This is a genomic window from Fibrobacter sp. UWB13, assembly GCF_900177805.1.
Classification (GTDB): Bacteria; Fibrobacterota; Fibrobacteria; order Fibrobacterales; family Fibrobacteraceae; genus Fibrobacter.
Genome location: NZ_FXAX01000005.1, coordinates 57,672 through 115,342, shown reverse-complemented (window position 1 = coordinate 115,342; position 57,671 = coordinate 57,672). Strand labels below are relative to the sequence as shown.

Annotated in this window: 37 protein-coding genes and 1 pseudogene (2 of these 38 cut by a window edge); 14 read left to right on the top strand and 24 right to left on the bottom strand. The window is 49.6% G+C overall.

The window, feature by feature from the left end:
- The 4 genes from B9Y77_RS14795 to B9Y77_RS14780 all read right to left on the bottom strand — a co-directional run.
- Positions 1 to 598 carry the 5' portion of a glycoside hydrolase family 5 protein gene (locus B9Y77_RS14795; protein WP_085492214.1) on the bottom strand. 1,577 nt of this gene lie to the left of the window's left edge, so the window shows 598 of its 2,175 coding nt (coding positions 1–598); its start codon is at positions 596 to 598; its stop codon lies off the left edge, out of view.
- Between the two features lie 305 nt (positions 599 to 903).
- A complete protein-coding gene (gene polA, locus B9Y77_RS14790) occupies positions 904 to 3,768 on the bottom strand; it encodes a DNA polymerase I (RefSeq protein WP_085492213.1) in 2,865 nt (954 codons plus the stop codon).
- A 51-nt stretch (positions 3,769 to 3,819) separates the two neighbouring features.
- The gene (locus B9Y77_RS14785) at positions 3,820 to 5,514 is read right to left on the bottom strand and encodes an NAD(P)H-hydrate dehydratase (protein ID WP_085492212.1); all 1,695 of its coding nucleotides are present in this window, start codon (positions 5,512 to 5,514) and stop codon (positions 3,820 to 3,822) included.
- A 5-nt stretch (positions 5,515 to 5,519) separates the two neighbouring features.
- Positions 5,520 to 6,332, bottom strand: a complete 813-nt coding sequence (locus B9Y77_RS14780; RefSeq protein WP_085492211.1) for a porin family protein — start codon at positions 6,330 to 6,332, stop codon at positions 5,520 to 5,522.
- Positions 6,333 to 6,529: 197 nt separating this feature from the next.
- Here B9Y77_RS14780 and B9Y77_RS14775 point away from each other — a divergent pair, with 197 nt between their 5' ends.
- Positions 6,530 to 6,850: an ArsR/SmtB family transcription factor gene (locus B9Y77_RS14775; protein WP_073443327.1), complete on the top strand. Its 321-nt coding sequence runs from the start codon at positions 6,530 to 6,532 to the stop codon at positions 6,848 to 6,850.
- A gap of 2 nt (positions 6,851 to 6,852) precedes the next feature.
- On the top strand, positions 6,853 to 8,427 hold the full coding sequence (locus B9Y77_RS14770; protein ID WP_085492210.1) for an SO_0444 family Cu/Zn efflux transporter: 1,575 nt from the start codon (positions 6,853 to 6,855) through the stop codon (positions 8,425 to 8,427).
- A 53-nt stretch (positions 8,428 to 8,480) separates the two neighbouring features.
- Here B9Y77_RS14770 and B9Y77_RS14765 read toward each other — a convergent pair whose 3' ends face one another.
- Positions 8,481 to 11,099 (bottom strand): DEAD/DEAH box helicase, encoded by a 2,619-nt coding sequence (locus B9Y77_RS14765; protein WP_085492209.1) that lies wholly within the window; start codon positions 11,097 to 11,099, stop codon positions 8,481 to 8,483.
- A 74-nt stretch (positions 11,100 to 11,173) separates the two neighbouring features.
- Between B9Y77_RS14765 and rfbA the strand changes: the two genes are divergently transcribed.
- The 6 genes from rfbA (at position 11,174) to B9Y77_RS14735 (ending at position 16,959) form a co-directional block, all read left to right on the top strand.
- A complete protein-coding gene (gene rfbA, locus B9Y77_RS14760) occupies positions 11,174 to 12,061 on the top strand; it encodes a glucose-1-phosphate thymidylyltransferase RfbA (protein WP_073443321.1) in 888 nt (295 codons plus the stop codon).
- 130 nt (positions 12,062 to 12,191) lie between these two features.
- Positions 12,192 to 13,328, top strand: coding sequence for a dTDP-glucose 4,6-dehydratase (locus B9Y77_RS14755; protein ID WP_085492208.1), 1,137 nt, complete (start codon positions 12,192 to 12,194; stop codon positions 13,326 to 13,328).
- A gap of 45 nt (positions 13,329 to 13,373) precedes the next feature.
- The gene (gene rfbC / locus B9Y77_RS14750; protein WP_073443185.1) at positions 13,374 to 13,937 is read left to right on the top strand and encodes a dTDP-4-dehydrorhamnose 3,5-epimerase; all 564 of its coding nucleotides are present in this window, start codon (positions 13,374 to 13,376) and stop codon (positions 13,935 to 13,937) included.
- Positions 13,938 to 13,970: 33 nt separating this feature from the next.
- Positions 13,971 to 14,417, top strand: a complete 447-nt coding sequence (locus B9Y77_RS14745; protein ID WP_014545536.1) for a low molecular weight protein-tyrosine-phosphatase — start codon at positions 13,971 to 13,973, stop codon at positions 14,415 to 14,417.
- Between the two features lie 17 nt (positions 14,418 to 14,434).
- The gene (locus tag B9Y77_RS14740) at positions 14,435 to 15,559 is read left to right on the top strand and encodes a polysaccharide biosynthesis/export family protein (RefSeq protein ID WP_085492207.1); all 1,125 of its coding nucleotides are present in this window, start codon (positions 14,435 to 14,437) and stop codon (positions 15,557 to 15,559) included.
- 20 nt (positions 15,560 to 15,579) lie between these two features.
- A complete protein-coding gene (locus tag B9Y77_RS14735; RefSeq protein WP_085492206.1) occupies positions 15,580 to 16,959 on the top strand; it encodes a mannose-1-phosphate guanylyltransferase/mannose-6-phosphate isomerase in 1,380 nt (459 codons plus the stop codon).
- A gap of 141 nt (positions 16,960 to 17,100) precedes the next feature.
- Here the strand turns inward: B9Y77_RS14735 and pheS are convergent, their stop codons facing one another.
- The 10 genes from pheS to uvrB all read right to left on the bottom strand — a co-directional run bounded on the left by pheS (position 17,101) and on the right by uvrB (position 41,851).
- Positions 17,101 to 18,123, bottom strand: coding sequence for a phenylalanine--tRNA ligase subunit alpha (gene pheS / locus B9Y77_RS14730; RefSeq protein ID WP_072827927.1), 1,023 nt, complete (start codon positions 18,121 to 18,123; stop codon positions 17,101 to 17,103).
- Positions 18,124 to 18,200: 77 nt separating this feature from the next.
- Positions 18,201 to 18,488 carry an ArsR/SmtB family transcription factor gene (locus tag B9Y77_RS14725; RefSeq protein ID WP_085492205.1) on the bottom strand — a complete coding sequence of 96 codons (288 nt, stop codon included), beginning with the start codon at positions 18,486 to 18,488 and terminating at the stop codon, positions 18,201 to 18,203.
- Positions 18,489 to 18,591: 103 nt separating this feature from the next.
- Positions 18,592 to 25,857: a pilus assembly PilX N-terminal domain-containing protein gene (locus B9Y77_RS14720; protein ID WP_085492204.1), complete on the bottom strand. Its 7,266-nt coding sequence runs from the start codon at positions 25,855 to 25,857 to the stop codon at positions 18,592 to 18,594.
- Positions 25,858 to 25,865: 8 nt separating this feature from the next.
- The gene (locus B9Y77_RS14715) at positions 25,866 to 27,248 is read right to left on the bottom strand and encodes a PulJ/GspJ family protein (protein ID WP_254900064.1); all 1,383 of its coding nucleotides are present in this window, start codon (positions 27,246 to 27,248) and stop codon (positions 25,866 to 25,868) included.
- A 242-nt stretch (positions 27,249 to 27,490) separates the two neighbouring features.
- Complete coding sequence (locus B9Y77_RS14710) at positions 27,491 to 34,054, bottom strand: pilus assembly PilX family protein (RefSeq protein WP_085492202.1); 6,564 nt, start codon at positions 34,052 to 34,054, stop codon at positions 27,491 to 27,493.
- A gap of 21 nt (positions 34,055 to 34,075) precedes the next feature.
- Positions 34,076 to 35,401 (bottom strand): PulJ/GspJ family protein, encoded by a 1,326-nt coding sequence (locus B9Y77_RS14705; protein ID WP_073443169.1) that lies wholly within the window; start codon positions 35,399 to 35,401, stop codon positions 34,076 to 34,078.
- A gap of 148 nt (positions 35,402 to 35,549) precedes the next feature.
- The gene (locus B9Y77_RS14700) at positions 35,550 to 36,113 is read right to left on the bottom strand and encodes an FISUMP domain-containing protein (protein WP_176221783.1); all 564 of its coding nucleotides are present in this window, start codon (positions 36,111 to 36,113) and stop codon (positions 35,550 to 35,552) included.
- A 200-nt stretch (positions 36,114 to 36,313) separates the two neighbouring features.
- Positions 36,314 to 37,948 carry a 2,3-bisphosphoglycerate-independent phosphoglycerate mutase gene (gene gpmI, locus B9Y77_RS14695; protein WP_085492200.1) on the bottom strand — a complete coding sequence of 545 codons (1,635 nt, stop codon included), beginning with the start codon at positions 37,946 to 37,948 and terminating at the stop codon, positions 36,314 to 36,316.
- A 496-nt stretch (positions 37,949 to 38,444) separates the two neighbouring features.
- Positions 38,445 to 39,497 (bottom strand): hypothetical protein, encoded by a 1,053-nt coding sequence (locus B9Y77_RS14685; protein ID WP_085492198.1) that lies wholly within the window; start codon positions 39,495 to 39,497, stop codon positions 38,445 to 38,447.
- A 167-nt stretch (positions 39,498 to 39,664) separates the two neighbouring features.
- Positions 39,665 to 41,851 carry an excinuclease ABC subunit UvrB gene (gene uvrB / locus B9Y77_RS14680; protein ID WP_254900063.1) on the bottom strand — a complete coding sequence of 729 codons (2,187 nt, stop codon included), beginning with the start codon at positions 41,849 to 41,851 and terminating at the stop codon, positions 39,665 to 39,667.
- Between the two features lie 40 nt (positions 41,852 to 41,891).
- Between uvrB and B9Y77_RS14675 the strand changes: the two genes are divergently transcribed.
- Entirely contained in the window at positions 41,892 to 42,158 is a 267-nt protein-coding gene (locus tag B9Y77_RS14675) for a hypothetical protein (RefSeq protein ID WP_085492197.1), read from the top strand.
- A gap of 78 nt (positions 42,159 to 42,236) precedes the next feature.
- Positions 42,237 to 42,527, top strand: coding sequence for a GIY-YIG nuclease family protein (locus B9Y77_RS14670; RefSeq protein WP_085492196.1), 291 nt, complete (start codon positions 42,237 to 42,239; stop codon positions 42,525 to 42,527).
- 214 nt (positions 42,528 to 42,741) lie between these two features.
- Here the strand turns inward: B9Y77_RS14670 and B9Y77_RS14665 are convergent, their stop codons facing one another.
- Genes B9Y77_RS14665 through cysS form a run of 4 tightly spaced genes read right to left on the bottom strand, consistent with a single transcriptional unit; the run spans position 42,742 to position 47,410 of the window.
- A complete protein-coding gene (locus B9Y77_RS14665) occupies positions 42,742 to 43,896 on the bottom strand; it encodes an acyltransferase family protein (RefSeq protein WP_085492195.1) in 1,155 nt (384 codons plus the stop codon).
- 28 nt (positions 43,897 to 43,924) lie between these two features.
- On the bottom strand, positions 43,925 to 44,581 hold the full coding sequence (locus B9Y77_RS14660) for an MBL fold metallo-hydrolase (RefSeq protein ID WP_085492194.1): 657 nt from the start codon (positions 44,579 to 44,581) through the stop codon (positions 43,925 to 43,927).
- A 9-nt stretch (positions 44,582 to 44,590) separates the two neighbouring features.
- The gene (locus B9Y77_RS14655; RefSeq protein WP_254900071.1) at positions 44,591 to 45,919 is read right to left on the bottom strand and encodes an MFS transporter; all 1,329 of its coding nucleotides are present in this window, start codon (positions 45,917 to 45,919) and stop codon (positions 44,591 to 44,593) included.
- 36 nt (positions 45,920 to 45,955) lie between these two features.
- Entirely contained in the window at positions 45,956 to 47,410 is a 1,455-nt protein-coding gene (gene cysS, locus B9Y77_RS14650; RefSeq protein ID WP_085492192.1) for a cysteine--tRNA ligase, read from the bottom strand.
- 244 nt (positions 47,411 to 47,654) lie between these two features.
- Here cysS and B9Y77_RS14645 point away from each other — a divergent pair, with 244 nt between their 5' ends.
- Entirely contained in the window at positions 47,655 to 49,658 is a 2,004-nt protein-coding gene (locus tag B9Y77_RS14645; RefSeq protein ID WP_085492191.1) for a carbohydrate-binding domain-containing protein, read from the top strand.
- Positions 49,659 to 49,733: 75 nt separating this feature from the next.
- Here the strand turns inward: B9Y77_RS14645 and B9Y77_RS14640 are convergent, their stop codons facing one another.
- The 3 genes and pseudogenes from B9Y77_RS14640 to B9Y77_RS14630 form a co-directional block, all read right to left on the bottom strand.
- The gene (locus B9Y77_RS14640) at positions 49,734 to 50,402 is read right to left on the bottom strand and encodes a Crp/Fnr family transcriptional regulator (RefSeq protein ID WP_085492190.1); all 669 of its coding nucleotides are present in this window, start codon (positions 50,400 to 50,402) and stop codon (positions 49,734 to 49,736) included.
- A gap of 128 nt (positions 50,403 to 50,530) precedes the next feature.
- Positions 50,531 to 50,851, bottom strand: a pseudogene (trxA, locus tag B9Y77_RS14635) (thioredoxin); the annotation flags it as partial.
- Between the two features lie 216 nt (positions 50,852 to 51,067).
- The gene (locus B9Y77_RS14630; protein ID WP_085492188.1) at positions 51,068 to 52,474 is read right to left on the bottom strand and encodes an endo-1,4-beta-xylanase; all 1,407 of its coding nucleotides are present in this window, start codon (positions 52,472 to 52,474) and stop codon (positions 51,068 to 51,070) included.
- 121 nt (positions 52,475 to 52,595) lie between these two features.
- On the opposite strand from B9Y77_RS14630, the gene B9Y77_RS14625 reads away from it, so the two are divergent.
- Positions 52,596 to 53,498 (top strand): flavodoxin, encoded by a 903-nt coding sequence (locus B9Y77_RS14625; protein ID WP_085492187.1) that lies wholly within the window; start codon positions 52,596 to 52,598, stop codon positions 53,496 to 53,498.
- A 97-nt stretch (positions 53,499 to 53,595) separates the two neighbouring features.
- Positions 53,596 to 54,189, top strand: coding sequence for a fibrobacter succinogenes major paralogous domain-containing protein (locus B9Y77_RS14620; protein ID WP_085492186.1), 594 nt, complete (start codon positions 53,596 to 53,598; stop codon positions 54,187 to 54,189).
- A 106-nt stretch (positions 54,190 to 54,295) separates the two neighbouring features.
- Here the strand turns inward: B9Y77_RS14620 and B9Y77_RS14615 are convergent, their stop codons facing one another.
- On the bottom strand, positions 54,296 to 55,711 hold the full coding sequence (locus B9Y77_RS14615) for an endo-1,4-beta-xylanase (RefSeq protein WP_085492185.1): 1,416 nt from the start codon (positions 55,709 to 55,711) through the stop codon (positions 54,296 to 54,298).
- Positions 55,712 to 55,895: 184 nt separating this feature from the next.
- Complete coding sequence (locus B9Y77_RS14610; protein ID WP_085492184.1) at positions 55,896 to 57,113, bottom strand: TraB/GumN family protein; 1,218 nt, start codon at positions 57,111 to 57,113, stop codon at positions 55,896 to 55,898.
- A 147-nt stretch (positions 57,114 to 57,260) separates the two neighbouring features.
- On the opposite strand from B9Y77_RS14610, the gene B9Y77_RS14605 reads away from it, so the two are divergent.
- On the top strand, positions 57,261 to 57,671 hold the 5' portion of the coding sequence (locus B9Y77_RS14605; protein ID WP_085492183.1) for a hypothetical protein. Its footprint extends 189 nt past the window's final position; only the first 411 of its 600 coding nucleotides appear in the window; the start codon lies at positions 57,261 to 57,263; its stop codon lies beyond the right edge, outside the window.

Sequence of the window (57,671 nt, the reverse complement as noted above, 5' to 3'; positions counted from 1 at the left end):
CTGCGAAGAGAAGGTGCTCATCGTAGTCCTTGAAGTATGTTGCAATCTGATACCAGAATGCAGCCTGGCGTGCCTTGACTGTTGCGGAGGAGTTGGCAATGTTGCCGGAACCGCTACGCGGATTGGCGGTGCCTTCGTAAACGCGGTCTTCGAGCCAGCCTTCGTCCCAGTGAGAGTTCAAGACGACGTACATGCCTTCGGCAATGACCATGTCCACCACGTCCTTCACCTGCTTGAGCCAAGCGGCGTCAATAGTCGGTGTGGTAAAGTTGGCGGCCTTGCTTACGTGGGTGTAGTTGCTGTTGTCTGCGGTACCGCCGTTTGCAGCGATGTCTTGGGTAAGAGCGTCAGAATGAGAATACCAGGCACAAGGAATACGCACGGTGTTGAAACCGGCTGCCTTGATGGCCTTGATGTAGCCTGCGGTCGGGAGCGGGTTGCCCCATGCTGTCGGATTTTCCGGCACTTCCATGGTGTTGCCGATATTATAACCCATGCCCATCGGTTCGACCAATGCGGTTGCCTTGGGGAGGGCGGCGAATGCTGATGCTGCCATGAGAAGCGAGCTGCATGCGATGCCAAAGGTATTCAATCTCATGTCTAAGACTCCTTGTTGAGACTTGTGATTGGGTGCCTTATTTTGTGAAATTTTAGCGATTTTAGAAATTTTTTGAGAACATTTTCGAGCGTTTTTGCCCAATCTCAAACATCCCTTTTCTCATACACTCAAGAATACACCCGTTGTATGGCTTTTAATATATATGAAAAAGGCTGCGAACGCAACCGAAAAATTATTTACATAGAAATAAATAACATGTTTGTAAGAACAAACGTGGCTAAAATCACATTCGTTTGAGAACTTTTTTTGAGAACATTTGGGGCTGCGCGGGAGCCGAGCGGTCTTTAGTGTGCTTCGAGCCAATTTTTGCCGAATCCGACGCTGGCGACGAGCGGAACTTTAAGTTCCATGGCGCCTTCCATTTCGGACTTGACCATGGCAGAAAGCTCTTCGACCTGGTCCTTCGGGCACTCGAACACGAGTTCGTCATGCACCTGGAGCATCATGCGGAGCGGGAGGTTCTCGTCGTTGATGCGCTTTTGGATGCGGATCATGGCAATCTTGATGAGGTCGGCGGCGCTCCCTTGCACGGGGGTGTTCACGGCCATGCGTTCGGCCATTTGCGATTCCATGCGGTCGGAGCTGTCGATGCCTGCGATGTAGCGGCGGCGTCCGGAGAGCGTTTCGACGTAGCCGTCTCGGTGGGCGGCGGCCTTGGTGTCGTCGATGAACTTTTGCACGCCCTGGTACATTTCGAAGTAGCCGTCGATAAAGCTCTTGGCCTGTGCCATCGGGATTTTCAGGTCGCGGGAGAGGCGGAAGGCGGTCATGCCGTAGAGCACGCCAAAATTCACGACCTTTGCGTCGCGGCGCATGTCGGCGGTCACGTCTTCGAGGCTTACGCGGTTGATGGCGGCAGCAGTGCGGGCGTGGATGTCGATGCCTTCCTTGTAGCTTTCGATGAGCGCTTCATCTCCGCTCAGGTGGGCGAGCATGCGGAGTTCAATTTGCGAGTAGTCCACCGCGAGAATCACATTGTTCGGGTTCTGCGGAACGAATGCGGCGCGGATTTGCTTGCCGAGATCGCTGCGGACGGGGATGTTTTGCAAGTTCGGGTCGCGGCTCGAAAGGCGGCCTGTCGCGGTACCCCACTGGATAAAGCTCGTGTGGATGCGCTTGGTATCCGGATTCACAAGTGTCGGGAGCACGGAAACGTAGGTGCTCTGCATCTTCTTGAGTTCGCGGTACTCGATGACGGCGAAAACAATCGGGTGCGCGCTGCGGAAGCTGAGTTCTTCGAGGACGGCGGCATCGGTGCTGCGCTTCTTGATTTCGGGGAGGCCGAGCGTGTCAAAGAGCACTTCGCCGAGCTGCTTGGGCGAGCCGATGTTGAATTCGCAACCCGCCATGTCGCAGATTTCTTTTTCGAGCTTTTCGATGCGGTGTTCCAAATCGGTCTGCAATTTCTTGAGAATCTTCGTGTCGACGAATGCGCCAACGCCTTCCATCTGGTAAAGGACCTTGAGGAGTGGCATTTCCTGGCTGAAAAAGTACTTTTCGTAGTCGTACTTCTGGAGCTTGGCGCGGAGCGGAGCCCAGAGGCGGAGCGTGTAGACGGCGTCTTCGGCGCCGTATTCGGTGGCGTCCTTGATGGGCGTGCGGTTGAACGTGATTTGGTTCTTGCCGCGTCCGATGAGGTTCTCGATCGGAATCATCTCGTGCTGCAAAAGCTGCATCACCTGATTGTCGAGGCCGAGCCCGGTTTGGCCGGGCGATAGCATCCATGCGGCGATGAGCGTGTCGATAATGTTTGCGGAGTCGATTTGCTTTTGCGTGAGTCCGAAGGTGCGGGCGAGAACGTGCAAGTCGAATTTGGCATTGTGGAAAACGAGTGAACGCTTCGAATCGTTCCAAAATTCAACGAACCATTTCTTGGTGGCGTTGAAGTCGAAGTTTCCGCCCTTGCCGGCGGGGTACGGGAACCCGATATCGTCGGTATGGCCGAGCGGGACGTAATAGCCTTTAGGAACGCTTCCATCTTTTGCGGCTGCGGCAAGGCAAAGCCCGACAATGTTGCATTGCATCGGGTCAAGTCCGTCGGTTTCGGTGTCTATACCGATTTCGGTCGCTTCGTCAAATTCCTTTTTCATCTGTTCGAAGGTTTCTTCGTTATCAACGCAGATGTAAGTGGGCGGGAGGTCTACCGGGAAGCTTGCTTTTACGACTTTGCTGATGCTAGAGTCGCCGGATGAATCATCGGAGGTGCCGTTGCTCTCGGAACCTGCCGCGGAGTCGTCGGAATCGTCTTTGCGCACAAATCCTGTCTTGCTCGGAACATTTTCGAGTAATCGAATGAGGCTGTTGATTTCGTGTTCCCTGAAAATGCCTTCGAGCGTGTCGCTGTGGATGCCGCAGAATTCAAGGGCGTCGAGGTTGCCGTGGTAGGCGCGCTTTGTCTGTAGCGTCACAAGTTCGCGGCTGAGGAACGCTTGTTCCTTGTTGTTCGCGAGGTTGTCGTGCAAACCTTTCTTTTTGATGTTGTCGATGTTTGCGTAAATGTTGTCCATGTCGCCATATTCAGTCAGCAGCTGGATGGCGGTTTTCGGGCCGACCTTCGGAACGCCCGGAACGTTATCGCTCGAGTCGCCCATGAGGGCTAGATAGTCGCGGATTTTTTCAGGCGGAATGCCGTATTTCTCAAGGACTTGTTGCGGTCCAAAATCGATGCCGTCTGCGCCCTTTTCCAAATGGAAAAGGTGGATCTTGTCGGTTACGATTTGCGACATGTCCTTGTCTTTACTGATAATCACGACGTGGTCAAAACCTGCGTTGACGGCGGCTTCGGCGGCGCTTGCCATCACGTCGTCAGCTTCGTAGCCCGGTTCTGACAAAAGCGGGATGCCGCTTGCTTCCAAGGATTCGCAGAGAAGCGGCATCTGTGCCGCCATTTCGTCGGGCATCGGGCCGCGATTCGCCTTGTAGTCTGGGTAAAGTTCGTGGCGGAAAGTCTTGGTGTGCGCGACATCGCGGGCAATCGCAAAATGTGTGGGCTTGTGTTTAGCCAAAATGCGGAGGACTGCACCCCAGTAGCCGTGCATCATGGAAACTTCTTCACCCTTGCTGTTGACGAGCGGGTTCTGGCTGTAAGCGTAGAACATGCGGAACGCGAGTGCGAAAGAATCGAGAAGTAATAAAGTCTTTTCTGCCATGCTAGGGAATGTAGCAATTTGCAAAAAAGAGCCGAGGCGAGGAAAAAGAAATTAAAACGCTTTGTGCAAGTTCTTGATGATGTCGCTTGGGAGCATGCTGAATGCGCCGAGTTCTTCGCGTGTTATGCGACCTGCTTTCTGGTGCAAAAGTGCGCCGAGTACGGCTGCTTCGGGAGTTGCCAAACCTTGTGCGAGGAGTGCGACGATGATTCCCGAAAGTACATCTCCGCTGCCGCCCTTTGCCATGCCGGAATTCGCGACAGGAATGATATAAACGTTGCCATCAGGAGCTGCAATGTATGTTGGTGCGCCTTTTAGCAGAATGACTTTATTTGTGCTTGTGGCGATTTCTCTTAAACGGCTCGGAATGGCCATGCTACTATTCGGAAGAGCGCCGAAGAGTCTTGCAAATTCTCGCACGTGAGGCGTCAAAATAGCGGGCGCTTGCAAATTGTGCAGGTATTCGGTAACGGCCTGAATAGTCGCTTTCTCGTCATGAAATACCATGCCGCATCTAGGTTCTGCATCGTCTATCATTGCGATTGCATTTAAAGCATCGGCGTCAATGACTGTTGGAACCTTGAACTGCGGGAGTAATGCGAGGACTGCTTCAACCGTGCCGAAGTTTGTTGAAAGGCCTGGGCCAATGGCGATTGCGCTTGCGTGTTTTGCGCGATCCAATAACGTTGAAATGTTTTCTTGCCGTAGCGTTCCGCGGTGCACTGTGTCTTTGCCGAAATCGTCGAGACTGCAAAAAACGGGTTCAGAAAGTTTTGCTTGGATAATCGGCGCAATAGCTTCGGTCGTTGCGAGTGTTACAAGTCCAGCTCCACTGCGAAGCGCTGCCTCTGTGCAAAGCGCTGCTGCGCCCGGCATGTCCTTGGAACCCGCGATAATAAATGCTGTTCCTTGACGGCGCTTGTCGCCCCATTCATTTCGCTTGGGCAAAAGCTGCGGAATATAATCTTCTGTGACGAGGTAATTCTTTTCGTCAAATTGCTGGACGACTTCGCTGGGGTAGTTGAGCTTGGCTACAACAGCTTTCCCAAATGCAGGTCCACCTTCTTTTACGTAAGCGTCTAAACGCGGAAATCCGAACAACATTGTATCGCTTGCATGAATGCAAATGTTGTTGCAAATGTGCATAGAGGAGTCGTAACCTGTGGGTGCGTCTGCGGCAATGACGGGAGTTCCGCTCTCGTTTATGATTCGTACAGTTTCTGCAAAATCGGGGCGAAGCTCTCCCTTGGCGCCGTTTCCGAGCATGCAGTCGACGATAAGCTGAATATCTTCTCGCAAAAAGCGGATAGCGAAGCTTTCGTTTTTGGTAAGTGACGCGGAACTGACGAAAATACCGCCTGCCTGTAGAAAATCGTCAAGCGCTAGTTTGGCTTCGTTTTTGAATTTACTTTTGGGCGCGAGGCTAAAGACTGGGCTATGAATCCCTGCCTGCAAAAGATGCTTGGCAAGTACGAGACCGTCGCCTCCGTTGTTTCCGCCTCCAATAAAAATGACAACGGTCTTTACGTGGTGACGGGCAGGGATTTCGACTATTTTGTTTTGAATAAACTTGAATAGCGCAAGCCCTGCTTCTTGCATTAACGTGTATCCGCTTTGGATAACGTCTTCTTCTGAAGGTTCGCTCGTAGTCTTTTTTGCCAAAAATTCTTTTGACGCTGCGTCGAGATTACGCATGCCTTCGGTCGAAAGAACCGGTTGCAAATTTAAGGACTGGTGCGAACGCATTTAGATTAAATGAACCAGTAGGTTGCGCCGAACTTGAACATCATCGTGTGGGCGCCCTTCAAGTTGATCGTGGACCAGCTGCCGTTTTGGTCTTTACCAGGCTTGAAGTTGTCGTCAAAGTAGTACTTTACATCGGGGAATACTTCGGTAAATCCCATGTACCAACGGAAGCTAACGCTTAAGTTTTCCAAGACGTAATAACCTAAACCGAAATTGAGACCGAATTCAGCGGTGGATTGTGTGATTTTTTCAAATTCGTTGTCTACGCCGTCAATGGAGTAATCGCTGCTTGTGTTGATGGATAACTGAGGACCGACTTCAAGGAAGAAACCTCCGCCGATAATTCCGCGAATGTAAAGAGACAAATCAAGGAACATCTGGTTGTAGCATCTTTCAACATCGTCGTCGTCATGGCTAAGGTTGAAAAAGCGGAACAAAATTTCAGGAGCGAACTGGAGTCCTTTTACGATGTTGAAACGGGTGGCAACGCCGAATTCACCGCCAAAGCCGGTAGGTTCTTCAAGACCGTCGGAAAGGTCTTCGAATCCCCAGAAATTACCGTAAATGAAGGCGACTCGTGCGCCAAAACCGATGGGGGCTTTTTTCTGGACGGAATATGTTTGTTGTTGTTCGTCGATTGGCATTGCCTCGTTAGCTTGAGCTTCTGTAGCTACAGCTTGTGGGGCGGCTGTTTGAGCCGGGGTTGCTTGCGTTGAAACTGCTTGCGGTGCGTTTTCAATGGGCTGGTCAATCGGTTGTGCGGTTGCGATAGCCGTAGCGCAAAGAGCTGTCAAAATGACTGTTGCAAATTTCTTCATAAAATCTCCTTTTTGAGGCAATCCTGGTGATTAACCCCTAACTTGTAATGAAAATATAATAAAGAAGACTTTGCGTAATTGGGCGGAATCGTCGTTAAGGAGCCATTTTTTATGGAATGATACCTTGCCGTGTTAAATGAAAATATGTATATATGAATTGTTGTTCATATATTTAAACTATTAAAACGGGTATAAATATGCATAAAGAACCGAATACGCAAAATATTTCGATCGATACGCTATTCGAACTGTCGGAGTTTTTCAAGTTCTTTGGCGATACGACGCGCATTCGCGTGATTCATTTGTTGCTTTCGGGCGAGATGTCTGTGAGTGCCATTGCCGAAAAGTTGAACCTTGAACAGTCCGTGGTGAGCCACCAGTTGCGAATTTTGCGCACGGCGAATCTTGTGAAGCCGACTCGTGACGGTCGTAAGATTTATTACTCGCTCGATGATGAGCACATTGGCGAGATTTTCAATACGGGTCTTGCTCACATTTTGCATAAGAAGAAGGTCTAAAAATGAACTTGGTTACTGATTTTGTCTGGGAATTTATCACGCTTTTTTCGGAGATGGCTCCGTTTTTGCTGCTAGGCTTTTTGCTCGCTGGAATTTTGCATGTCTGGGTACCGAATCATTTGTACGTGCCTAAAATTGCAAAGTCGAATTTTGCATCGGTGCTTTGGGCGGCAATTTTTGGGGTCCCGCTTCCGATTTGTAGTTGCGGCGTGATTCCGACTTCGATTGCAATTCGCAAGGAAGGCGCAAGCAAGGGCGCTAGCGTGAGCTTCTTGATTTCGACTCCTGCGACGGGAGTGGATTCCATCTTGGCAACGTATTCGCTGTTGGGACTCCCGTTCGCTATTTTGCGTCCGGTGGCAGCGTTTGTAACGGCTTTGTTTGGCGGTGTTTTGACGAACTTTGCAACTCGCGGAGAAACGGATCGTAACGAATCTGCTGGGAATGCGGCTGTGGGTGCGCATGGCGATTCGGCAAAACATGAACATCATCATGAACACTATCATGATCACGATGAACATTGCGAAAGTGGCGACCATCATCATGAACACGAACATTGCGGTTGTTGCTGTGAAGATGACCATGAACACTGTGAATGCGGCGGCCCTTCGGCAGGCTCAGGGACCTTCACGGGAAAGATTAAAGAAACGTTCCGCTATGGCCTTGTGAATATGGTGGGCGATGTGAGCAAGTGGCTCATGATCGGTCTTGTGCTTGGTGCGTTGATTTCTGCATTTGTCCCGAATGAACTGTTCCTTGCATTGCGTGAATACCCGATTCTCTGCATGGTCTGCGTGCTGCTTTTGGCAATGCCGATGTACACGTGCGCCACGGGTTCTATTCCGCTTGCGCTCGCCCTTGTGGCAAAGGGAATTACTCCGGGGGCGGCTCTTGTGCTTTTGATGGCTGGACCTGCAACGAGTATCGCTTCGATGCTTGTGGTCGGTAAGGCTTTTGGCAAGCGCACGCTCGCAGCTTACTTGTTCTCGATTGCGTTTGGCGCGATGTTCTTTGGCTTTATCGTCGATACGTTCTTTATGGATACGTTCCTCTCGGCGATGCTCCCGCAAGGTGCTGCGGATTGTCATGGGCACGAGGCTTTAGGCGTGTTCGATTACGTTTGCGCTGGACTCTTGGCTGCATTCATGTTGTATGCAAAGTTTGCGCACAAGGGCTGTGACGGTCATTGCGGCTGTGGTTGCGGTTGCGGAGATTCTTGCAAGTGCGCTGACTCTTGCGAGGATGATCACGATCATGACCATTGCGAATGCGGCGAATCTTGTGGATGCCATGAACACGGCGAACATGACCATCATCACAGCGCTTCGGCAGGCTCAGCGACCTTGGTGCATTCCGAACCTGTCTCTAAAACGTATCGTGTGAACGGCATGAATTGCAGCCACTGCAAGGCGTGCGTCGAAAAGGCGGTTCGCCCGCTCGATGGAGTTGTATTTGCTGAAGCCGATGTCGCGAGCAAATCGTTGCACGTGGAATGGCACGACGATGATGATATCGACATTGACTCTTTAAAGACCGCTGTCGAAGAAGCTGGCTTTGAGTTCGCCGGCGAGGCTTAAACTTAAACTTCGCTTAAAACGGAGATGCCCGCTTTCGCGGGCATGACTGTGTTTTAAACTTCGCCGATTCTAACAAGCTTTAACAATGGCATTCCTGCTTCTCGGCTTTCGTCGAGATTGACCGTGAAATCAATGCTCCAGTCGTTGAATCCTTCTTCGTCCTGGAGCATTTGCTGTATCTGCATAATGTTCCCTTCGTACGTGACGATGGTATGGCTGAGTGCTCGGCCTTCCACGTCCATGCGGAACTTGTGATGCTCGGCAGTGTAGGCGGCCATCGTTTCGATGAGCCGTTTTTCTGTCCACGGGGTACCTTCATCATCCGCCAAAAGTTCGCCTTCGGCAAGGTCGTCGGCGAGGCTGTCCAGAACATCCGAAAAGTCCTGCTTTTGCAAACTCATCATAATCTGGAAAATGCGCTGGCGAACCATGTTGAGGAATCGCTTCTTGTCGTAGGTAATGTCCGCGGCAGCCTTGTCTGCACCGAAAGCCTTTTCGACTTCGTCTTCGGAAGCGCCTTCGTCCAAACGCTTCTGGTAATCTTCCGGGTGCGCCATCTTTTCCCATTCTTCGAGCAAACTGGAGTCCACGCGGCGGATCATTTCGCCGAGGTAGTCCTGCATTTCCAGGAGTTCTTCGTTCTTGTAGCCGTCAGGCACAGTCTGCGAAAGTACTTTGTAAACGCCGTTCAAGTGGCGGAGCAAAATCGCTTCCATGCGCTGTAAATTGTACTGCTTCACGTAACCGCTAAACGTCGTGAAATTCTCGAACATCTCGCGCACAATGGACTTGGGTTCAATGTTTTCGTCCACCCACGGGTGAATGTCGGCAAAAGCATCGAACGTGTCGTAAATAAAATCACGCAGCGGTTTCGGGTATTCGACTTTTTCAAGCTCTTCGAGGCGCTGGTTGTATTCCATGCCTTGCGCTTTGAGTTCGTTCATGCGGGCATCGCGAGCCTTGCTCTGCTGGATGCGCAAAATCGCATCGGGATTTTCGAGGATGCTTTCGCACAAGGTTATCACATCAAGCGCGTATTCCGGCGAATCCTTGTCGAGCTTCGGGAGCGTGTCAAGTAAGTACAGCGATAGCGGCTGGTTCATTGAGAAGTCGTCTTGCAAGTTCATGTTCACGCGCAAGTGGCTGTAACCTTCGGCAACGGCGGGCACGAATTCGATAATCTTTTTCTCGACGAGACTCCTGAACAGCAAAAAGGCGCGGTGCTGCAATTGCTTTTTGCTTGCGGCACTTTCATGGCAATCCTTGAGGAGTGCTCGCATAGCGCGGCAACCGTCCGTCGGGCGGCTCAAGATGTTCAAAAGCATTCCGTGGTTTACCTGGAAGCTTGATGTCAGCGGTTCCGGTGCGGATTCAATCAAACGCTTGAACGTGTTTTCGTCAAACGGAATGTAACCATGTTCAGGCGGTTTCCTCTTCTGAAATTTTTTGCCTGTCGTACGCGACTTCGCTTCGAGTTTCAGATTTTCAATGACATGCTCTGGCGCTTGTGCGACAACGTAGCCGACATTGTCGAACCCTTTACGGCCTGCGCGGCCTGCAATCTGGTGGAAATCTCGAGCGGTCAAAATGGCGGTCTTATCACCGCTGTACTTGCAGAGCTGCGTGAAAAGGACTGTGCGAATCGGTACGTTCACGCCCACGCCAAGCGTGTCTGTGCCGCAAATGACCTTGAGCAAACCCTGTTGGGCGAGCTTTTCGCAGAGAATGCGGTACTTCGGCAAAAGTCCCGCGTGGTGAAGCCCAATGCCCTGCTTGAGCCAACGTTTGACGTCCGGGCCATACGGGCTGGAGAATCGAACTTCCTTTATCGCTTCGTTAATCTTGACTTTTTCTTCCTTGGTGCAGAGGTCAAGACTCATAAAGTTCTGTGCATTGCTTGCCGCAGCCGCCTGTGTGAAGTGCACAACGTAAACTGGAGCCTTGCCTTCGTTCACGAGCTTTTGCACTTCGGTCGAAATTTCGGTGGTGCTATAGCTAAAGTCGAGTGGCACCGGACGTTGCGTGGAGCGGACGGTCACGGACTCGCGGCCAGTGTGCTTGGTCATATCGCGTTCGAAAAATTCCGTAGCGCCAACGGTGGCACTCATCAAGAGGAATCTCGATTGCGGGAGTGTCAAAAGCGGAACTTGCCAGGCGACTCCACGTTCCTTGTCGCTGTAATAATGGAACTCGTCCATCACGATGTCTGTGATGGTAAGCGTTTCGCCTTCGCAGAGCGCCATGTTTGAAAGAATTTCTGCCGTGCAGCAGATGATGGGGGCGTCGCGGTTGACGGTTGCATCGCCAGTCGAAAGCCCGACGTTCTCGGCGCCAAATTCCTTACAGAGCGCCATCCATTTTTCGTTCACGAGCGCCTTGATGGGGCAGGTGTAAACGCTTCGGCGGTTGTGCACAAGACTGTCAAAATGCAGAGCAAGTGCGACCATGGATTTTCCACTGCCGGTCGGCGTGTTGAGGATAACGTTCTTGCCGTCTAAAAGTTCCAAAATGGCTTCTTCTTGCGCTGGGTACAACGTAGTCCCGCGGGCTTCGGCCCACGCCATAAATTGTTCCAAAACGTCTTCAGACGAAATATCGGAACGGTGTCCGTTGAACTTTTCAATCAGTTCGTTCAAAAAATCTTTGAGAATTCGCTTGTTTTGCTCTGCCATAATGTGCTAAAAATAACTTTTTGAAAAATCTTTCGTAAGAAGTTTTCTATTTTCGAAAACATAGGAGAATTGTTATGAAAGGAATTGTACTCGCTGGGGGCTCCGGCACACGTCTGTATCCGCTTACGATGGTCACATCGAAGCAACTTTTGCCGGTCTATGATAAGCCGATGATTTATTACCCGCTTTCGACTTTGATGTTGGCGGGCATTCGTGACATTCTCATTATCTCTACACCGACAGATTTGCCGAACTTTGAACGTTTGCTCGGTGACGGCTCTGCTATGGGTCTCAACTTGAGCTATAAGGTACAGCCGAGCCCGGATGGACTTGCCCAGGCTTTCATTTTGGGCGAAGAATTTATCGGTAACGATTGCTGCGCCATGGTGCTTGGCGATAACATCTTCTACGGAAACGGTTTCAGTCAGCTTTTGAAGGCAGCCGTCAAGAACGCCGAAGAAAATGGCCGTGCGAGCGTATTTGGCTACTACGTCGAAGACCCGGAACGTTTTGGCGTTGTGGAATTTGACGATAATGGCAAGGTGATTTCTGTTGAAGAAAAGCCGAAGGAACCGAAGAGCAATTACGCTATTACGGGTCTTTATTTCTATGACAACCGCGTGGCTGGATTTGCCAAGGTGCAAAAACCGAGCGCTCGCGGCGAACTTGAAATTACCGACCTCAACAAGACTTACCTCGACAAGGGCGAACTCGACGTGAAACTCCTCGGTCGTGGTTTTGCTTGGCTTGACACTGGCACGATGGATAGCCTTATCGAAGCGGGCGAATTCGTGAAAATGGTCGAAAACCGCCAGGGTATCCAGATTTCTGCCATCGAAGAAATTGCTTATAAGAATGGCTGGATTAACAAGGAAAAGCTCTTGGAATCTGCAGCCAAGTATGGCAAGTCTCCTTATGGTCAGCACCTCAAAAAGGTTGCCGAAGGGAAGATTCACTATTAGAAATTATGAGTTACTAGTTACTAGAGTTTTTACTTTTTATGCCCGGCATTCCTTGCCGGGTTCTTTTTTGTTTGTTGTCCGCAGAAAAAGTTGCCCTTTACTATATTTCCCTCGTAAATTGGAGAAATTCATGAAACGATCCATCGTAATTACTGGCGGGGCAGGTTTTATTGGGAGCCATGTTGTTCGCCTCTTTGTCAACAAGTACCCTGAATACAATATCATCAACCTCGACAAGCTCACGTATGCGGGCAACCTCGCAAACTTGAAGGATGTCGAAGGCAAGCCGAACTACAAGTTCGTGAAGATGGACATCTGCGACTTTGACGCGTTCTACAAGCTCATGCAGGACGAAAAGGTCGACGGCATCATCCATCTCGCTGCAGAAAGCCATGTGGACCGTTCCATCAAGGACCCGTTCACATTCGCCCGCACGAACGTCATGGGTACTCTCTCCCTCCTCCAGGCTGCAAAGCTCTACTGGGAAAGCCTCCCGGAAAAGTACGAGGGCAAGCGTTTCTATCACATTTCGACCGACGAAGTTTACGGTGCCCTCAAGATGAACCACCCGGAAGGCATCACGCCTCCGTTCACGACTACGGCTTCTAGTTCGGAACATCATTTGGCATACGGTGACGACTTCTTCTACGAAACGACGAAGTACACGCCGCACAGCCCGTATTCCGCTTCGAAGGCTGGCTCCGACCACTTCGTGCGCGCATTCCACGACACTTACGGCATGCCGACGATCGTCACGAACTGCTCCAACAACTACGGCCCGTACCAGTTCCCCGAAAAGCTCATTCCGCTTTTCATCAATAATATCCGCCACAAGAAGCCGCTCCCGGTTTACGGCAAGGGCGAAAACGTCCGCGATTGGCTCTTTGTCGAAGACCACGCCCGCGCGATTGACGTGATTTTCCACAACGGCAAGATTGCCGAAACTTACAACATCGGTGGCTTCAACGAATGGAAGAACATCGATATCATCAAGGTCGTCATCAAGACCGTCGATAAGCTCCTCGGCCGCGCCGAAGGCGAAGACCTGAACCTCATCACGTACGTGACGGACCGCCTCGGTCACGACGCCCGCTACGCTATCGACTCCACCAAGCTCCAGAAGGAACTTGGCTGGGAACCGTCGTTGCAGTTCGAAGAGGGTATCGAAAAGACTGTGCGCTGGTACCTGGACAACCAGGAATGGCTGGACAACATCACTAGCGGCGACTACGAAAAGTATTACGAAAAAATGTACGGAAACAGATAGCCTACGTCATCCTGAGCGAAGCGAAGGATCTATAGGAGATTTATAATGGGAAAGTTTAATTTTATAGATACAGAAATCGAAGGTGTGAAGATTATTGAACCGACGGTGTTTGGCGACGCTCGCGGTTACTTCATGGAAACCTATAGCAAGCGCGACTTTGCCGAAGGTGGCATTGACGTGGACTTTGTTCAAGATAACGAGTCCCGTTCTCGCAAGGGTGTTCTCCGCGGTCTTCACTTCCAGAAGCAGAATCCGCAGGGCAAGCTCGTCCGCGTGATTGAAGGCGAAGTCTTTGACGTGGCTGTGGACCTTCGCAAGAACAGCAAGACTTTTGGCAAGTGGGTGGGCGTTACGCTCTCCGCCGAAAACAAGAAGCAGTTCTACATCCCCGAAGGCTTTGCTCACGGTTTCGTGGTGCTTTCCGAAACGGCGGCTTTTGTTTACAAGTGCACTCGTTTCTACGCTCCGAATGACGAAGGCGGTCTTTTCTGGAACGATCCGGCGGTAGGAATCAAGTGGCCGGTGGGCGATGGTTTTGAACCGCTCCTTTCCGAAAAGGATACCAAGAATCCGCTCCTCAAGGACCTTGGATTCGCTTTTGACCTTTAGAATGTAAAATTATTTTTCTATTATTGTATTATCATGAAAAACATTCTTGTCGTTTGTACTGGGAACATTTGTCGCAGCCCAACAGGGGAGTATCTCTTGAAAAAAGAGCTCGGACCTGACTTTAATGTGATGAGTGCTGGTCTCGGTGCTTTGGTTGATAATCCCGCTCACGAAATCTCTCAGAAAATTGCGTTGCAACATGGCATTGACATGAGTGCACACCGAGCTCGCCAGATCAATTTGGACATCCTCAAGTGGGCTGACTTGATTTTGGTGATGGAAAATGGGCATAAAAGGGAACTTCTGCACAAGTATCCTTGGCTTGAGGGTAAGGTTTTCCGCTATGGTGAATCCCACCAGGTCGATATTCCTGACCCGTACAGGCGTCCAGAAAACGCGTTTGTCTTGGCATGGAACTTCATTTCCAAGCTGACTCCGTATTGGGTGGAAAAGATTAGGCAAAGTGAAGCCTCAAAATAATTCTAAAAAGGTAACCTATGAATAAAATCGGTATAGCTCTTTGTGGTGTCGCCGGCGCTATCTTGAGTGGCTGCTTTGCCGCGCCCCAGATGCGAATGGACGTTCCCACAGATTCCACAACTTACAATGGAATTACATTTAAGTTACATTCCATTGATAACGGTGAAATGGGGGAACCTGTCCCGGTCGCCCAGAATCCGCTTGAAGGCAAGCTTGAAGACCTGATGGTGGATACACTTCCTAGCCTTGAATATAGGATTGGACCTCTGGACCAGGTGCAGGTGGTTGTCTGGGAACATCCGGAACTTACCTCTCCGATGGGTCAGTACCAGCCGGCAGGCCAGAAGGTGACGACTGAAGGTACGCTCTTCTATCCGTACGCAGGCGAACTGAAGGTCGAAGGCCTTACCGCTCAGGAACTCCGTAAAGAAATTACCAAGCGCCTTTCCGACAAGATCCTTAACGATCCTCAGGTCGATGTCCGCGTGACGGGCTACCACAGCCGCAAGGCTTTTGTCACGGGTGCCGTGAACAGACCGGGTTATGTGCATTTTGACGAAAACCCGATGACCATCCCCGATGTGATTGCCGAAGTAGGTGGCTTTAATGAAAAGGCTGACCCGTCTTTTGTCCAGCTCCGTCGTGGCGACAAGGTCTATAACATCGACTACGTCCGCGCTTTCAAGGAAAACATTCCTATAGAACGCATTCTCGTGAAGCCGGATGACCAGCTCTTTGTCCCGCTCAAGTCCGAAATGGAAAGGGATAGAAAGGTATACGTCATGGGTGAAGTTAACAGGACGAGCATTGTCCGCATGGACAACTACCTCTCGTTGGCAGAAGCTCTCACGGCAGCGGGTGGTGTCAATGTCTTGTATGCCGCTCCGAGCGATATCTATGTTATTAGAAATACAACGCCGAACAAGATTGACGTCTATCAGTTGAATGCCAAGAATGCCATGGCTCTTGCGATGGCTGACCGCTTTGAACTGAATCCGCGTGATATCGTGTACGTCGACGCTTCTGGTCTCGGTACCTGGAATCGCCTTCTTAGCTTGATCATGCCGACCATGCAGGCTATTTACACGTCTACTAACGTTGTTCAGAACATCCAGGAAATTAATAACGCTGGTTGGAAGTAATCGGCGGCTAGGGTAAAGTTATGATTAACCTTATTTTGTGTGGTGGTAGCGGAACGCGCCTTTGGCCGATTAGCCGCTCCCTCATGCCGAAGCAGTTCGCCCGTCTTTTTGACGGTGCGTCCCTGTTCCAGCGCACGGTAAAGACGAACTCCCGTATTTGCAGTGCCCAGTACATCGTGAGCAATGCTGAACAGTATTTCTTGGCGAAAGACCAGCTCGAAGAAGTCGGTGCCAACAATGTCCGCTTCCTCTTGGAACCGGTGGGCCGCAATACGGCTCCGGCAATCGCTCTTGCTTGCCTTGGCCTTGATCCGAACGATATCGTTCTCGTGTCTCCGTCGGATCACGTGATTCGCAAGGCTGAAGCTTACGAAGAATGCTTGCGCAAGGCTGAAGAATTTGCAAAGAAAGGTTTCATGGTCACGTTCGGTATCACGCCGACGGGTCCGGAAACGGGTTACGGCTATATCGAAGCGAATGGCGATGATGTCAAGCGCTTTGTTGAAAAGCCTGACTTGGAAACTGCAAAGAAGTACGTTGCTTCCGGAAGGTTCTTCTGGAACAGCGGTATCTTCTGCTTCAAGGCTTCGACGTTCCTCGATGAACTTTCGACGTATTCTCCGGATATCTTGACCGCTGCAAAGATTGCCTTTGCCAACGCCAAGAAAGAAAACAAGGATGCTCTCGTCCGTGTCGACCACGAAGACATGATGAACATTCCTTCGAACTCGATTGACTACGCCGTGATGGAAAAGTCTGCCAAGGTGAAGGTCGTGCCGAGCGATATCGGTTGGTCTGATCTCGGCGCTTTCGATTCCCTCTATGGTGAATTCGACCACGACGAAAACGGCAATAACATAAACGCAAAGCACTTGGGCATTGGTTCCAAGAATTCTCTTGTGCTCGGTGGTCAGCGTCAGATTTGCACGATTGATTTGGACAATATGCTCATTGTCGATACGCCGGATGCTCTCTTGGTCGCTCCTCTTGCGAGCAGCCAGAAGGTCAAGAAGGTCGTCGACGAGCTCAAGGCTCGCGGCTCCGACTTGCCGAAGGTCCCGCAGACGGTCAACCGTCCGTGGGGTACGTACTCCGTGCTCGAATCTACGGACCGCTACAAGATGAAGCGCATCGTTGTTCGTCCGGGCGAACGCCTCTCGTTGCAGAAGCATTTGCACCGTTCGGAACACTGGGTCGTTGTGAGCGGAACTGCAACATGCACCGTTGGTGACAAGGTGTTCTACGTGCGTCCGAATGAATCGACTTACATTCCGTCTGGAACGATTCACCGCTTGCAGAACGAAGGCAAGCTCCCGCTTGTGATTGTTGAAGTCCAGGTCGGCGAATACACCGGCGAAGACGACATCATCCGCGTGCAGGACGACTACAAGCGCTCGTAAACATGTGGCGGGCTTTGCCCGCTTCTGTCATCCTGAGCGAAGTCGAAGGATCTAAAAAAATGGCGGGCTTTTAGCCCGCTATTTTTGTACCCACGAAAAAAGCGAACCTCAACGGTTCGCTTTTTTAATCTTTCGTCTAAACTAGAACTGGCTCAGGAATCTCTGATCGTTGGCGGTCAGGAGACCGATTTCCGGAATCTCGTGGCGGAGCATGGCGATACGGTCAAGACCGAAACCGAATGCAAAGCCCGTGAACTTTTCAGAGTCGATACCGCAGTTCTTGAACACGTTCGGGTCCACAGAGCCGCAACCACCGATTTCCATCCAGCCCGTGCCCTTGCAACGACGGCAGCCCTTGCCACCGCAGAACACGCAGCTCACGTCCATTTCTGCAGACGGTTCCGTGAACGGGAAGAAGCTCGGACGGAAGCGAGTTTTGACGCCTGCGCCAAAGAGTTTGTTCATGAACACCTGGAGCACGCCCTTGAGGTCGGCGAAGCTAATGTTTTCGTCAACGACAAGACCTTCGCACTGCTGGAACATCGGAGCGTGGGTCGCATCGTTGTCGACGCGGAACACGTGGCCCGGAGCGATCATGCGGAAAGGCGGCTTGTGCGTTTCCATGTAGTGAATCTGGGTGCCAGACGTGTGCGTGCGGAGCATGACCTTGTTGTCCACGTAGAACGTGTCCTGCATGTCGCGGCTCGGGTGGTCAGGCGGAGTGTTGAGAGCTTCAAAGTTGTACCAATCCGTTTCGATGTCACGACCGAAGTCCACATCAAAACCCATCTGCGCAAAGAAGTCGATGATTTCTTCGCGGACGTCGTACAGCGGGTGCGTAGAACCGGCAGCGATGCCAGCGCCCGGGAGCGTGATATCGACAGCGCCGCTAGCGAGCTTCTTCTGGAGAGCGGCTTCGTTTGCGGTTTCGATAGCCTTGTCGATAGCTTCGGAAACGGCAACCTTCAGTTCGTTCACGAGCTTGCCGTAAGCGGGGCGTTCTTCGGCGCTCAAGGAACCCATCTGCTTCATGAGGTCCGTGACGGCGCCCTTCTTGCCGAGGTACTTTACGCGGAGATTATTGACCGCTTCTTGATTGGTGAGGTCCGTTTGTGCAAGTTCTGCATCAAAGGCCTGCTTGACATTGTTAATAGCTTCACTCATAGTACGGCGAAATTTAGAAAAATAGCGGCTTACTTGCACGAGTTTCGCCTAAAAAATCGACTTTTGCCACAATGGAACTACAAATCCTCGTTACATATCTCGCCGAGCGCTGCCTGAAGTTCGAAAATAGTGTCTGGATTCAGGCTGTATAATATCTTTTGCCCAATGCGGTCCGCGATTACGAATTTTCCATCGACAAGAGCCTTCATGTCGTGCGAAAGAGTTGGCTGCGATACCCGAAATTCTTTTAAAATATCGGTGGCGCACATTTCTCCATTGGATAGCAAGTAGATGATTTTGAGGCGTTTCGGATCTGCCATGACCTTAAGCTGTTTTGCAATTTTTGTGTAGTTGATCTTTACCATGTATAGAAATATAGAAATTTCTCTATATATTGAAATAGAATTTTTCCTTACATAACAAAAAAGCTCCCTGGTGGGGGAGCTTTTTAGGTGGTAATGAAAAATTTTAGTTTTTCCAGTCGCAATCTGCAATTGTCATATCAGCGGTGGATTTTAAGTAGATTCTACAGGCTCCAATATTAATCTTTTCATACCAGTAGTTATCATATTGGAACGTGTATGTTTGTGTATTCCCTGAACAATCCGTGTATGTCATTTTTGTTCCGGCAACAGGAGCGGAGAAATTCCAACTGCCTGTATTTGCACCATCTGTTCCGAAATAACAACTAAAGGTATAACAAGTATTCGCTGATACTGAATGATTTCCATTACCTGTGAGATCTGTTGAATTGTTGGTGTTGCAATCAAATGTTATTTCCTCAGCAGATTTTTTACAATTATACCACCCAATTTGCGTATATGAATAATCCCCAGCTGTAGCACACACTGTTATATAGCCATCATCAGCGGCGGAATACTCCTTTGTCATGATATTATTTTCACCCATTTCAGCTTCATTCCCATTAACACAGAATGCACGCCCATTAGCACTACTTGACTGTACAGTAACTTTTGAAGCCTTTATTTTTACACATCTTGCACCCGTACCCCAATTTTTGATATCGCCCTTTCCGTCATTAGTTTGGCATTCCCATTCATAAGGATTGGGGTCTGTCGGACACGTTAAAGGATCTTCCGTATTATTAATTGTGATGTTTCTTGAACAACTTGCTCCATAATTATTGTCTCCGCATGTACAGGCTAAAGTTAATGTCTTTCCTCCGGCAACCCTTGCCATTTTTGGTAATTCAATAGTGTTCGAGTTATCGGGGAAATATACGCTTTGAGTCCCCGAATCATAAGTGTAATAGCAATTCCAGCAATTTTGATTTCTAGTTGCAGTAAATGTGTAATACGCCTTTTTATTAAGTTCAGACGGAGTCACTGAGCAAGAAAGCATTGGTTCAATAGTTACGCTTCCTTCGCATATCTTGCTCGTACCGCTTGTCACGGAGTAACTGTAAGTGCCTGGAGTTGTAGGTGCGGTTCTCGTATTATTCCAACAATTGCTTGGTGCACAGTCTATGGGTTGGCTATTCCCGTTTAACGTCCATGTGTATCGTGTGTTTTTTGTAACCCCGGACACGTTCATCTCAATCTGTTGCCCTTCGTACATGTTTCCGGATATGTGGCATGCGCCCGATGTTTCTTCGTTCACTGTAACAGGAACATCGCAAATCTTTTCGTTATTGTAGTAAAGGCTGTAAGTGTAGTCACCGGCGGCGAGTTTTCCCAAATTTTGGATGTTCGTCAAATTAGACCAGTTGCTCAATGTCGCTGAGCCCAATTGTGTTTCACCTTGTTTCAGTGTAACTGGATATTGCTTTTCGACACTTTCGTTGTTTCGAGCAAGGAAATACAGATTGTCCGAAATGGATACCGGATCAGAGGTAAATCCATTCGGGTTTGTCGAAATACCGCATGTTACTGATGGGGGAATGTCGTCTGCGTTTCTTTGAACTTTGAAGCTTGCGCTACAGTCTTTAAAAGGTGCACGGCTTGCGGTGCTCTTCACGGTGTAAGTGTGTTCGCAACCTTCGGTCCTGTCGCAAGATTCGCTTTGGTTTGCGGAATGGCGAGCGGCTGTCTTTTCCGTTCCTGTTGCAAACGGAGTGTATCCGTTGTCCAAATAGATTTCATAGCCACAGCCTGCGCCAGGGCATCCGCTGAAGTTGACGTTAAATGTCGGGAATCTTGCTCCGCTTGCTACAGCGCTAATGACCGAGCAATCAACGCCGATGAGTCCAATCGGGTCCGGAGAGACCGAGCATTGCTTTGAGAATGTTTGGCCGGATGTGCCTGTAATTGTTGCGTTAAAGACGTACGATTTCCCCTGATGACTGTAAACGGTTGGATCAGGAATGCTGAGTGTTGCCATGTCGCCATTCCATACAATAGCATCGTTACCTGTGGCATCTTTAGTTTGATTAATGAGGGTAGAGCCGTCGACAGTTGCCGTAATCTGTTGTTTTGAAATTAGTCTCTTGTTCTTGTTTGTCACCTGTGTTGTCACGTTCCAATTGTCACCATCGTATTCCGCTTTACAGTAGGTTATGCCGATGGCTTTGGCGCAAGTGCTTGTAATCAATGTTACCGTAACACTTGTAGAACCGTGATTTTTCAAGACAATCTGTTTTACGTTTTCAGGGTCGAAACCGTTTGAACCTGTAGCAAATTCTTGCATGATGTTGAACGATCCTGTTGTTCCGCTCATGCTGACAGAATGGCTTTCGTGATCGTATTCGCCCCAGTTATCGCTTTCGCTGACCAACCAGATTTCTACTTCGTTGTTGTCGGTGTTCTCGAGCGTTACGTGGAGTGTTGCAGCTCTGAGGTTTTGCTTGTTCTCGAAAACGATGGTTTCTTCAAGGCTTCCGATGCTTTTTGAACCGCTAAAGAGGTCTTGATGCGCTAAGCAGTCCGTAAATTCACCAGTCCAGAAAGCACCGCAATGAGCGCGTTCCTTGTCGGATGTGACCCCCCAGGCCATGGCGGTTTCGTCGATGTTCGTGCAGTTCCCGAGCCATGCTTTTGCTGTTTTGTATTCAGTTCCTGCTTCGGTGTAGCCGTGAGCGCCAATTCCACTCTTGTCGAACTTGTAACCGTCATTGCAGGATTCGCCATCGCAAGTTGTTCTGGCGTCATTGCCGTTGTAGTAGTAATAGAGCGGTGTACAGCCCTTGGAATCGAACCATCCAGAATGGCCAACCCAAGGTTTAACAAGCGTATCTATTTTGATGACTCCATCTGTTGCCACTGCTGCAAACGAGCATTTGACGGTGGGGTAGGTATCATAGCATTCAGAATTGTAAGTGGCGCTCTTCCAACCTATGCCGTAGATTTTGAAGTTTGGGTCACCGAGGCTAAATCCGACGTATTCATGGGCCGCATCGGCCAGCGGGTTGTTGAATTCCGAAAGGTCGAACGAACATTCATATTCCGACGGAGAGTCGTTATAGAAGTCCCCGATGTTTGCGCGTACTTCGATTTTTCCCGATGCCGTGATGCTGATGGTCGCCATGACCATCTTTGATGTGGACACATTAGCTTTGTAACCATTGCTGTTGGTCAATGTGGAAGTCAAACTTGTCGTGCCTTTCCAGAGCTGCGCTTCAAGATTTCCGCTGCTGTTTTCGTACAGGTTCAACATGAAGTAGTCGTTTCCGTACGTGTTGGCACGGAGCATGAACCCGGAGTTCTTGATGTTGGAAGAAGAATTGTCATAGCTGGTCGTTACGCGTGGTACGTTGATCAAGGCTTTGAGCGTGCCTAAGATACCTGCGTTCACCGTGCTAAGGACCATAACCGGATTTCTGGTGGACTGTTTCTGCTTCTTGACTGCAGATTTGTCGATGTGGATTTCGCCACTAGAGCCGACGACAATTTGTGATAAATAACCCGAAATCAAGTGCCATTTCGCATTCGGGTACAAGCTGTTTCCGTCTATGGCGCCTGTACATGTAGAATAGATGTCGTTGTTGCTGCATTTGTCAATGCAGTATTGCACATCGTCTCCGCATTCTACGCTGTTTCGCTTGAACTCGTCAAAGAAACAGTGCTTGTCGTTTTCGCCAAAGTATGCTATTAATTCGGTATTGTCGTCAGAAATTGTGAATGCGTCGAATTCCTTACTCGTGTTGGCATCGTCGGTAGTTGGGCAACTTCCGCCGGTACATTTCCAATAACTGAACTCGTTGGAGTCATCGTTGTCTTCAAGGGCGGCTTTCACACTCTCGCCTTTGAAAATCGAGAATGTACACGTCTTTGTGGATGTTTCTTCATTGTTTCTTGCATCGTCGTAGCGGCATTGTTCGTTTCGACTACCGTAATTACTATCGATATACAGGGTTATTGTCGGATTATTGCCAGATCCTACGTTGCCTTTAAAGCCCACGGTGAATGTTCTTTTTTTCGCCTTGGCGCTTGCTCGCAAGGTGTAGTTCCTGTTTGCTTGCACTGCGTTTGCGGCAATTGAGTTATCTGTTTCTGGGATAATCGTTACGCAGTCGCTGCTGTTGCTTGTGCCCGTGAGGGTGACGCTTTGTGTGTTGCCGACGGTAATCACCCAGGAGCTGTTGTCTATCAAGTTGATGAATGATGTTCCGGAGGGTTCTACCCACACTCCAGAAACGTCGCAGTCGGGCCAGTATGATTCGTAATTTGAGGGGCAGCTTCCCGAATGGTTGTCGCAGTATTCCTTGATATCTGTTGAAGAAACTTCTTCACGGTTCAACTGCGCGCTTGATGCAATGTAGAGTTCTGTTGAGGAGGGCGAGCCAGGAATGTAGCCTTCTCCTGGGAGCAACTGGAACAGTAATGTTCCTTTTACGGCATTTGAAGTCTTTATGGTGGCTATAGTCGGTGTGGTTTGCGAAGAATTGGCCACTAGTTTAAGTGTGCAAGACGTCCCATTGCGCGTGACGTTGTCGCCCAAAGAAACATAGGACCATGCTTCATTTTCGACGTCGGGGCAATAGAAGTTTACGGTAAGTTCTGCCGCATGTGCAGGGACGACAAGCTTGACTTCTTCTTGGTCGTCGGAATCCATTTCTTCGGATTCTTTTTCGAATACGATAGTTGTGGTTCCACGGGTGTCTTTGCCGATGTGGACCCAGAAGGGGATGCTTGGGTAACCGCTTGCAGCCGCAGTGCAAGTATAGAGGCCTCTGCTGAGTGCTGTTCCCATATAGAGGCTCCCTGTTGTAGACAGTGTTCCCGGCCCAGAGCAAGATACGTTTACATCTGATTTTCTCAAGGCCGCGCCATTGCTGTTGAGCGTTTGTACGTTGTAGTAGTCGGTCAGCTGTCCGTAGGGGTCGCTAGGCAGGTAAATGATTCGCGGAAGCACGATGAAAGATGGCGAAAGTTCTGTAATGTTGTTGCTGTTTGCTTGTGGGGTGGCTTCTGAACTCTTGTTCTGGGATTCCAGTCTTACGCCCAATTGCGGAGCCATTGAAATGTAATAAGTATCAAATTGATTTACGGTCGTTTCAGACGAAGACGAGGCCGACTCTGGAGTTCCTGTTGTAGAACCCCCGCAAGAACTTTCGCCTACAGAAGCGTTACAGATGACGGCGTTTGCCGACAAATCGTTCATCATGTCGTCGTTGAAAACCAAGGATCGGGTCTTGAAATCGCCTACTTTTGCGCAGTTGTCTGCGGTTGCATAAACCGAGCCGCTGAAAGTAGAATTGTTAAACAATAACCCGCCAATATCTTTTTTGGTGTAGATGAAGTAATTGTATATGCCGTTGTCATCTGCAGGTTGAAGCGTGGAACTTGCGCCTTCTGTCAGATAGAGGAGTACGTATGAATCTGCCGTAGTCGGGGGCAATTTTTGCATTCCTAAAGCGTCTGTCACGACAATGATAAACTTGCCCTTTAAGGGAGTTTTAGGATCTTTAATTTCGCCACGATTATAAACTTTGACGACTTGATAACCGTTGTAAAGGTTGTTCTTGTAATTGTTTGGATCCTCGCTGTTTTTTTTATAACACGAGTTGAGCTTGTCGCTCATTGTGTTGCCCCATGTGTATACTTCGGGACAGTTTTTGTTTGCGTACGGTATGAACTTGTTGTAGGCTGTGACGAGAATGTCATCGACTTTGTAGCTAGCCCCGTCGCAGCCTTCTTTCTTTTTCCAGAGCTTGTTGCAATAGGTTTTGACGGATTCGGCGCATTCAAAAGGTTGGCTTGCCGGTAATTCGCTTGATACGGTTCCCTGGGATTTAAACCACGGGGTAACTCGGCATTCGGGGCGCCACTTATCTGGAGTCGCCTTGCAGTATGGCGAGCCTGTTGGCGTACCGTTTTCGTAATTCAAGAAGTTGTTTTTTTCTGGGGTGTAGCCATACGATCCCCAATAGCCTCTTTGGGGGGTGTAAAAAACTTTGTTTCCGACATAATAGTTGGCGTAATACGCTTGTGCGCCCCAGCCCCATCCTCCTGCATTTGAAACGATGTAGTCAACATCTTGGCCTTGACCGTTGTAGTAGTAGAGGTAATAAGCGTCCTGTTTATTCTTCATGTGGGGTTTTAAATCAGGGTATGGGCGGGTTGTCTTGTTATCCCATTTTGCTTGGGCGCCGTAATAGTAGGACCCTTTGTAATAGGTATTCTTTTCGATAAACGTTCTGTTGTTTCTGAGCGTTACGTAATCAGCGATGGGGTGGGCGCTCTTGATGTAAACTTTGGAATCCTTTTTGTTACCTAGAATAATCTTGTTGTATTCGCCTTCGTTGTCTTCTCCGTTTGTAATCCATATGGGGTATGTCGATTCGGCCCAAACGTTTCCGCCGACGAGAAAATCACGTGCGGGATTTTTTTCGCTAATGAGAACTTGGCCGTTTTCCCCTAAGCACATGTTCCCTGCGACACGGGAATCGTGCGCTGAAAAGTTTGTATACCATGTGCCGTTGAGTGTCAGATTTTTCTGGAATTTTTGATCGCCTGTACTTGGTGCGTCAAGATTTCCTTCTATATAAACGTTGCCTGTGACGTTCGCGTTATAGAGGCCTGCTGCTTCAGAGTTTGTCGGGAACGTGAAACTGGTCGCGTTGCCTCCGACGTAGAAGTCATTGCCGAGTACACCGTTGTTGGCATTGAGGTTTCCTCCGATGCATGCCGTTGTTCCTGCACCGACTGAACTACCGGTTATATTGACATCTCCTGTAACGATAAGATCGTCATCGGTGTATACGGGGTTAGATCCGTTTAGATTGCCATTGACTAGCAACGAGTATGCTTTTGAATGACCTTCTGTGTGCGTAGAACCACCAAAGTAATTGTACCTGAACGGAATGGCGCTATAATCGTTTTCTTCAAAAAGCCTGACTCGATACAAACCGTCTATGTTAAAGATGGCGGTTTCGTTCCATTGGGTGTTGTTCCTAGATTCGCCGGAGGAAAGAATTTTTAATTTGAACGTGGTCTTTTCGGTGTTCACACCTGTAAGCCATACGTGGTAGTTTTGCCCAGCGCGTTGCAACGGGCGTAACCTTGCGTCAAGGTTTATGGGCTTGTTGCCTCCGTCAATGAATGATTTTATCAATGCACCGACATCATTCGCGTGGAATGTCATCCACATTCGGGCGCTTTCGATACCAGCCTGTGAACTTTGATAAGCTTCTTGCTGGCGCATTCTGCTTTCGCTAGAGCGTCCTTGACTTGTGAGCAACTTATAGGTGGCTGTTGCCGCAATAGTTGCAATAAGCATTAGCATCAGTACGGTGATAAGAGATACACCGGATTTCATATTTCTTTGCTTAAACATAAATCCTCCTAATCGCGTGGACCGTTGCTTGGTGCAGGAACAACCAGTTCAACATGTCCGGCCTCACCTCTGTTTGTAATATCCAGATCCAGCAGAAACGCCTTGACGTTCTGCTTGTCGCTTTTGTTAGCTTCGAAATCGTAATTTTCGAATTTATAGTTTGCACTGGGTATCTTTAGGACTTTCAATTTTGTGATGGATATTTTCCCTTGCGATACGAGAGGGGAATAGCAGGCGAACGTGAATGCGATACACGCTTTTGTAAACTTATCTGGGACAGAAAAACGCATGGAGCGCTCTCCGCTCCCTTCGTTCTTGACGCCCAAAGGTGGGAAAAATGCAAAATCACTAAATTTGGTGGCTGGCTCGCCATATGTAAAGGATGTCCCTGTTTCGAGACTTCTCAAACCGACTGCCATATGGTCTTCGCCTGGAACGAACAGCTTGCTTTTATCCGCATTTTCGTCTGTGGGTAGGATTTCGAATGAAATTTCATATTCGTTGTTCGGTTCAAAAGTAAAGTTGTTGCCTTCTTGGGCGCAAAGAGTCTGCCACGAAAAATCCGAGAATGTTTCGTTACGGACTGCGATAACTTCGTTGATCTTTCGGGCGGCTTCGCTTTTTATGGTTTGCATGTTTTGGTCGTAGTTCTGGTAAAATCCGGATATGGTCTGTGTGTTTCCGCCTTTGTGCATTTCTCCTGCTTCATTGCTCACGATAGGCATCTCACGGTCTCCGTCATTTCTACCGACGAATTTGAATTCGGATTCGCCTACGGCTGGGAATAGCTGGATGTTGTTCCCTACAACGCCGGGTTTTCCTGGAGTGATTTTGAACTTGCTCACGCCTGATGCCATTTCGATGTTGTTGGGCTCCGATGTCGCACCGTCGGTACAGGGGTCGTCGTCAGGGAGTGTCGTTTTCTTTTCGATGACTTTGCAATTGCGCCAAAGCGATCCGTCTTGGACGAACCAGGCAATTTGCTCGACGGCGACGTAATGTCCGGATTCATCGTAACGTAAACGTCGAATAGTAAGGCTATCGAAACCGTCTTTGGTCACGACAGAAAAAGAGGACGAATCTTTATTGTCGCTGTTGGGATCCATGTAAACGTTCGAGTAGATATTGCTGAACTTGTTGCCGTATTCTGCTCCAGATTCCGAGGCTCCATCTTCCATGGAAGTCTTTGCCCCTGTTTGTGCGATATCAGCCTTGAATATGGATGCCACCTTTTCTGCGGTTTCCGAAGCCTGCAACATGCTCTGTGTGCGCATTCGCATCTTGGTGCTGTCGCTGAACGCCTGACCCGCGATGAGAACAATACCTCCAAGAAGGGCGATGTAGACCATCAACTCGATGAGGGTAAAGCCTGCTTTGGTAGACCTGGGCATTCTTGTACCCTTGTCCAATACTTGACTTAAAAACTCCATATTCTGCCCTCGTTACCCTTTTTTTGTAATTGCCGTAAAACCATGCTTTTATGCATGATTCCTGTTAATTTAAAAATAAGTTTTATGTATGAAAAAGTGATAAAAAAAATCTTTTTTATTGTCTGATTTCACCTGAAAAATGATGAAAATCAACAAAAAAGACTCCCCAGCGGGGGAGCCTTGATGAAAATCTGGAATAATGGTTACCAGGAGTGCTGGCAGTACATTCCCTTGCCCTGTTGTTTAGCGTTTTCTTGGACGCTTGGGTTTGCACTGTTCGGCGGGAGGATGGTTATGGTTGTCTCGTAACCGCTGTGGCAAATATCGTCCTTGGAGCCGTCAACGGTTTGTCCGCCTGACTGTGAAGGCTTTACTTCGACGACGGTTCCGTGATATTGAATCTTGCAGTTCGAATAGCCCCATTCGGCATTTGGGCATTTGCAGACGAGTCTTCCGCCATTGCCTTCGCACTTGATGTCGTAGGTCCCTTCGCTGAAGTAGTGCCAGTCATTACTGTAATTGTAATTGAGAACGACGGTGCTGCTGCTTTGACTGTTGAAGGACACGTTGAAGTTGCAATTCGCGACGTTGTCGTTGATGTCGGTTGCTTGTAGACGGTATTGCTTTGTTCCTGTTGCTTCGCGGTCATAGAATATGAGGTCAGAACTCTTTTCGAGGTCTTCGTAGAAGATCTTGTAAGAGCAGCTGGAGCAGTTCTTGACTGTCGGGCTTACGACGATAGCTTCACTTGCATTCTGTCCAGTGATTGTTGTCGGGCATGAGAGTTCAATGGGGGATGTCACTGTCTTTAGCTTGGAACAAGAGCTTTCCCCGATTTTTACGGTATAGTTGTATGTGCCCGCCTTTCCTGGCGCGTATGTATAGTCGATGGTCGATTCATTTCCTGAGCCTGTTGTTCCATCGAGAAGCTTGTTTCCGATATTGTCTAGGATGGTAAATGTGTATGTATAGTTGACGTCGTCAGGATTGCTTACGATAGCCGTAAATTTGCCGTTGTCCTCGACACTGCAAGACGAAATGGTGGGCGCTTGCTTTGTCTTGTCTTCTACGGTAAACGAGGCTGTACAGGACTGCGTCCAGTTGCCGATAATGAAAGAGACTTTGTATGTGTGACCACCACTGGCAGGCTTTGTATCGGAGTCCGAAGGCGAGTACGATTGCGTGGCTCCCATTTTGGCGGTGCCGTTGCTTTTCACGATGGTATTGTCCAGATACACGTTGTAATTGACATTGAAGTCCCAGCCGTTGATGCTTTCGCCAAACTTGAAATTGAATACAGGTGCCTTTGAATCGAATTCGATGGTCTGCTGGTCAGTTGGAACGCTGCAGGTAACGTTGTTGTTCCCAATTTTTTCACCCTTGATGGTGCAGGATTCAGAACCGAAGCTGTTTGTCGCTGTGACCGTGAATGTCGGCGGTTCATTGTAGATAATCCAGTTATTGACAAAACCGTTTCCGTATTGCAGGTAAATGACGTCACTGCAATTGACATCGGTTTCGGAGTTGATGTTCGGATCTGTTGAAGTGTACGAGCATTTGACTCCATCTTTCTGGTGGTTTATCTTGATTTTCCAGCCTTTGTTCGTATAGTCGTAGACTGCCTGTTCGCACTTGAGGTCGAGTTTGTTCGGACATTTGCTGTGGATGTGCAGCTTTTCGATGTTGATGCTATTATCGCTTGTAATGATGACTTTTGTGACTTGTTCGGGATTGAAGCCCGTGGTTCCAATAAGGTCATCAACATTTATGTCATGCGCCCCGGCGGTGCTTATGGTTCTTGTCAAACTCTGCATTTTGTTTGCGGAGAGCAGGTGGACTTTTAAGTTTGCGCCAAGGTTGTTGCCGTCTGCAATTTCGCTGCCCTTCTTGATGTTAATGTGCAATTGGGCATCGCGTAAGTTGATGCCGTTTGTTTTGGGTGTTAAAAATTCATAGGGGACGTTTTCACCCATGTACTGGGCTTCGTTTACGATTTCGAAATCGTTGATGCAGTTTTGGGTTGTCCCGACTTGGAAGGTTCCGCAGCTGTAGAAGTCCTGGGCGAGGTCCAGACTGCCGGCGTCACCGGGGCATACCACCTTGATGGAGGCGTCCTGAGCTTTCTTGTTCTCGTCGATGAGGTAGCCGTGCTGACCTTCCTGGGTAAACTGGTATGTTTCACCGTCGAGTTTCGAGCCGATTTCGCCTGGTGTCCCTGTACCGTTGATGCATTCAGATGTCGAGTTGTCACAACCGTTATAATAGTACTCCGTGGAGCAGTTCTTTTCGGAGAACCAGCTGGATACAAGGACTTTGGGCGATACGTAGTCGTTTAAGGGAACGATTTCGTACTTGTCGACAAAGTTGCACGATACGGTCGGAACGTCCCAGCATGTTTCTTCAAATGCGGATGGAACCCAGCCGTTGTCGAAAATCTTGAAGTCCTGATCTGCCAAGCTAATGCCTACGTGTGAATACGCGGCGTCGTTGCATTGGTAATCCTTGACGTTGAGCTCTCCTTCCCAAGTATCGTCATCGACTTTTGCTGTGACTTTTAACAGGTCTTTTTCATCGATGGTAAACCTGACTTTGATAAAGGAATTGCTGGTTATATAAATTGGGGTCGAACCTTCTTTCTTGGGAACTTCTTTGCAGGAACCCTGTGATGTGTTGTTTATTGCCTGTCCGCTGACCTTGCAGACGCGGAATGTCAATTCTCCTGTGCTGTTGGGCTTGCTGACTCCGAAGATGTTTAGAATCAGGTGTTCGTTCCCGTTGCTTCTGAAAATGAGTCCCGAATTCAGGAAGTCGTTTGCTGTCGATTTCTCCAGTATGGAGGTTTTGACAAGGGCAAACATTGTTCCGTATAGACCTGTGGTCATGTTTCTCAAAATAATGGAAACTTTCCCGCTTTGGTTGTTTGCATTCTTGGTATTCGGAGCGTAAATGGAGCCGTTGCCGAAGTTTGGACGGGTATATTCTGCGTTGTTGCCGTTCCCGCTGTTGTGGTAGGTCATGAGCCAATGGGACTTGGGCTGCTTGCTGTTTTTCGGTGCGCAATGTGTTCCTTTAGAGAGCATCGTGGCGCATGTGTCGATGCAGTTTTTTTCACCGTTCGAACAGAATGCACCGATATTTGTGAAGTCATCGTAATAGCAGTGCGATTCCTTGTTGAATTCGGCTGTAATGGTATGAGGCCCGTAGAATGTAAATACGGGTTCGTCTTCGTGCGTAGTTGGACTTGCGCAATTGTCGCCATCGCAGGCCCAGAAGTTAAAGTTTCCTTTGTCTTCGCCGGATTCCTCGTGTGTAAATACAATGGGTTCACCCGCCAATACGTTGAATGTGCAGGGGCTATTTTCTTTTGTACAAGTTTGACTAGACGTGTATTGTTGCCCTTGTAGTGTGACGGATGTATTTTTGTCGAATGCGTTTTTAAGGTTGACCGTCACTTCGACTTTTTTGCGCTTGAGGGAGGCGTAAAGGTTCTTTGTTTCTCCGCCAACAGGTGATGTGATGGAGTTGTTTGTAGACGGAATGATAATTTCGCATGCTTGTGGAATGTCGGCAGAACTTACGGAGGCAAGTGAAATGGCTGTGTTGGTCAAGCATTTCCAACTATAGTTCTTTTCGACGATACCACAGGCTGTACCATGAGCGATAATCCATTCGTCGCTGATTTCGCAGTCTGGGCGTTCGCTTTTTTCGCTCATGTCGTCGTCGCAATCGTTGACGTGGCAGTAATCGGAAAGTTCCGCCCTATTGATGGTCGTGTGGGCCCTGAGATACACGTGGTGGGTGAGGCCAGCCCCCGATACGAGGCGGCAGAGCTCTGTCGGCGCACTAAGTGTGAGATACATGTCGCCGTCATCAGCGTTGCTACCTGCGCTTATCGTAAAGATTTCAATGTCTTGTTCCTCGGTCGCATTCGGCGTGACTTCGACTGTATAGTAAAGGGCGCTTCCGCTTCCGCTGCGAGCTGTAACGCCTGGCTTGGTGGTTATAGTCCAGTCGGATATTGGCTGGTTTATGGCCACGTCGAATTTGATTTTCCCGCTGGTGTTGGTGGATTTGCCGATATGTACCGAGACATCGACACTGGAACCCAAGCTGAGGGCCTGAACGTTATGCGGTGCTTCCGGGAACGAAACGATCGGGAGCTCTCCGCTGGTGTTGCTTACAACAACATAGAACGGAATGGTTCCGTAATTTGTTGAAGCGTAGTTACAGGTGTATGTTCCGGGAGTCAGCTCTGTTCCTGTGTAAAGCTTTTCTGTTGTCGAAAATGTGCCATTGCAACTGACTTTGGATGGGCTCTTGTTTTCGTTTGCGCCGTTCAGACTCAAGACGGAATAATAATCAGCAAGCTTTCCAGCTGCGTTCCTGGAAAGGTAAATGATTCGCGGAATCACAAGAATGGAGGGGTCGATGTTGCTTGCGTCTTCGGGTGCTGCTTCTGTAGCTTTGTATTGTGATTCTAGCGTAACGTTTAGCTGAGGCGCAATGGAGATATAGTAGGGGTCCTTGCCGTTGATGCTTTCTTCGGATGCGGATGAACTCATGGGAGCCGCCGAGGAAGATGATGAGAATGCCGCGCCACCGCAGTTTGTAACGGAGGCATCGCAAATGATGCGGTTAATGGTCAGGCTGTTCATCAAGTCTTGATTGAATAGCAATGGCTTGGAGGACGTCAGTGCGGCCACTTTGGCGCAATTGGTTCCTGTTCCAACTTCGGCATACACGGATCCGCTGAGGGATGCGTGGTTGAAAAGAATTCCGCCACTAGGAGTGATTTGATGTGTTGTTTCACTATACGTTGATGATCCGATGTCTTCTTTGGTGTAGATGAAGTAATTATAATTGCTCGTACCAAGCCCCATCAGTTCACCGGCACCTTGTGTTAGGTAGAGAAATACGTAGTCATTTTCACCATAGGTCTGTGGGAATGCGACTTGTCCCGGTTTGTTTGTCACGATGATGATGAATTTTCCTTTGAGACCGTCTCCGTAATTTTTACTTAACTGCGTTGCCTCAATTTTTACAACGAGATAGCCGTTATACATGTGGTTCTTTTTCTTGTAATCATCTTTTGTGTTATCGTCGTAGCATGTGTTGGCTGCTTCTGCGAAACCGTCGTTTAAGGTTGTGATTGCTGCTGCACAACCACTATCGGCGTATTTTACGAATTGATTGTATGCCGTCGTTAATAGGTCATCCACCTTGAAGCTAGCTCCGTCGCACCCCGGCTTTTCTTCCCAAATGTCGTAACAGACTTGCTTGACGGAGTCGGCACAGGCTACAGGTCTAGTTGCGGGTAAATCTCTTGTAACTGTTCCTTTGGATTGGAACCACGGTGATACGTGACATTCTGGGCGATTTTCATCGGTGTTGTGCCGGCAATATGGTGAAAGCTTTTTATCATAACCGGTTCCATGTTGAAATTCATTATACCCATATACAGTTTTGAATAATTGGTTGCCCACATAATATACGCCACTGCTGTATGAAACATCTGTTACATTGGGCTCAACATAAAAGTAATATTTGTCCGAAGCTGGAGCTACATACACGTATGGTTTGTAATTTGGACTCCAATAGTTTACCCAACTATCAACAAACGCCTTGTTGTTGCGCATTTCGTCATAATTGCTGGAGGGGTATGCGTCTGGAATATAGACTTTAGAATCTTCGGTGTTCCCCAAAATAAGTTTGTTGTAGTTACTGCTGAAGTCTCCGTTATGTGCATAGAACGCTCTAGAGTGTGTTACCCAAACGTCTCCATTGACTGTAAATGGTTGATTGTACGTTGCCCCGCTACCTACAGAGCCTCCAATTTCAATTTGGGATATTGCGGAGTCAACACAAAGATTTCCGTTGATGGTGACGGGAGAACTTCCTGTACCCATGTGCGTCTTGAAAATATTTTTGATGGTGAGGTTGCCCCCGACGGTGATTTTTTTCTCACCATTCGCAGATTGAATGACTACTCCATCGAAGTAAGCGTGGTTTGTTATGCCTTTTTTGGTTTCGATATTTTTGGAACCGAAATCATAGGATGTTCCGTGTACATAGAGATTTTTTGCATCGAAACCGTTGTTTGCATAAAGGTTTCCACCGATGCAACCTGTTCCGTAAATATCGACGTTGTCACCGGAAAGTGAGGCATGTCCTGTGATGATGATGTTCTTGTCAATGCCAATCGGGTTTCCCGACCAGTTTCCGTTGATTAGCATGGATGAAAGTTTGGCATCGCCATGGTTCGAGATGGAACCTCCAAAGTACGAGTAGTCATAGGCAATGCTCTTGTACGTTTCCTCTTCTTCGGCTTCTGGAATTGATACTTGGTAAAGCCCTGAAACGTTGATGATTGCGGCTTCTGTATGCTTTGAGTTGTTGCGCGCAATGCCTTCGGATAGAATCTTGAATTTGAAGTAGCCGTTGGTTTCACTAACACCGGTCAGCCAGACGTTGAAATCCTGCTTGCTGCTGATGTGCGGGGAAACGCGGCTATTGAGCAAGATGGGCTGCTTCCTGCCGAGGACGTATTGGCGAACAAGGGCGCCGACTTCGTTTGCGTTGTTGGTCATCCAGGCTCTGGTGCTTTGGATGCCGGCGATGGCGCTCTGGCGGGCTTCTTGAGTCTGCATTCTCGTTGCTGAAGAACGGTTCTCGGAAGTGAGCCACTTGAATGTCGCTGTCGCTGCGATTGTAGCGACGAGCATAAACAGGAGAACTGTTACAAGAGAAATACCTTTTTTACTAAACATAACCACACTCCTCAATTTTTTTTAATCTCTTGGGCCGTTGCTTGGGATTGATATAATTGCTGTCTCGGCTCCGGCTTCGCCATTCTTGTTGATGGATAGCTCCAGCTTGATGGCTTTTACGTTTTTCTTGTCGGCTGTTGCAATCGCCTCGTCCGTGAATGTATAGTTTGAACTTGGAACCTTTCGGAGCCTGACGTTTGAAATGGTGATGTTCCCTGAAGAGGCTACAGGAGAGAAACTGACGAAAGTGAATCCTAGACAGACGTTTTCATAAGTCGTGTTTGTCGTAAAGCGCATCTTGCGGAGCCCCGTGTCGCGCTCATCGCCGACGGTTGGCGGGTAGAACTGAAAATCGCTCAGCCCGTCGAGCTTGTTGCCGTTCTCGGCATACCTGAAGCCTACAGCCATGTGGTCCCTGCCTGGGCAGAACATTCTGCTGGGGTCATCCGTTGCGGTATAGGGCATCGAAAATGAAATTTCGTATTCAATATAGGGGCTTAAGGTGACCTGGATGCACTGGGCTCCCCAGGAACACAAGCTGCTTCCGAGACTGGAAACGAAAACCTGATTCGCCTTGATCATGTCCGGATTGCTAATCGGTTCGCTGGTGGTAAAGTTGTAATTCATGGAAAAGCCTGAAAGCTTAATAGACGTGCCGCCTTCTTCGGGGGTAATCGTTACTGGCTCGAAGTTTTCATCGCCAAAACGGGAAACCAGTTTAAAGTTCTTGTCTGATTCGCTGGATGAGGGGAGTACGCTGACGGAGGCCACTTCTGTAGTGGGCTTTGCGGGCGTGAGCGAGAACTTGTCCACGTGTTCTGCGATTGTAACCACGCTAGCGTTTTCCGATGGGCATTCTGCATCTTCGACCAGGGCGCTTGTGCTTTTGCAAGATCTCTTAAGGACGCGGTCTTCAAGGAACCAGGTCACTTCTTCGACGGCCTGGTAGACGCCTGCATCGGAATAGCGCAGACGGCGCATGGTGATCTTGTCCCTGCCGTCTCCGTCATCGTTTTTGACGATTGTGAATGAAGATGAATCCTTGTCTGCATCTTCTGTAGCATCGGGATCCATGTAAACATCGTGAATATGGTCGGTGCTGAACACATCCATGGTTCCGCCGCCAGCTTCTTTTGAGCTTTTTGCACCTAGCTGGGCTATGTCGTCTTTGAGTATTGTACCGACGTTTCCGACGGTCTGGGATGCCTGTAACATACTCTGGGTACGTACACGCATTTTAGTGCTATCGCTAAAAGCTCGTCCTGCTATAAGGACTATACCACCAAGAAGAGCTATGTATACCATTAGCTCAATGAGGGTAAAACCCTCTCTAGAATTAAAACTCATTTTAATTCCTCATTCCAACTTCGTTTTTATAAATAAAGATAGGTTTTTTAGAATCAAAATGAAAATTTTTTTTTGCAACTTGTGAACTATCTCAAGAAATGTAAAAAAGGACCCCTTTGGGGGCCCTTTTCTATTCAGAATGGTTTTGCTATTTATTCTTGATGCAACGGACGGATGCACTGACTTGCTTGACTGGATTGTCTTGCGTTGTCGTTAAATTTTTGCGGTGAACGACAAGCCAGGCGAAGTTGTATTTGTCGGCGTAGGGTCGATCGGAGTAGTCGTATTCGGTTGATGTCCACATTAGCAATTCGATATTTTCGTTTGAAAAGCCGCTATTAGGACGGTAGAATCCGCCGATTTGGTTCAAGAAAAGCTCTTTTTCTGAAGGGTGCTTGTTGAGGTAGTCGTCTAACTGCTGCCATTCAGAAAGGCTTGGAAGGTGGCTACCTGCGGGGCAAATTCCTTGATGTGGTAACTTGATTTTGCCGAGCTCTGTTGTTGCGTAGCTTTCGTCTATGTTCATTGCCATGGTCCACGTATAAAGCCTGCCGTATTTTTCGCAGTTGGTGGAGAGGCTGTCGTAGCAGAAGCTTCCTTCGATTGGGATGTTTAAATTTTCCTTAGACCAAAGCTGGCCGCCAACATTGACAAAACTATCGTCTTCGTCGTTGGAATCGCTTCCGCATCCCCAAAATGCTGATGTTGCCATGCATGCAACTAGTAAAAAGGGAATATGAAATTTGTGCATAAACGAAACTCCTTGAAAAATCGTAATTAGCTCGGTTAATATACAATTTTTTTTGAACAAAGAAAAAAGGAACCCTTGCGGGTTCCCTTTTAGTATTGCCCTTCGGCGGGCTCAGGGCACTTGTAAGTTTGCTGAGCTTGCCGAAGCAACTTGTGCGGCTCTTACTTGATGATGAGCATGGAATCGTCCCAAGCTTCGTGCTTTTCGAGGCCGAGGAGGTTGGCCGTCGTAGCAGCGATGTTGGAAAGGCCCCAGTCGCCTTCCTTGAGGCCGAGCTTGCCGCCAGTGACGTTATCGTAAAGGATGCACGGCACCTTGTTGAGGGTGTGGCTCGTCTTGGCCTTGAAGGAACCATCCTTGTTGACCTTCGGCATGCCGGTCTTCTTGTCGATTTCGTACATTTCGTCGGCGTTACCGTGGTCAGCCGTGATGATAGCAACACCACCGAGGGCGTCGATTACCGGGAGCAAACGGGCGAGGCCGATATCCACAGCTTCGATAGCCATGGTAGCAGCGCGGAAGGAACCGGTATGGCCCACCATGTCGCCGTTCGGGAAGTTGCAGCGGAGAGTCTGGTACTTGCCGCTCTTCAAAGCTTCGATCATGGCGTCGGTGATTTCGGCAGCCTTCATCCACGGGCGCTGTTCGAACGGAACAACGTCAGATTCGATTTCGAGGTAGGTTTCGCCGTCGAACTTGCTGGAACGGTTACCATTCCAGAAGTAAGTGACGTGGCCGTACTTCTGCGTTTCGGAGCAAGCGAACTGCTTGACGCCGGTTTCAGAGAGCCATTCGCCGCTGGTTTCCTTGATTGCCGGAGGCGGAACGAGGAAGCGATTCGGGAGCTTGAGGTCGCCGTCGTACTGGAGCATGCCTGCGTAGCAGACGTGCGGGAAGCGCTTGCGGTCAAATTCATTGAAGGATTCTTCTTCGAAGGCGCGCGTGATTTCGATAGCGCGGTCGCCACGGAAGTTGAAGAACACCACGGAGTCGCCATCGTTGATGGTGCCAACCGGAGCGCCGTCCTTAGCAATCACGAACGGCGGGAGGTCCTGGTCAATAGCCTTGGTTTCGCCGCGGAGGGTTTCGATAGCCTGCGTAGCGTTGTCGAAGTAGCGGCCTTCGCCGAGCACGTGGGTCTTCCAGCCGAGTTCCACCATCTTCCAGTTAGCATTGTAACGGTCCATGGTGATCTGCATACGTCCACCGCCAGAAGCGATGCAAACGTCGAATTCCGGAGAGCGGAGTTCGTCGAGGAACTTTTCAAACGGGCCGACGTAATCGAGAGCGGAGGTTTCCGGAACGTCACGACCGTCGAGGAGGATGTGAACGCGAACCTTCTTGACGCCTTCCTTCTTGGCCTGGGCAACCATAGCCTTGAGGTGAGCGATGTTGGAGTGAACGTTACCATCGCTGAAGAGGCCGATGAAGTGGAGAACGGTGTTCTTTTCACGAACGTTGCCGGAGATTTCCTTCCAAGCGTCACGGCCGAAGATGTCGCCGCTGTTGATGGCGTCTGCAACGAGGGCTGCACCCTGGTTGTAAACCTGGCCAGCACCGATTGCGTTGTGGCCGACTTCGGAGTTACCCATGTCTTCGTTGGTCGGCATACCGACAGCGCGACCGTGAGCCTTCAAGAGAACGTTCGGGTACATCTTGAAGAGGTTGTCGAGAGTCGGGGTGCGGGCTGCCTTGATGGCGTTGCCTTCGACCTTATCGGTGATACCAAAACCGTCCATCACGATGGTGACGACCGGGCCCTTGATGCCAGGGAAGTTGGAAAGTTTCTTGAGCATATTTACTCCATTAAAATGTTACGCGACAAATTTAGTAAAAGGCGAGCGCAGCGGCAAAAGTGTGCAAGGTGAGAAAGCGCAAAAACTTGTTTTTGCATTTGCGAGCCGTAGCCACTGACGTCGAAGACGTCAAAACAACTTGTTGTTTTGACATTGCCGAGCCGTATTAAATGCGTGCAAATTGAGTGCCGCAGGTAATGTTTACATTACCTATGGCCGAAATGCAGCTGCATGGCATCGTAGATGCCAAATGCACTCCGAAGGAGCGCAAATTTAGAAACTTTTGCGTAAGGCGAGTGAAACGGGACTGTTTACAGGCCCACTTCCGAGCCTCGCAAAAGACACTCGAAGAGTGTCAAAAGGAGATTCCCGGTCATCCCCGTCAAGCGAGGACAGGCGCGAGGACAGGCGCCGGGAATAACATGTAGGCAAAAAGGAAGACTACAAAAAAGACCTCCACGGGGGAGGTCTTTTTTCAAAGCGTTTTCGTTTTAGATTACTGTGCCTTGAGGTAGGTCAGATTGATCGAAACGTCGCCGTTGCCGTCCGGGGTGGACACGTCACTCACAACGAATGCATAGAAGCCTACTGCAGAACCGGAGTTCGGAACGTAAGTGTCAGCAATGCCGACCGTGAACACTTCCAATTCGTTCAAGTAGTTGGCGATGGTTTCCTTCAAGGCTTCTGACTTGTACTTGAAATTGTCTGTAGTCGGAGATGCCGGTAAATGTTCGCTAGTCCAGTCGTTCGTTCTGTCTGCGTCGTTCGGGTTGGTGTAGAAGGCGAACTTCAGACCCGTGCCGCTAGAAAGCGTGAAGGCGTCCTTGCCAACGCGGCTGATGCAGATATCACCGGTATCACCAGTGGTGCCGGTAGCAAAAGTGAGGCACTTGGCAGACTTTGTGTTAAGAACAGTGGTTGCAACTGCGAGCGGTGCGCCCGGAACAACGACACTTGAAGAGGAGCTTTCCGGAATCTTGCAGTTTTCTTCGTCACGGACGAACAGAATCGTGTCTCTGGAGACAGACTGCAAAGTTTCGCCCGTTGCCGTTGCCGTAGAGGCGATTGCTGCAATAATGAGGTTGAAGTTACCACATTCAGTGTAACCATCGTTAAGGTCTGCATAGAGACCGATCTGGTCGAAGTTGATGGTCGTAACCGGAGTTGCGGCAAAGTATGCTGCGTCCAAAGTAGCGCTCTGGGTCTTTATAGAACCAGTGCTTGTCTTTGATGCGCTTTCTACAAAGAACTGGATGTCCGTGAAACGGGCTGCGTTAACGTCGAAGTTTGCGGTTGTATCGCTGAAGTCGAGCTTTACAGTACCAGTGAAGTCAACTCTATTAATAAGAGTGGAGCTTACTCCGGTATTCAGGAAAAGGATTGTTGTAGTTGCAGTTTCTTGCGGAATTTCAGGCGGAACATAGGAAGAAGAGGTTCCCGGCTGGGAAGAAACGGTCGGATTGCTGTCTTCACCGCAAGCGATAAGACCAAATGCACTCAAGGCGAGTGCGGAGCTGAGAATAAGAGGCGTTGTAAATTTAGAACTCATTGTAAAACCCTTTCTATGTAATCTTAAAGTGAAAATAAACAAAATTTGGGCAAAAAGCACCAAGTATTTAACTTTTTATAATAATACAAAAATAAAATTACATGGCGTAATAAGCGCGGTATAGAGTGTGACGAATATTATAATAAATCTGTAAACGAAATTATACACTATGCGTCGAGCGAGCGTATAATATCGCGGATTCGAGCGGCTTCTTCGAAGTCGAGGCGGGCTGCCGCTTCTTTCATTTGGCGTTCCAGGTCGGCGAGCTTGGACTCGGATGCTTTGGACGGTGCTCCAGAATGTGCGCCGGGGGCTGCTGCTTTCTTTGTGGAACTCTTCCTAAAGCGCGAGGGCTGTAAAGGTTCCATCGGGCGGATACCCGGTTTGTCTTCCCAATCATCTTCGCTGTCGGTGGTGTCGTCGCCGATATCGCCCAAGGGGTCGATGATTCGCAGGTCTTCTTCGATCTTGCGGGTGACGGACTTCGGGGTAATTCCGTGTTCCTTGTTGAATTCTTCCTGGAGACCGCGGCGGCGGTTCGTCTCGTCGATAGCCTTTTGCAGACTTTCAGTCATATTGTCTGCGAACAAAAGCACTGTGCCGTTCACGTTGCGGCTTGCGCGGCCCATCGTCTGGATGAGGCTCCTGTAGTTGCGGAGGAAACCTTCCTTGTCGGCATCGAGAATCGCGACCATGCTCACTTCGGGGAGGTCGAGGCCTTCGCGTAAGAGGTTGATGCCCACGAGCACGTCGTATTCGCCGCTACGCAGTCCGCGGATGAGCTCGTGGCGTTCGAGCGTCTTGATGTCGCTATGGAGGTACTTGGCGCGGACGCCTGCTTCGATGAAAAATTCCGTGAGGTCTTGCGCCATCTTCTTGGTAAGCGTCGTGACGAGCACACGGTCGCCGTTTTTGACGACTTCTTCGATGCGGTACAGGAGTACGTCCATTTGGCCCTGGATTGGGAACAGTTCAATCTTTGGGTCCAAAAGCCCGGTCGGGCGGTTGATCTGTTCCGTGACAACGCCGTTAGTCTTTTTGAGTTCGTAGTCGCCGGGGGTGGCGCTCACAAAAAGCACTTGCTTCGGGTACATGTACTCGAATTCGGCGAAGTTCATCGGGCGGTTGTCGAGAGCACAGGGGAGGCGGAACCCGTATTGCACGAGCGTGGTTTTGCGGGACTTGTCGCCTTCGGCCATGCCGCCCACTTGCGGGATGCTCACGTGCGATTCGTCAATCATCAAAAGCCAATCGTCGCCAAAGTAGTCGATGAGTGTGAATGGGCGTGTGCCCGGAGCGCGGTCTTCGATGATGCGCGAGTAGTTTTCGATGCCGTTGCACATGCCCGTTTCGCGGAGCATTTCCATGTCGTAGCGGGTGCGGCTCGAAAGGCGAGCGGATTCGAGAACCTTGCCTTCCTTGTCTAGCTCGGCGAGGCGGTCGGTGAGTTCCATCTGGATGCGTTGCAACATGCCCGCGCGGTTTTCTTCTTTGGTCACAAAGTGCTTTGCGGGGGCGATGGTAAGTTCTTCGACTTCCTTGATGACTTCGCCCGTGACGATGTTGAAACGGTAAAGGCGGTCGACTTCATCGCCGAAAAGTTCAATGCGCAGCCCATCTTCGTCGTAGCTCGGGTGGACTTCGATCACATCACCGCGAACGCGGAATGAGCCTCGGTCGAGGCTGAAGTCGTTGCGGGAATACTGGATGTGGACAAGGTCACGCAGAATCTTGTCGCGGTCGTAAATGTCGCCCTTCTTGATACGGACCATCAAGTCGAAGTATTCGCTCGGGCTTCCCAAACCGTAAATGCAGCTCACGGAAGCAACGATGATGACATCGCGGCGGGTGAGGAGGTTGGCCGTTGCTCGCAGACGGAGCTTGTCGATTTCATCGTTGATGCTCGCGTCTTTTTCGATGAATGTGTCCGTGTGTGGAATGTACGCTTCGGGCTGGAAGTAATCGTAATAGCTGACGAAGTATTCCACCGCATTGTTCGGGAAGAACGACTTGAATTCTTGGTAAAGCTGGGCGGCGAGCGTCTTGTTGTGCGTGAGGATGAGCGTCGGCTTTCCGACATTCTTGATGACGTTTGCCATCGTGAATGTCTTGCCGGAACCGGTCACGCCGAGAAGCGTCTGGAACTGTTCGCCGTTCTTGAAACCCTCGGTCAACTCTTCGATGGCTTTGGGCTGGTCGCCTGCGGCACCGTAAGGACTTACGAGGTCGAAATCCGCACGCGTGGGCGCCTGGAACTGCTTGAGCTTTCCGGGCAAGCTCTTGGAAGGCGGTAGCGGTTTCGCTATCGGTTTTGCATACGGATCAGGAGTGATTGTCTTACGTGCGCGAGCCATGGTTAGGTGATAAGATAGCAATATTTCTATATTGCATTCCATGCTTTGCAATCGAATTCTTGGTACGACTCATCACGGCACTTACAAGAAGGTCGTTGACGTTCCTCTTTTGCGCGAGGAACTGACGGCGCGTTCTATCCGCTGCATCGCACGCGATGGTGTCGAAATTGAAATCGACGTCTATGAAGACTTGCAAGAAGGCGATATCGTTGCCGAGACGGACTTTAACGTGTACGCCGTAAAAATCTACGTGCCCAAGAAAAAGCCGGAACAAGAACAGAGACCGTCGGTGAAACGGTATTTGTAGATCGCTGCACTCGCTTTGTACGTCATTGCGAGTCCGTTAGGACGAAGCAATCCACAAGAATTTTTGTATGTTCTTTTCATGCAAGAAAAATCATACACCTACATTCTTTTCAATAAGCCGCATGGAACGTTATATACAGGTGTGACTTCGAATCTCATCAAACGAATGCAGGAGCACAAATCATTGACTTCTGGATTTACTGCAAAATATAATGTTACGCAATTAGGTTATTTCGAAGAGCATACTTCGGTTGTTGATGCTATTGAAAGAGAAAAAAAGATAAAAGGTGGGTCTAGAAAGAAGAAAATTGCATTGATTGAATCAATGAATCCTCAATGGAAAGACCTTTTTTCTGAACTCGGTGTATAGATTGCTTTGTGGATTGCTTCGCTTCGCTCGCAATGACGTCTAAGACGAGAGTCGCAGCCATGCTTGCATGGATATGACCGAGTCGATAGTCTTGTGCTTGCACAATGACGTACAAGAGTATCAAGCAGGAGTCCACTTGTTGACTCATATTTGATACTCGTAGTGTCATGCACGACGTGCAATAACGTGCAATGACGTGCAATGACGTCTTTCATTATTCTTTAATGTTTAAACTTTCTCGAATGCTGATTTTTTCTTTGCCGAGTAGGCGGTGGAGCTTGCTGCGGAAAAGCGGGATGGTGGCGATGGTGCCGAGGGCTAGAATCGGGATGGCGATGTAGGCGATTCCCGGTTGGTTGATTTGCGGCCTGAAAAAGAGTCTCAAAATCAGGACGATCCACCAGTGAACTGCAAGAATTACGAGCGCGTTGCGGGAGATGTTGCGGAGTATTCCCTTGAAAATGCGGATGGGTGCAATGTCTGGAATCTTGCTTGCGAGCAGGAACGTGGCGATGAGTCCGATAATGCCTGTGATGGAACTTGCGACAAATTGGGGGAGGCTCTTGCCTAAGTCGTTGTTCATGATGCTAAAATTCGGACTTGGCGATTCCAAAAATGCGTAGGCGATATAGTTTGCGATTCCGATGGCGGCAACGATGATTGTGTTTTTTGCGGCGTGAGCTGTACTCGCAGAAATGGCGTTGTGGATTCTTTTGATGGGGTCCTTGCAAAGATATCCGCAGCCGAAGAAGAATAAAATCGTGAGGTCGCGCTCGATGCCAAGCGGCAAGTGAATGTGATTCTCGTTCAGGAGCCAACCGCCAAGGAGCCCTTCTATTGCCATAACGACGAAAAACAGTTTGGGGTTGACTTGCTTTTTCGAAATCTCGTGAAGCAGGTAAAAAAGCAAGCTGACGGAATAAAGAGTGAACACAAACCACAGTGGCCCTGCGCCAACGGAAGATTTCCCGGCGATGAAAATTTTAGCAATGTTCCAATAGATGTATTGCCATGTGTTGTTGATGTCGGGAATGGTATTCACGACCATCATTGTGGGCGATTTCGGGAACAAAGTAAAGTTGTAAACGACCGGGTCGATGGCGAAAAATAGGAATGAAAGATAAAGATACGGAACTAACAGAACCCGCGTTTTGTGGGTAAAGTAACTTTTGAAATTGGTAAAGCGTTTTGTGCTAAAAAGAAATCCCGAAATAAAGAAAAATGCCGACATGCGCAGTGCGCTCAAGTGATACATTCCCAGGTGCGCGTTCGGGAAATTTTGCTCAATGTGGAACAGGCAAACGAGCAAAAGAACGAATCCCTTGAACTCGTCAATCCAACCGATTCTCGCTTGCCCGTTGTTGCTCATAACAAAGGTCCCTGAGCCTGTCGAAGGGTTAATACCACATCTTCTCGTTGCCAATGGTTGTGCTTGGCCCATGGCCGGGGAATACAACGGTCTCTGCCGGGAGTGTGAGGAGCTTTGACTTGATGCCGCTCACGAGGGCGAATTCGTCACCGCCGTAGAGGTCGCTGCGACCTCGGCTCCCTGCGAAAATGATGTCGCCTGGGAAAAGGAGCGGCGGAACGTTGTCTTGTCCGTTGACTTTGCCCGGATTTTCGCAGAAGAAGGCAAGACCGCCCGGGGAATGCCCAGCGACGTGAATCACTTGCAGACGGATTTCTGCAATTTCGACGATGTCGCCATCGCTCAGATAATTGCCCAACGCGGGGGCTAAATCGTTGCACGGGAGGCCGAACATTTGGCTCTGTTCTTTTTGCGCATCGAGAAGAAAAGTGTCGTCTTTGTGCGCTTCGGCCTTGATGCCAAAAGTGCGCTCTGCAAATGCGTTCCCGAGGACGTGATCCAAGTGCAAATGCGTATTCAAAACGCGTACGACTTTCAGATTTTCGCTCTTGAGGTAGTCTGTAAGTGCCGCCTGTTCACGGGCATTGCTCACGCTCGGGTCAATTAAAATGGCTTCGCCCTTGCTGTTGCTCAGGATATAGCAGTTCACTCCGAACGGATTGAATACAAATTGCTTTATTTCCATAATAAACCCCTAACGTTTCTTTTGGCGATTGCGTAAACGACGTTGTATGCGACGTTCCCGTTTGAGAGTTTCCATCGAAACCGTGTGGAGAATGTCAATGACGCGTTCGCGGGCGTAAGACTTGTTCAGTTTTTTGTGCGTCACGTAGTCCAGCAGGCACACGCATAAAAGTAACAATCCGACAAAAATCGAGAGTGAAATCGGCCAAAGATGGACGGTGAATTTAGCTGCAACGAGACCAAATGCGGGCGGCATCAAGATTGAACCGATGTAGGAGCCGGCGAGCTGGATGCTGATGGCTTGGCTGGAGAGCGATTCGCCGAAACGCGCAGGGGTGGCGTGAATTAGTGATGGATAAACAGGGGCGCAACCGAGTCCGAGTAGACAAATGCAAACGGGCTGCATCCATAGCGGAAGCGGGAGTGAAAGCACAAGGCAGCCTGCGGCGACGATGAAAATCCCGGCGTAAATCAGGCGATGGTCGGTGAACTTAATCGCAAAAAATCCGCTTGCAATGCGGCCAATCATCACGGATGCAAACATGAGCGAAACGATGAATGCTCCGATTTCGGGTTTGAATCCGCAAGCGATGAGGTAGGTGCCGCACCAAAGACTAGTCGAAATTTCGAGTGCCGAATAAAAGAAGAACGTGAGGAACGAAAGCTTCATTCCCGGGACGTGGAGTGCCTCGCGAATGCTGATGTGCGGCGCATTATTTGCGTTGTTGTCAGGGGGCGCGGCAGTTCTCGGCGTGTTTCCGGGGCTCGCGGCTTTCGCATTCTCGGAATTCGTCGGGATGGTGACGTTTTCCGAGAGCCCTCCACGCGCTTCCGTTTTTTTCCACAGCGGGAGCGAAATAAGAATCAACACGAAAATTGCGGTGAGGCTTGCGGCGACATATTCGTATGATCCGCGCCAACCGTTACCGGTCAAAATCGAGAACGAAAGGAGCGATGGCCCGAGCGTTGCTCCGATGCCCCAGCTTGCGTGCAGCCAGTTCGTGTGCTTGGATTCCAGATAAATGGCGGCAAAGTTGTTCATCGCCACGTCGACGGCGCCTGCGCCAATGCCCATCGGAATCGCCCAAAGGCAAAGAATGTTGAACGAGTCCGCAAAGCCGTAACCGAGCGAGGCAATTGCGGTAAGCGCAATGCTGTAGGCGACGAGTTTTCCTGTGCCTAAAACGCGGAGAAATTTTGGGGTGCAGAGGCTAGAGACAATTGTCCCGAGCGAGGCGATAATGGAAAGAATACCCGCCGCAGAAATCGGCGTTTTGAGGTCTAAATGCATTAAGGGCCAAGCCGCCCCAAGAATGGTGTCGGGGAGACCTAGCCCAATAAATGCAACGTATATGACAACGAGGAGGAAAATGGCTTATTCCTTCACGCTCCAGGTCGTGCCTTCCTTAGAGTCCTTGATCACGATGTTCATCGCGGCAAGTTCATCACGGATGCGGTCGCTTTCGGCCCAGTTCTTGTTGGCGCGAGCTTCCTTGCGGGCTGCGATCAAAGCTTCGATCTTAGCGGTATCGATGTTGTCGTTTGCGCCCTTCTTCACGTATTCTTCGCGCGGCTGGTCAAGCTTGAGACCAAAGATCTTGTCGAAGTCAGCTACGAGTGCAGCCTTTTCGCCGTCATCGATGTCGCTCTTGAGCATCGTGTTCATGATGCCGAGTGCGCGAGGCATGTTGAGGTCGTCACCGATCGCGTCCTTGAATTCCTGCTGGAAAGCCTTGGCAGCTTCGCTTTCGATAGCGGTTGCCTTGCCAATCAGCGGGTCCGTCTTCTTGTGCAAGCTCTTGAAGGCTTCCTTGGCACCGGTGAGGGCTTCCCAAGTGAAGTTCAGGTAGTTGCGGTAGTGGCTGCCGAGTGCAAAGTAGCGGTAGTCGAGCGGGTTGAAGCCGCGTTCCATGAGGAGCGTGACGGTCAAGAATTCGCCCGAGGACTTGCTCATCTTGCCGAACTTCTGTTCGGTCGTACCATCTTCAAGCTTTTCTTCGCTTGCGGTGCGGAGGAATTCACCGTGCATCCAGAAGCGGCTGAACTGAACGCCGTTGGCGCATTCGCTCTGGGCGATTTCGTTCGTGTGGTGCACGCGGATGTGGTCCGTACCGCCGCAGTGAATGTCGAGCGTCGGGCCGTTGTACTTCATTGCCATGGCGGAGCATTCGATGTGCCAACCCGGGAATCCAACGCCCCACGGGCTGTCCCATTCCATAGCGCGCTTCTTGTCAGTCGGGCTGAACTTCCAGAGTGCGAAGTCTGTAGCGTTGTGCTTTTCGCCCATGTCGATGCGGCTACCCTTGCGGAGATTTTCCACGTCGAGGCGGGCAAAGTCGGCATAGCGCGGGAACTTGAGGCTGTCGAAGTAGATGCCGTCAGAGGTGCGGTAGGTGAAGCCCTTTTCTTCGAGCGTCTTCACCAAGTCAATCTGTTCCTGGATGTGGTCCGTGGCGCGAGTCCAGCGGGTCGGTTCCTGGATGTTGAGGCGGTGCCAGTCAGCCATGAATGCATCGGTGTAGAACTTTGCGATGTCCCAGACGGACTTGCCTTCGCGGGCTGCGCCCTTTTCCATTTTATCGTCGCCGGTGTCGCCATCGCTAGTGAGGTGGCCCACGTCGGTGATATTCACGATGTGGTTGACCTTGTAGCCGTAGTAGTTGAGCGTGCGGACCAAAAAGTCTTCAAAAATGTAAGTGCGGAGGTTGCCGATGTGGGCAAAGTGGTACACCGTCGGACCACAACAGTACATACGCACGGCGGGAACGCCTTCGGGAAGAGTGAACAGTTCTTTCTTGCGTGATGCGGTGTTGTAGAATTGAAGTGCCATAAAGCCTCCGGTTAATGCGGCGCAACATGCGCCAAACATGCTAATGCGCGAGGCAATTTAGAAATTTTTACAAGGGACGGCAATTGTGCAAAGCCAATAACCAGCTATAGGATTTGGCTAATTCCGTCAATGTCGCGGCTATCATAATCGTTAAACCCTGTTGTATTGACTTCAACGGAAATTGGGCGGCGGAATGGTCCATTTTGGAGCATGGAATTTATATTAAGAAAAAATGGAGTGTTCAATGATGTTAAAAAAGTTGCCTGTGATAGCTGCGTCTGCAGCTTTGAGCTTTTGGGCATGTGGCGAAGATAGTTCAATTGTAAATCCTGATTCGGGGGCTTATCTCCCTGCGGCAACCTCTTCTAGCAGCGGTGCTTTTGGCATCGAATCTAGTTCCGGCATTCTGGACATTGATGTTGAAATTTGGAGCTCTAGCAACGGCGCTTTTCCTGGCAACGTAGTTTCTAGTTCAAGCAATGCATTGCCGGGCAATGTTGTTTCGAGTTCTAGCGTTGTGCCGAACGTCGGCGCCTCTAGCTCCAGCAATGTCGTCCCTGTTGTGTCGTCGAGTTCTAACAATGCAATCCCCGGCAGCTCGGAATCTGGCGACAATGAGAACGATAACGAAGATGCAAGGACTTTGGATGGTACGCAGATTCTCCTGAAGCTTGCGGGGACTTCGGCTACTGTCGAAAACAACAATGGCTGCGTTGAAATTGCAGACAAAAGCGCAACGATTACTTGCCCGGGCGCTTATTACGTCACCGGTGAATCGTCCGATTTCCAGGTGGTGGTGAATACTCCGGGTGCCGAAAACGAAGGCAACACGGGCATCTATCTTCACAATGCGACGATTAAGAGCTCCAATGCTCCGATTCTTGTGAAAAATGCTGACAAGACGGTTCTCCATTTGGTCAAGGGTACGACCAACGTGGTTGAAGACGGTAATGGTAATCACTTGTTCGTAAAGGTCAATGGTGCTCAGGATACGGCAAAGGCCGCCATTTATTCGAGAGACGATTTGAACATCAAGGGTGCCGGTACTTTGACCGTCAAGGGCAAGTTCAAAAACGGTATCCAGTGCAGTAACGATCTTAAAATCAAGAACGGCAACATCACCGTGGAAGCCGAAGAAAACGCCATCAAGGGCAAGGGCAGCCTCCAGATTTCTGGCGGTACGCTGAATCTCACGGCCAAGAAGGGCGATGCCCTTGAAAGTGACGAATGCGAAGAAGGTACTGATGGCAAGTGCAAATCCTTTATCGACGGTAAGGGCATTGTCGATATTCGTGGCGGTAACATCACCATTAAAGCGGGTGATGATGGCATCCAGGCTGCACATTATGTCATGGTGAGCGATTCTACGGAGCCGTCAACGGTTAAGGTGACTTCTACAGGCAAGGGCTTGGTGGCTGAAAAGTTCATCTATGTGAACGGCGGTAACATCAATGTGACTGCCGATGACGATGCACTGCATACAAAATACAAAGTCTTCATGAACGCGGGAGACGTGACCATTTCCACGAAGGACGATGGTATCCACGCGGACTCCGTTTTGCATTTGAGCGGTTCTACGATTAACGTCGTTACAGCTTACGAAGGCTTGGAAGCCTACAAAATTTTTGCAGAAGGTGGCGTCACGGCTACATTTGCCACAAATGATGGCTGGAACGCTGCGGGTGGCGCCAAGGAAAATGCCGGTGGTTATTCCATGTTCAGCGAATCGAGCGGTCATGCTGTGATTAGTGGCGGTCACCACTACATCGCATCAAAGGGCAACATGATTGACGTGCTTGACGCCAATGGTTCTGCAAAGATGACGGGTGGTGTGTTGATTCTCGAAATTACCGGCCAAAGCTATGAAAATGGCGGTATGGGCGGCGGTTTCCCTGGCGGGGGCGGCTGGAACATGGGTGGCGGTTTCCCGGGTATGGGTGGTCAACAGGGTGGTGGCAATGGATGCCCCTCCAATATGGCGGGCGGCCTCATCGATACGGACACAGGCTTTGAAATTACGGGCGGCGTGCTCCTCGCATTCGGTGACTACTCGACCGACACCCCGAATTGTGCGTCTGTCAGCTTCACAAGCGATAATTACTACGGTACAGAAAGTGCGGCGTTCAAGCCGGAATACCATGGCAGCACGATTTTCTACGGTGGCGATGTGAAGTCCGTAAGTCAGGTGAATACCGCTGGAATGAAGGAATTCAAGTTCCCCAATGGCAAGATTTACATGTACAAGTAAGTCAATATTTTGAATAAATAGGTACAAAAATGGCTGCGAGAAATCGCAGCCTTTTTGCTATGAAATTTTGCGATTCTATAGCAGCTTTTTCAAGCCTTCGATATTGCGGAGCACGATTGCGCCGCGCTTGATTTCAACAAGCCCTTTGGCGGCGAATTCCTTGAGCATGCGGGCGACCACTTCTCGGGCGGAATTCACGTCTCGCGCGATTTCTTCTTGTGTCTTTTTGACTTCGGGCTTGTCGCCACTTTCGTATGAATTAATCAAGTAATTGGCGAGGCGTTGGTCGAAACGCTTGAATAGCATCTGCTGAATCGCCCAAATTGTCTGTGAATAGCGTTCCGTTTCACGTTCAAAAACGAATGAACGCACGTGAATGTTCGAATCCATCAACTTGGCGCAAACGGAGGAGGGGATGACGAGTACGGTTGTGTCATCTTCAGCGGTGACGATTGTTTCGAATGTCAACTGGTGGATCACGCATGAGGCTGTCGAAATACAAAATTCGTTCGCGTGCGCACGGTACAGTGTGACTTCGCGACCTTCATCCGAGATAAGGCTCACGCGGATGCCTCCGCTCAAAATGAGGATAATCCCGAGGCAAGCGGAACTGTTGCTGCTGACAATCTGGTCTTTATTAAAGTGCTTGATCATCGCGCGTTGCGAAACTAACGCTTTTTCTTCAAGCGAAAGATTTCCCCAAAACGGAATTTTCTTGACAATTTGACTAATCGGTTCGACCATAAAGCGCTCCCTCTAGAGGGAATATATAAAAAATGCTTTTAAAGAAAATGCCCGCGCACTCGGACTCTGCTTACTTCGGCTTGCTCAGTACAGGCCATACAGATGGTGGCGGGCTTGGTTGGATTGAACTATATCATTTTGACGATTTGATCTTTTGGGCGGACGCCAACTGCGGAGTTTGTGACTTTGCCGTCTTTCATGACCACGAGCAGCGGGATGCTAGACACGCGGAACATGGCGGCGAGATCACCCTCTTCATCGACGTTGACCTTGCAGACTTTGACTTTGTCCTTGTACTCCTCGGCGATTTCCGAGATGGTGGGCGAGAGCATACGGCACGGACCGCACCATGGTGCCCAGAAATCAATCAGAACGGGCTTGTCGGATTTAAGGACTTCTTGTTCAAAGTTTTCTCTAGTGATTTTTAATTCAGCCATTGTTTTACCTGTCCTTTTTTCTTTTTTGTTTTTGTTTTATCTTAAACTCTTTTTGAGGGTGTTTCCCTTCTTTACACCTATATTTTAGATAATCACAAGGCTTTAGACTGTGACTAGGTCACATTAACGAAAAATCTTTTTTGTGTACGAAAAAAGCCGCGATGTTGTGCCGCGACTTTTTCAGAGTTGTTATCCCCGTCGCCTGTCTTCGTTTGACGGGAATCTCCATTACTTAATGGCGATTCGTTTGGTGAATCTTGTTACGCCTTGGCGAATTTGAACAACGTATAATCCTTCAGGAATTGAAGAAAGCTCAATGTTTCCTTTAACATTCTTTGCTCTGAATACGAGGTGACCCTGCATGTCGAATATGTCGACCCTCGCAGCAGTCTTCGAAGCCAAACCTGTTATGAACAATGTGCGTCCGGCAAGGTGTATGAAAATGTTGTTCGCGAAAACGTTCGGCTTGATTGCAATTATGGAATCACCGCAATTTTCCGTTCCGCAATCTTTAGGCGGATTGAGAACAGATTCCGGGTACGGAGTTTTAACTTCAGAAGCAGGGTGTGCCTTAAGGCTTGCCATGACGCTATCGTATGCGGGCTTCGGTTTGTATTGCTTGTCGTAAAGAAGTCCTTCGGTCTTGCCCTGCTGTTCGTCGAGCCAGCTGTGTGCATCGGTCAATCCCCAAATCACGAATTCGCCCATGTTCGGCTCTTCGAGGAATACGTCCATGAATTGGCGGTACAAGTGCCCTTGTTTGGCGTAGTCTGCTTCGGTGAGCTTGCCTGCTGAACCCTTCGGGAATCCAATGTCGAGCTCGGTAATGTTCAACGTCACGCCGAGATCTGCAAGTGCTTTGGCAAGGGCGCGCACGTTTTGCGGAGTTGTTTCGTGTGCAATTTCGATGTGGGTTTGTGTGCCTACGCAAGTGATAGGAATGTTGTTTGCTTTCCAGCGCTTGACCTGTTCTACGACAAAGCTTGCCTTGGAACCTTCGCGGAGGCCCCATTCGATGGAATAGTCGTTGTAGCAGAGTTCTGCATCCGGGTCGGCTTCGTGTGCCCAGACAAATGCGGAGTCCAGGAATTCTGCGCCGATGCCTTCGTACCATGCAGAGTTTGTGGAACGCCAGTCGGCATTGTAATCGTCATTGACGGCTTCGTTCACTACGTCCCATTCGGCGATTTGACCTTTCCAGTGGCCGACGACTTTGGTGATATGGTTTTTGAGGACGGCGAGTAGCTTTTCTTTTTGTCCGCTGTAGTTGTTCACCCAGTTGGCGACTTGGCTGTGCCAGGCGAGAGCGTGTCCGCGAACGCGGAGCCCGTTGGCTTGTGCGTATTTGACCATCTTGTCGCCCTTTTCGAAGTTGAATTCGTCTTCTTTGGGTTCGGTGGCGTCGAACTTCATTTCGTTTTCGGCAACGACCACGTTGAATTGTGTCTTGTGGATTTCTTCGAATTCAGGTTCGATATCGTCGTTGAACCATTCGCTGTTCAAAATGGTGCCGATAAAGCGGCCGCGCTCCTTGGCGAGCTCACGAATGGTTTCGTCAGCGGCATTGGCGTTTACAAAGCCTGCGCCTATAATTGCGGCACTGAGTATAAATTTTGAAATACGATGTTTATTCATCGTTGGATCCTCTTTCTGACCCAGTACACCGACGAAAAAATAATCAAAAATGGATGTGAAAATTTTTCTTGCCCATTAAAATGGTTACCTTTTGTGTGTAAGGTTTTTATTGGAGGTACCTATGTCCCGTAAGTTTAAATTATCACTTGCAATGGCATCTGTTGTTGCTGTTTCGGCTATGTTTGCCGGTTGCAATGAAGAACAGCCCAAGGCTGAATCTAAAACGGCTCAGTCTGAAGTGCAAAATGCACCTGCGGTAAAATCTGCAAAGTCGGTGGTGGTTTATTATTCGCAGACGGGTGCCACAAAAAAGCTGGCGCAAATTTTCAAGAGCGCTCGCAATGCCGATGAATTTGAACTGACGCTTGCAAAACCGTACCCGTCCACTTACGATAGCACGATTGCTGCCGTCCGTGCAGAACGTGAATCTAAACAGTGGCCCGCTCTCGTGAATGCAAAACTCGATGTGGCAAAGTACGATACGGTGTTCATCGGTTACCCGATTATGTTTGGAACGTTCACTCCGCCGATTTACTCGTTTTTGGATGCTAATGATTTGAGTGGCAAGGTCGTGGTGCCGTTCTGCACTTACGGCAGTGGTGGTCGCAAGGCGAGTGCCGCAGAACTCAAGACTCTTGAACCGAACGCCAACGTGACGCTCGCTTACGGAATTTCTAACAAGCGAATCAATGCAGAAAAGGGCATTGAAACTGCAACTCGTGAGGTCGAAGGTTTCTTTGCAGACCTCGCAACGGGCAAGACCGATGAAATGCTCATGGGTGGGTATTCTGGACAGCGCCCGCTTACGGCTGACGATTCCGCAGCATTTGCCGAAGCAACGAAGGATTACGCTTACCTTAACTTGAAACCGCTCAGCGTCTCTTCGCAGGTGGTCGCAGGCATGAACTATCTCTTCGTTTGTGAAATGAAGGCTTTTGGTGGCCCGGCTACGCAGACGAACGTGAAAATTTTCAAGCCGCTCCCGGGTCAGGGCGAAGCCCAGCTCATCGCCGTAGAAAAGTAAATTTGTCATGCCCGCCACCGCGCGGGCGACTTTCTTTGTTTGTCATGCCCGTCCCGGAACAAGTCCGGGATGACAGGCGGGCATCCCCCTTAAAATCATGAATATGAATTATCTATCATCAGCTCTTGTCATTGTACTTGTCGCCTCTAGCGCATCTCTTGCAGCCCCCAAAGCAAAGAAAAACGAAATCAAGGACGCTCGCGATAAACAGAAATATCGCACCGTCGTCATTGACGGTCGCAAGTGGATGGCGGACAACTTAAACTACTCGATGCCCGGTAGCACTTGCTATAGGGAGGATGAAGATAATTGCATGGTTTACGGTCGCCTCTACACGTGGGAAGCCGCGCAAAAGGCATGCCCCGCAGGTTTCCATTTGCCGACGAATGAAGAATTTGAAAGTCTTTGGAAAGCTGCCGGTGGTGACTTCAATGCCGGTTACTTGATCAAGGCGAATTATGGTTGGTCCGGCGAAACTAATGGCAATGATACGCTCAAGTTCAGCGCGATGCCCGCCGGCAATATGTTCGACGATGGCACTTACGGCAATGAAAATAAGTTCGCGTTTTTCTGGAGCTCAAGCACCGAAGGGGGCGATGCTTCGGTCTGGTACCTCTCCTCAAAATCCATGGGCTTCAGCTACATGATGAAACCCAAAAATTTCGGGTTCTCCGTGAGATGCGTTGAATAAAATAAAACCGCGGCCTTAAAAAGGTCGCGGAATTTTCTTTTAAGGCGCGCATCTCGATTTGCATTTTAGCATCTCGCCGCGCATCTTGTTTAGCTCGTAGCTGTCTTTATTTTACGTTTACGCGTTGCACTATCTTGTTGCTCCCTGAGCGTATCTGTACTACGTAAAGCCCTTCGGCAATATCCTTCAAGTCCACCATTCCATTTTCGCTCTTGGTGCTGAACACGGGACGTCCTTGCATATCGAACAAGTCGACCTTTGCGGTCTTGGCGCTCGTTCCCGTTACGAACAGTGTGCGGCCAGCAACGTATGCGGACATCGTCGTTCTGCTAGTGATTTTTCCGATAGCGTCGGTGGAGTCCTTTTTCGTAGAATCCTTGACTGTTGAATCCTTCTTGATGGAGTCTTGTGCAACGGAATCCTGCTTGACAGAATCCTTCGGCGGTTCGTAAGTCTGGAGTCTTACCAAGATGCTGTCAAATGCCGGCTTCGGTTTCAAATTGTCGTCGTAGATAAGTCCTTTTTGTCTGTTCAGGCCGCCAAGCCAGCTCCATTTATCAGATACGCCCCAAATCAGATACGTGTCCGCATTCGGTTCTTCAAGAATGATGTCGAGGTATTGACGGAATGTTTGTCCCTGACGTTCAAGGTCGCTCTTACTGACATTGATGCCGCTCTTGAATCCGATATCGAGTTCGGTGATTTTCAGCTTGACATTGAGTTTTGCAAGTTCCTTGGCGAGGGAACGGAGGCTATCCGGCGAACCGATAAAGTGCTTGTCGGTGGTGGTGTCTTCCACATGCGTCTGGGAACCCACGCAATGGATAGGAATGCCGTTTGCAACCCAGCGCTTCACCTGCTCCAGCAAGAAGCCGGCCTTTGCTTTCGGATTGACTCCCTGTTCGAGATTGTAGTCGTTATAGCAGAGTTCTGCATCCGGGTCTACAGCGTGAGCCCATACGAATGCGGAGTCGATGAATTCCGGACCGATGCCCTGGTACCAAACGGAACCGGTGCGCCACTGGGGCTCGTTGTTGCTGATAGCTTCGTTCACCACGTCCCATTCGGCTACTTTGCCTTTCCAGTGCCCGACCACATTCTGGATGTGATTCTTGAGCACCTTGAGCAGTTTCTGCTTGTCGTTCTTGTAGTTGTTCACCCAGCCCGGAACTTGGCTGTGCCAGGCGAGGGCGTGGCCACGGACGCGCATGCCGTTTTGCTGTGCGTAACGGACCATCTTGTCGCCATTGTTGTAATTGAATCTTCCTTCTTGCGGTTCGGTGGCGTCGAATTTCATCTCGTTTTCGGCAACGACGATGTTGAATTGCTGCTTGTGGATTTGTTCGTAATTGCCGGGCAGGCCGCCGCCAAACCACTGCGAGTTCAGAATCGCTCCGATGTAGATGCCGTTTTTATCTGCAAGGGATCTTAATGTTTCGTCTGCAGCAAAGGTACTTGATATACCTGCGCCAAGAAGGGCTGCACCAAGTGCAATCCCTGAAAAAGTTTTCTTCAAACTCATTGCGTACTCCTTATTTGTTCTTATTAAAATATTTCCAAAAAGGAGAAACGGAACCTATGGTTCCGAAAATTAGCGTTGACTATTTGTCAGTAAAGATAAATTAACATAGTGCGGCGAGACCTCTGCGGTGCGACCTCTGCAGCGCGACTTTCTTTATGCGTCAGACCGCCACCCGCGGTTGGTCCTAAAATGCTTGATAAATCTTGAAAATTGCGAGAATTTTGCCGATGATGGCTGGAATGCCTGGGCACAAGAAGCAGAGGATGACTCTCGTCACACGGTTCTTCCACCAGCGCTTGACCTGCCAAATGTCGTCTGTTAGTGTTTCCATTTCAGACACGCGAGGCGGTCGCATGTAGACCTGCGTAAGTGCCGTGAAAAATCCGACGCCGATGAGCGGGGTAAGTCCTGTAAACGGAGCCATGACTAGTGCCACAAGTATGGTCAGCGGATGACCGCCGGCGATAATGGCGCCGAGCATAGCGCCACCGCCTGTGAGCATTGCCCACTGCAAACTCAGCTGCCCCGCCTTTTCGATGCCTGCGAAATAGCCGACGAGTACGATGCTTGCGATAATCGCGAGTGTAATGGACCAGCCGATAATCTTCCAAATGGCCGTTCCCTTCGGGATGACGGAAATCGATTCCTCGCTCGGGAGTTCCTTGTCTTCTTCGATAATGCCTGCGATGCCGCGCATGTGCCCTGCACCCACGACTGCAACAACCTTGTCGCCCGGAGCGTTCTTGATTTTGCTCGCGAGGAACTGGTCGCGTTCATCGATGAGTACTTGCTTCACTTCGGGGAACGTCTTGCCGAACTCCTGCATCATGGAGTTGAGGGCATCCTTTTCCTTGATCTTCTGGAGTTCTTCTTCGCTGATTTCGGTCTTGTCGAAAATGCTTGCGAAAAGTCCGCCCAAGAGGCTAAACTTGCGGTACCATGGCGTGCAAGCCCAGGTGCGCTTGAGCGTAATCTTGATATCGCGGTCAGCAAGGACGATAGGGATATTTTTCTCGTTGGCGAGGTCGACCGCTTCCTTGAGTTCGGAACCGGGCTTTACGCCTGTCTGTGCGCCCATGCGCTTTTGGTATGATCCAAGCACGAGGTTTGCGATGAGGGTCGCGAGCTGCTTTTTGCGTATGACGTCTTTCAAGTCTGTGTTCTTCCAGCGGTTTGGGTCCTGGATGGACTTGAGTCTGCCTTCGTCGAGCTCCACGCAAACGGTATTGGGGTTTTCCGTTTCGATGGTATCGTGGACGAGTTCCTTGGATACTTGCGAAATGTGGGCGGTACCGACAAGGATGATTTCCCTGTTATCCTTGGTGCGGATACGGTAAACGTCAGACTTTTCGCCCGTTACGGGTGCCTTGATTTCTTCAGACTGGGAATTAGATTCGTTCATACGGTAGACGTAATGTAGAAAAAGAACGTGGCAAATTGAGGAAAATGCCAAAAATGGGTACATTTTAAGGAAAAATGGAACATTTATTTGAATGTTTGTGATATTTATGTTTATATTTTGGTAGGATTTTTTTCGGAGGAGTACCCCATGAAAAAATTATTGGTTATTTTATCTGCTATTAGTTTGTTCCTTATGGGCTGCGCAGGCAGCGGTCCGAAGGACGAAGGCGAGGCTTTGGATAATGCCCTCGTATCTTTCACCTCTAGTGTCCAGAGCTCCCGTTGGCAGGATGCTCTTGCCTATGTGACCCCGGACGAAGCTCGCCAGATTGGCACCTCGGATGGCTACGAATTCTTGCCGGAATACCAGACTGCAGCAAGCCGTCTTCCGCTTTCTACGCTCCGCAAGGCTGGTCTTGGCGTCGATAGCGATGGTCGTCTCGTGGGCATCAAGGCTGTCATGGACGAAACCAACGAACGCTACAAAGTTTCCGAAGAACAGGCTAAGGTTGGCACGAACCTGAAGCAGATGGAAGATGACCGCATCAAGCGTCGCATC

What these genes read in the sequence shown, in the direction of transcription:
- polA (WP_085492213.1), bottom strand. Translation starts at nt 3,768, where the DNA reads ATGGCAGAAAAGACTTTATTACTTCTCGATTCTTTCGCACTCGCGTTC.
- B9Y77_RS14785 (WP_085492212.1), bottom strand. Translation starts at nt 5,514, where the DNA reads ATGCGTTCGCACCAGTCCTTAAATTTGCAACCGGTTCTTTCGACCGAA.
- B9Y77_RS14780 (WP_085492211.1), bottom strand. Translation starts at nt 6,332, where the DNA reads ATGAAGAAATTTGCAACAGTCATTTTGACAGCTCTTTGCGCTACGGCT.
- B9Y77_RS14775 (WP_073443327.1), top strand. Translation starts at nt 6,530, where the DNA reads ATGCATAAAGAACCGAATACGCAAAATATTTCGATCGATACGCTATTC.
- B9Y77_RS14770 (WP_085492210.1), top strand. Translation starts at nt 6,853, where the DNA reads ATGAACTTGGTTACTGATTTTGTCTGGGAATTTATCACGCTTTTTTCG.
- B9Y77_RS14765 (WP_085492209.1), bottom strand. Translation starts at nt 11,099, where the DNA reads ATGGCAGAGCAAAACAAGCGAATTCTCAAAGATTTTTTGAACGAACTG.
- rfbA (WP_073443321.1), top strand. Translation starts at nt 11,174, where the DNA reads ATGAAAGGAATTGTACTCGCTGGGGGCTCCGGCACACGTCTGTATCCG.
- B9Y77_RS14755 (WP_085492208.1), top strand. Translation starts at nt 12,192, where the DNA reads ATGAAACGATCCATCGTAATTACTGGCGGGGCAGGTTTTATTGGGAGC.
- rfbC (WP_073443185.1), top strand. Translation starts at nt 13,374, where the DNA reads ATGGGAAAGTTTAATTTTATAGATACAGAAATCGAAGGTGTGAAGATT.
- B9Y77_RS14745 (WP_014545536.1), top strand. Translation starts at nt 13,971, where the DNA reads ATGAAAAACATTCTTGTCGTTTGTACTGGGAACATTTGTCGCAGCCCA.
- B9Y77_RS14740 (WP_085492207.1), top strand. Translation starts at nt 14,435, where the DNA reads ATGAATAAAATCGGTATAGCTCTTTGTGGTGTCGCCGGCGCTATCTTG.
- B9Y77_RS14735 (WP_085492206.1), top strand. Translation starts at nt 15,580, where the DNA reads ATGATTAACCTTATTTTGTGTGGTGGTAGCGGAACGCGCCTTTGGCCG.
- pheS (WP_072827927.1), bottom strand. Translation starts at nt 18,123, where the DNA reads ATGAGTGAAGCTATTAACAATGTCAAGCAGGCCTTTGATGCAGAACTT.
- B9Y77_RS14725 (WP_085492205.1), bottom strand. Translation starts at nt 18,488, where the DNA reads ATGGTAAAGATCAACTACACAAAAATTGCAAAACAGCTTAAGGTCATG.
- B9Y77_RS14720 (WP_085492204.1), bottom strand. Translation starts at nt 25,857, where the DNA reads ATGTTTAAGCAAAGAAATATGAAATCCGGTGTATCTCTTATCACCGTA.
- B9Y77_RS14715 (WP_254900064.1), bottom strand. Translation starts at nt 27,248, where the DNA reads ATGCCCAGGTCTACCAAAGCAGGCTTTACCCTCATCGAGTTGATGGTC.
- B9Y77_RS14710 (WP_085492202.1), bottom strand. Translation starts at nt 34,054, where the DNA reads ATGTTTAGTAAAAAAGGTATTTCTCTTGTAACAGTTCTCCTGTTTATG.
- B9Y77_RS14705 (WP_073443169.1), bottom strand. Translation starts at nt 35,401, where the DNA reads ATGAGTTTTAATTCTAGAGAGGGTTTTACCCTCATTGAGCTAATGGTA.
- B9Y77_RS14700 (WP_176221783.1), bottom strand. Translation starts at nt 36,113, where the DNA reads ATGGCAACATCAGCATTTTGGGGATGCGGAAGCGATTCCAACGACGAA.
- gpmI (WP_085492200.1), bottom strand. Translation starts at nt 37,948, where the DNA reads ATGCTCAAGAAACTTTCCAACTTCCCTGGCATCAAGGGCCCGGTCGTC.
- B9Y77_RS14685 (WP_085492198.1), bottom strand. Translation starts at nt 39,497, where the DNA reads ATGAGTTCTAAATTTACAACGCCTCTTATTCTCAGCTCCGCACTCGCC.
- uvrB (WP_254900063.1), bottom strand. Translation starts at nt 41,851, where the DNA reads ATGGCTCGCGCACGTAAGACAATCACTCCTGATCCGTATGCAAAACCG.
- B9Y77_RS14675 (WP_085492197.1), top strand. Translation starts at nt 41,892, where the DNA reads ATGCTTTGCAATCGAATTCTTGGTACGACTCATCACGGCACTTACAAG.
- B9Y77_RS14670 (WP_085492196.1), top strand. Translation starts at nt 42,237, where the DNA reads ATGCAAGAAAAATCATACACCTACATTCTTTTCAATAAGCCGCATGGA.
- B9Y77_RS14665 (WP_085492195.1), bottom strand. Translation starts at nt 43,896, where the DNA reads ATGAGCAACAACGGGCAAGCGAGAATCGGTTGGATTGACGAGTTCAAG.
- B9Y77_RS14660 (WP_085492194.1), bottom strand. Translation starts at nt 44,581, where the DNA reads ATGGAAATAAAGCAATTTGTATTCAATCCGTTCGGAGTGAACTGCTAT.
- cysS (WP_085492192.1), bottom strand. Translation starts at nt 47,410, where the DNA reads ATGGCACTTCAATTCTACAACACCGCATCACGCAAGAAAGAACTGTTC.
- B9Y77_RS14645 (WP_085492191.1), top strand. Translation starts at nt 47,655, where the DNA reads ATGATGTTAAAAAAGTTGCCTGTGATAGCTGCGTCTGCAGCTTTGAGC.
- B9Y77_RS14640 (WP_085492190.1), bottom strand. Translation starts at nt 50,402, where the DNA reads ATGGTCGAACCGATTAGTCAAATTGTCAAGAAAATTCCGTTTTGGGGA.
- B9Y77_RS14630 (WP_085492188.1), bottom strand. Translation starts at nt 52,474, where the DNA reads ATGAATAAACATCGTATTTCAAAATTTATACTCAGTGCCGCAATTATA.
- B9Y77_RS14625 (WP_085492187.1), top strand. Translation starts at nt 52,596, where the DNA reads ATGTCCCGTAAGTTTAAATTATCACTTGCAATGGCATCTGTTGTTGCT.
- B9Y77_RS14620 (WP_085492186.1), top strand. Translation starts at nt 53,596, where the DNA reads ATGAATATGAATTATCTATCATCAGCTCTTGTCATTGTACTTGTCGCC.
- B9Y77_RS14615 (WP_085492185.1), bottom strand. Translation starts at nt 55,711, where the DNA reads ATGAGTTTGAAGAAAACTTTTTCAGGGATTGCACTTGGTGCAGCCCTT.
- B9Y77_RS14610 (WP_085492184.1), bottom strand. Translation starts at nt 57,113, where the DNA reads ATGAACGAATCTAATTCCCAGTCTGAAGAAATCAAGGCACCCGTAACG.